Origin of the sequence: Flavobacterium sp. (assembly GCF_041911335.1) — a bacterium.
Lineage (GTDB): Bacteria > Bacteroidota > Bacteroidia > Flavobacteriales > Flavobacteriaceae > Flavobacterium.
In genome coordinates this window covers 1-57,671 of record NZ_JAYRPD010000038.1, presented here as the reverse complement: position 1 = coordinate 57,671, position 57,671 = coordinate 1, and the positions used below count along the sequence as shown (strand labels likewise).

57 protein-coding genes, 3 tRNA genes and 1 pseudogene (1 of these 61 running past the window's edge) are annotated in these 57,671 nt (G+C 32.7%); 40 read left to right on the top strand and 21 right to left on the bottom strand.

Annotated features, from left to right (window positions below; all coding sequences use genetic code 11):
* The 4 genes from nqrE to ACE3PD_RS06300 form a co-directional block, all read left to right on the top strand.
* Positions 1-289: the 3' end of an NADH:ubiquinone reductase (Na(+)-transporting) subunit E gene (gene nqrE, locus ACE3PD_RS06315; protein ID WP_374400654.1), read on the top strand. Its footprint begins 470 nt before the window's first position; 289 of the gene's 759 nt are visible here — the last part of the coding sequence; the start codon falls outside the window, past its left edge; it ends in the stop codon at positions 287-289.
* A 25-nt stretch (positions 290-314) separates the two neighbouring features.
* On the top strand, positions 315-1,607 hold the full coding sequence (nqrF, locus tag ACE3PD_RS06310; protein ID WP_374400652.1) for an NADH:ubiquinone reductase (Na(+)-transporting) subunit F: 1,293 nt from the start codon (positions 315-317) through the stop codon (positions 1,605-1,607).
* 80 nt (positions 1,608-1,687) lie between these two features.
* Entirely contained in the window at positions 1,688-2,053 is a 366-nt protein-coding gene (locus tag ACE3PD_RS06305) for a Na(+)-translocating NADH-quinone reductase subunit F (RefSeq protein ID WP_374400650.1), read from the top strand.
* Positions 2,028-3,044, top strand: a complete 1,017-nt coding sequence (locus tag ACE3PD_RS06300) for an FAD:protein FMN transferase (protein WP_374400648.1) — start codon at positions 2,028-2,030, stop codon at positions 3,042-3,044. The genes ACE3PD_RS06305 and ACE3PD_RS06300 overlap by 26 nt, the downstream gene beginning before the upstream one ends.
* Before the next feature lie 33 nt (positions 3,045-3,077).
* On the opposite strand, the gene ACE3PD_RS06295 is transcribed toward ACE3PD_RS06300, so the two are convergent.
* The 3 genes from ACE3PD_RS06295 to map are packed head-to-tail and all read right to left on the bottom strand — an operon-like array spanning position 3,078 to position 5,103.
* Positions 3,078-3,842: a class I SAM-dependent methyltransferase gene (locus ACE3PD_RS06295; RefSeq protein ID WP_374400646.1), complete on the bottom strand. Its 765-nt coding sequence runs from the start codon at positions 3,840-3,842 to the stop codon at positions 3,078-3,080.
* Positions 3,843-3,877: 35 nt separating this feature from the next.
* A complete protein-coding gene (locus ACE3PD_RS06290) occupies positions 3,878-4,252 on the bottom strand; it encodes a GxxExxY protein (protein WP_374400644.1) in 375 nt (124 codons plus the stop codon).
* Between the two features lie 32 nt (positions 4,253-4,284).
* Positions 4,285-5,103: a type I methionyl aminopeptidase gene (gene map / locus ACE3PD_RS06285; protein WP_374400642.1), complete on the bottom strand. Its 819-nt coding sequence runs from the start codon at positions 5,101-5,103 to the stop codon at positions 4,285-4,287.
* A 179-nt stretch (positions 5,104-5,282) separates the two neighbouring features.
* Here map and ACE3PD_RS06280 point away from each other — a divergent pair, with 179 nt between their 5' ends.
* Together ACE3PD_RS06280 and ACE3PD_RS06275 are read left to right on the top strand one after the other, a co-directional pair.
* On the top strand, positions 5,283-6,560 hold the full coding sequence (locus ACE3PD_RS06280) for an acetyl-CoA hydrolase/transferase family protein (protein ID WP_374400640.1): 1,278 nt from the start codon (positions 5,283-5,285) through the stop codon (positions 6,558-6,560).
* 219 nt (positions 6,561-6,779) lie between these two features.
* Positions 6,780-7,109, top strand: coding sequence for an RNA-binding protein (locus tag ACE3PD_RS06275; protein WP_291108418.1), 330 nt, complete (start codon positions 6,780-6,782; stop codon positions 7,107-7,109).
* Between the two features lie 55 nt (positions 7,110-7,164).
* Here ACE3PD_RS06275 and ACE3PD_RS06270 read toward each other — a convergent pair whose 3' ends face one another.
* The 7 genes from ACE3PD_RS06270 to ACE3PD_RS06240 form a co-directional block, all read right to left on the bottom strand.
* Positions 7,165-8,553: a TolC family protein gene (locus ACE3PD_RS06270; RefSeq protein WP_374400638.1), complete on the bottom strand. Its 1,389-nt coding sequence runs from the start codon at positions 8,551-8,553 to the stop codon at positions 7,165-7,167.
* A complete protein-coding gene (locus tag ACE3PD_RS06265; RefSeq protein WP_374400636.1) occupies positions 8,553-9,899 on the bottom strand; it encodes an HlyD family secretion protein in 1,347 nt (448 codons plus the stop codon). The genes ACE3PD_RS06270 and ACE3PD_RS06265 overlap by 1 nt, the downstream gene beginning before the upstream one ends.
* A gap of 3 nt (positions 9,900-9,902) precedes the next feature.
* Complete coding sequence (locus ACE3PD_RS06260; protein ID WP_374400635.1) at positions 9,903-11,555, bottom strand: peptidase domain-containing ABC transporter; 1,653 nt, start codon at positions 11,553-11,555, stop codon at positions 9,903-9,905.
* The gene (locus ACE3PD_RS06255) at positions 11,552-12,223 is read right to left on the bottom strand and encodes a TetR/AcrR family transcriptional regulator (protein WP_374400633.1); all 672 of its coding nucleotides are present in this window, start codon (positions 12,221-12,223) and stop codon (positions 11,552-11,554) included. Before ACE3PD_RS06255 ends, ACE3PD_RS06260 begins: the two co-directional genes overlap by 4 nt.
* Before the next feature lie 108 nt (positions 12,224-12,331).
* Positions 12,332-12,520 (bottom strand): hypothetical protein, encoded by a 189-nt coding sequence (locus ACE3PD_RS06250; RefSeq protein ID WP_374400631.1) that lies wholly within the window; start codon positions 12,518-12,520, stop codon positions 12,332-12,334.
* Positions 12,520-14,037, bottom strand: coding sequence for a 2,3-bisphosphoglycerate-independent phosphoglycerate mutase (gpmI, locus tag ACE3PD_RS06245; RefSeq protein WP_374400629.1), 1,518 nt, complete (start codon positions 14,035-14,037; stop codon positions 12,520-12,522). The genes ACE3PD_RS06250 and gpmI overlap by 1 nt, the downstream gene beginning before the upstream one ends.
* Positions 14,038-14,120: 83 nt before the next feature.
* Positions 14,121-16,529, bottom strand: coding sequence for a DUF5916 domain-containing protein (locus tag ACE3PD_RS06240; protein WP_374400627.1), 2,409 nt, complete (start codon positions 16,527-16,529; stop codon positions 14,121-14,123).
* A gap of 189 nt (positions 16,530-16,718) precedes the next feature.
* On the opposite strand from ACE3PD_RS06240, the gene ACE3PD_RS06235 reads away from it, so the two are divergent.
* Entirely contained in the window at positions 16,719-17,450 is a 732-nt protein-coding gene (locus ACE3PD_RS06235; RefSeq protein ID WP_374400625.1) for a murein L,D-transpeptidase catalytic domain family protein, read from the top strand.
* Here ACE3PD_RS06235 and ACE3PD_RS06230 read toward each other — a convergent pair.
* Positions 17,439-19,022, bottom strand: coding sequence for a murein L,D-transpeptidase (locus tag ACE3PD_RS06230; RefSeq protein ID WP_374400623.1), 1,584 nt, complete (start codon positions 19,020-19,022; stop codon positions 17,439-17,441). The two genes, ACE3PD_RS06235 and ACE3PD_RS06230, sit on opposite strands and share 12 nt — an antisense overlap.
* A gap of 48 nt (positions 19,023-19,070) precedes the next feature.
* Positions 19,071-19,523, bottom strand: coding sequence for a GNAT family N-acetyltransferase (locus tag ACE3PD_RS06225; RefSeq protein ID WP_374400621.1), 453 nt, complete (start codon positions 19,521-19,523; stop codon positions 19,071-19,073).
* Positions 19,524-19,664: 141 nt separating this feature from the next.
* On the opposite strand from ACE3PD_RS06225, the gene ACE3PD_RS06220 reads away from it, so the two are divergent.
* Both ACE3PD_RS06220 and ACE3PD_RS06215 read left to right on the top strand, forming a co-directional pair.
* Positions 19,665-19,740 (top strand) — tRNA-Gly (locus ACE3PD_RS06220).
* 31 nt (positions 19,741-19,771) lie between these two features.
* Positions 19,772-19,847: transfer RNA gene (locus ACE3PD_RS06215), tRNA-Gly, on the top strand.
* A 30-nt stretch (positions 19,848-19,877) separates the two neighbouring features.
* Here the strand turns inward: ACE3PD_RS06215 and pepE are convergent.
* Positions 19,878-20,585, bottom strand: a complete 708-nt coding sequence (pepE, locus tag ACE3PD_RS06210; RefSeq protein WP_374400619.1) for a dipeptidase PepE — start codon at positions 20,583-20,585, stop codon at positions 19,878-19,880.
* 103 nt (positions 20,586-20,688) lie between these two features.
* Here pepE and ACE3PD_RS06205 point away from each other — a divergent pair, with 103 nt between their 5' ends.
* From ACE3PD_RS06205 to ACE3PD_RS06180, 6 genes are all read left to right on the top strand, one after another.
* Complete coding sequence (locus tag ACE3PD_RS06205) at positions 20,689-21,474, top strand: carboxypeptidase-like regulatory domain-containing protein (protein WP_374400617.1); 786 nt, start codon at positions 20,689-20,691, stop codon at positions 21,472-21,474.
* A complete protein-coding gene (locus ACE3PD_RS06200; protein WP_374400615.1) occupies positions 21,464-22,300 on the top strand; it encodes a carboxypeptidase-like regulatory domain-containing protein in 837 nt (278 codons plus the stop codon). Before ACE3PD_RS06205 ends, ACE3PD_RS06200 begins: the two co-directional genes overlap by 11 nt.
* Positions 22,301-22,316: 16 nt before the next feature.
* Positions 22,317-22,823, top strand: coding sequence for a DUF6702 family protein (locus ACE3PD_RS06195; RefSeq protein WP_374400613.1), 507 nt, complete (start codon positions 22,317-22,319; stop codon positions 22,821-22,823).
* A gap of 15 nt (positions 22,824-22,838) precedes the next feature.
* Entirely contained in the window at positions 22,839-25,115 is a 2,277-nt protein-coding gene (locus tag ACE3PD_RS06190) for a M1 family metallopeptidase (RefSeq protein WP_374400611.1), read from the top strand.
* A 100-nt stretch (positions 25,116-25,215) separates the two neighbouring features.
* Positions 25,216-25,563 carry a twin-arginine translocase TatA/TatE family subunit gene (locus ACE3PD_RS06185; RefSeq protein WP_374400609.1) on the top strand — a complete coding sequence of 116 codons (348 nt, stop codon included), beginning with the start codon at positions 25,216-25,218 and terminating at the stop codon, positions 25,561-25,563.
* On the top strand, positions 25,563-26,138 hold the full coding sequence (locus ACE3PD_RS06180) for a phosphatase PAP2 family protein (RefSeq protein ID WP_374400706.1): 576 nt from the start codon (positions 25,563-25,565) through the stop codon (positions 26,136-26,138). Before ACE3PD_RS06185 ends, ACE3PD_RS06180 begins: the two co-directional genes overlap by 1 nt.
* On the opposite strand, the gene ACE3PD_RS06175 is transcribed toward ACE3PD_RS06180, so the two are convergent.
* The 3 genes from ACE3PD_RS06175 to ACE3PD_RS06165 are packed head-to-tail and all read right to left on the bottom strand — an operon-like array spanning position 26,122 to position 27,379.
* Positions 26,122-26,763, bottom strand: coding sequence for an O-methyltransferase (locus tag ACE3PD_RS06175; protein ID WP_374400607.1), 642 nt, complete (start codon positions 26,761-26,763; stop codon positions 26,122-26,124). The two genes, ACE3PD_RS06180 and ACE3PD_RS06175, sit on opposite strands and share 17 nt — an antisense overlap.
* 1 nt (position 26,764) lies before the next feature.
* The gene (locus tag ACE3PD_RS06170) at positions 26,765-27,052 is read right to left on the bottom strand and encodes a type II toxin-antitoxin system RelE/ParE family toxin (protein WP_374400605.1); all 288 of its coding nucleotides are present in this window, start codon (positions 27,050-27,052) and stop codon (positions 26,765-26,767) included.
* Entirely contained in the window at positions 27,053-27,379 is a 327-nt protein-coding gene (locus tag ACE3PD_RS06165; RefSeq protein WP_374400603.1) for a hypothetical protein, read from the bottom strand.
* 12 nt (positions 27,380-27,391) lie between these two features.
* Here ACE3PD_RS06165 and rlmN point away from each other — a divergent pair, with 12 nt between their 5' ends.
* The 6 genes from rlmN to dnaG all read left to right on the top strand — a co-directional run bounded on the left by rlmN (position 27,392) and on the right by dnaG (position 34,870).
* Positions 27,392-28,432 carry a 23S rRNA (adenine(2503)-C(2))-methyltransferase RlmN gene (gene rlmN, locus ACE3PD_RS06160; protein WP_374400601.1) on the top strand — a complete coding sequence of 347 codons (1,041 nt, stop codon included), beginning with the start codon at positions 27,392-27,394 and terminating at the stop codon, positions 28,430-28,432.
* Between the two features lie 42 nt (positions 28,433-28,474).
* Positions 28,475-29,455 (top strand): polyprenyl synthetase family protein, encoded by a 981-nt coding sequence (locus ACE3PD_RS06155; RefSeq protein ID WP_374400599.1) that lies wholly within the window; start codon positions 28,475-28,477, stop codon positions 29,453-29,455.
* Between the two features lie 238 nt (positions 29,456-29,693).
* Positions 29,694-30,272 (top strand): RNA polymerase sigma factor, encoded by a 579-nt coding sequence (locus tag ACE3PD_RS06150; protein WP_374400597.1) that lies wholly within the window; start codon positions 29,694-29,696, stop codon positions 30,270-30,272.
* Between the two features lie 71 nt (positions 30,273-30,343).
* On the top strand, positions 30,344-31,027 hold the full coding sequence (locus tag ACE3PD_RS06145) for a hypothetical protein (protein ID WP_374400595.1): 684 nt from the start codon (positions 30,344-30,346) through the stop codon (positions 31,025-31,027).
* A 34-nt stretch (positions 31,028-31,061) separates the two neighbouring features.
* Positions 31,062-32,672: a hypothetical protein gene (locus ACE3PD_RS06140; protein WP_374400593.1), complete on the top strand. Its 1,611-nt coding sequence runs from the start codon at positions 31,062-31,064 to the stop codon at positions 32,670-32,672.
* A 221-nt stretch (positions 32,673-32,893) separates the two neighbouring features.
* Positions 32,894-34,870 (top strand): DNA primase, encoded by a 1,977-nt coding sequence (dnaG, locus tag ACE3PD_RS06135; RefSeq protein ID WP_374400591.1) that lies wholly within the window; start codon positions 32,894-32,896, stop codon positions 34,868-34,870.
* Here dnaG and ACE3PD_RS06130 read toward each other — a convergent pair.
* Together ACE3PD_RS06130 and nadE are read right to left on the bottom strand one after the other, a co-directional pair.
* Positions 34,867-35,496, bottom strand: a complete 630-nt coding sequence (locus tag ACE3PD_RS06130) for a LuxR C-terminal-related transcriptional regulator (RefSeq protein ID WP_374400589.1) — start codon at positions 35,494-35,496, stop codon at positions 34,867-34,869. The two genes, dnaG and ACE3PD_RS06130, sit on opposite strands and share 4 nt — an antisense overlap.
* A 78-nt stretch (positions 35,497-35,574) precedes the next feature.
* On the bottom strand, positions 35,575-36,381 hold the full coding sequence (gene nadE / locus ACE3PD_RS06125; RefSeq protein ID WP_374400587.1) for an NAD(+) synthase: 807 nt from the start codon (positions 36,379-36,381) through the stop codon (positions 35,575-35,577).
* An 81-nt stretch (positions 36,382-36,462) separates the two neighbouring features.
* On the opposite strand from nadE, the gene gldB reads away from it, so the two are divergent.
* A complete protein-coding gene (gldB, locus tag ACE3PD_RS06120; RefSeq protein ID WP_374400585.1) occupies positions 36,463-37,425 on the top strand; it encodes a gliding motility lipoprotein GldB in 963 nt (320 codons plus the stop codon).
* A gap of 2 nt (positions 37,426-37,427) precedes the next feature.
* Positions 37,428-37,754, top strand: coding sequence for a gliding motility protein GldC (gldC, locus tag ACE3PD_RS06115; RefSeq protein ID WP_374400583.1), 327 nt, complete (start codon positions 37,428-37,430; stop codon positions 37,752-37,754).
* A 42-nt stretch (positions 37,755-37,796) separates the two neighbouring features.
* On the opposite strand, the gene yihA is transcribed toward gldC, so the two are convergent.
* Together yihA and ACE3PD_RS06105 are read right to left on the bottom strand one after the other, a co-directional pair.
* Positions 37,797-38,417 (bottom strand): ribosome biogenesis GTP-binding protein YihA/YsxC, encoded by a 621-nt coding sequence (gene yihA, locus ACE3PD_RS06110; RefSeq protein WP_026724228.1) that lies wholly within the window; start codon positions 38,415-38,417, stop codon positions 37,797-37,799.
* Between the two features lie 131 nt (positions 38,418-38,548).
* Complete coding sequence (locus ACE3PD_RS06105) at positions 38,549-39,304, bottom strand: alpha/beta fold hydrolase (protein WP_374400580.1); 756 nt, start codon at positions 39,302-39,304, stop codon at positions 38,549-38,551.
* Between the two features lie 335 nt (positions 39,305-39,639).
* On the opposite strand from ACE3PD_RS06105, the gene mraZ reads away from it, so the two are divergent.
* The 17 genes from mraZ (at position 39,640) to ACE3PD_RS06020 (ending at position 57,509) form a co-directional block, all read left to right on the top strand.
* Positions 39,640-40,110: a division/cell wall cluster transcriptional repressor MraZ gene (gene mraZ / locus ACE3PD_RS06100; RefSeq protein ID WP_026724226.1), complete on the top strand. Its 471-nt coding sequence runs from the start codon at positions 39,640-39,642 to the stop codon at positions 40,108-40,110.
* Positions 40,085-40,993 carry a 16S rRNA (cytosine(1402)-N(4))-methyltransferase RsmH gene (rsmH, locus tag ACE3PD_RS06095; protein ID WP_374400578.1) on the top strand — a complete coding sequence of 303 codons (909 nt, stop codon included), beginning with the start codon at positions 40,085-40,087 and terminating at the stop codon, positions 40,991-40,993. Before mraZ ends, rsmH begins: the two co-directional genes overlap by 26 nt.
* A 6-nt stretch (positions 40,994-40,999) precedes the next feature.
* Entirely contained in the window at positions 41,000-41,356 is a 357-nt protein-coding gene (locus tag ACE3PD_RS06090) for an FtsL-like putative cell division protein (RefSeq protein WP_374400576.1), read from the top strand.
* Complete coding sequence (locus tag ACE3PD_RS06085) at positions 41,347-43,329, top strand: penicillin-binding protein (protein WP_374400574.1); 1,983 nt, start codon at positions 41,347-41,349, stop codon at positions 43,327-43,329. The genes ACE3PD_RS06090 and ACE3PD_RS06085 overlap by 10 nt, the downstream gene beginning before the upstream one ends.
* Entirely contained in the window at positions 43,326-44,789 is a 1,464-nt protein-coding gene (locus ACE3PD_RS06080; protein WP_374400572.1) for a UDP-N-acetylmuramoyl-L-alanyl-D-glutamate--2,6-diaminopimelate ligase, read from the top strand. Before ACE3PD_RS06085 ends, ACE3PD_RS06080 begins: the two co-directional genes overlap by 4 nt.
* Positions 44,790-44,846: 57 nt before the next feature.
* The gene (gene mraY / locus ACE3PD_RS06075) at positions 44,847-46,067 is read left to right on the top strand and encodes a phospho-N-acetylmuramoyl-pentapeptide-transferase (RefSeq protein ID WP_374400570.1); all 1,221 of its coding nucleotides are present in this window, start codon (positions 44,847-44,849) and stop codon (positions 46,065-46,067) included.
* Position 46,068: 1 nt separating this feature from the next.
* Positions 46,069-47,403: a UDP-N-acetylmuramoyl-L-alanine--D-glutamate ligase gene (murD, locus tag ACE3PD_RS06070; RefSeq protein WP_374400568.1), complete on the top strand. Its 1,335-nt coding sequence runs from the start codon at positions 46,069-46,071 to the stop codon at positions 47,401-47,403.
* Between the two features lie 16 nt (positions 47,404-47,419).
* Complete coding sequence (locus ACE3PD_RS06065; protein WP_374400566.1) at positions 47,420-48,775, top strand: FtsW/RodA/SpoVE family cell cycle protein; 1,356 nt, start codon at positions 47,420-47,422, stop codon at positions 48,773-48,775.
* Positions 48,775-49,860, top strand: a complete 1,086-nt coding sequence (murG, locus tag ACE3PD_RS06060) for an undecaprenyldiphospho-muramoylpentapeptide beta-N-acetylglucosaminyltransferase (protein ID WP_374400564.1) — start codon at positions 48,775-48,777, stop codon at positions 49,858-49,860. Before ACE3PD_RS06065 ends, murG begins: the two co-directional genes overlap by 1 nt.
* A gap of 71 nt (positions 49,861-49,931) precedes the next feature.
* Positions 49,932-51,278 carry a UDP-N-acetylmuramate--L-alanine ligase gene (gene murC, locus ACE3PD_RS06055; protein ID WP_374400562.1) on the top strand — a complete coding sequence of 449 codons (1,347 nt, stop codon included), beginning with the start codon at positions 49,932-49,934 and terminating at the stop codon, positions 51,276-51,278.
* Entirely contained in the window at positions 51,265-51,987 is a 723-nt protein-coding gene (locus tag ACE3PD_RS06050) for a cell division protein FtsQ/DivIB (RefSeq protein WP_374400560.1), read from the top strand. Before murC ends, ACE3PD_RS06050 begins: the two co-directional genes overlap by 14 nt.
* 8 nt (positions 51,988-51,995) lie before the next feature.
* Positions 51,996-53,372, top strand: a complete 1,377-nt coding sequence (gene ftsA / locus ACE3PD_RS06045) for a cell division protein FtsA (RefSeq protein WP_374400558.1) — start codon at positions 51,996-51,998, stop codon at positions 53,370-53,372.
* Between the two features lie 11 nt (positions 53,373-53,383).
* Positions 53,384-55,372 (top strand): cell division protein FtsZ, encoded by a 1,989-nt coding sequence (gene ftsZ / locus ACE3PD_RS06040; RefSeq protein ID WP_374400556.1) that lies wholly within the window; start codon positions 53,384-53,386, stop codon positions 55,370-55,372.
* 111 nt (positions 55,373-55,483) lie between these two features.
* Positions 55,484-55,933, top strand: coding sequence for a GatB/YqeY domain-containing protein (locus tag ACE3PD_RS06035; protein WP_374400554.1), 450 nt, complete (start codon positions 55,484-55,486; stop codon positions 55,931-55,933).
* Positions 55,934-56,002: 69 nt separating this feature from the next.
* Positions 56,003-56,076 (top strand) — tRNA-Arg (locus ACE3PD_RS06030).
* Positions 56,077-56,162: 86 nt separating this feature from the next.
* The gene (locus ACE3PD_RS06025; protein WP_374400552.1) at positions 56,163-57,017 is read left to right on the top strand and encodes a zinc-dependent peptidase; all 855 of its coding nucleotides are present in this window, start codon (positions 56,163-56,165) and stop codon (positions 57,015-57,017) included.
* Positions 57,018-57,092: 75 nt separating this feature from the next.
* Entirely contained in the window at positions 57,093-57,509 is a 417-nt protein-coding gene (locus tag ACE3PD_RS06020) for a CBS domain-containing protein (protein ID WP_291109158.1), read from the top strand.
* Positions 57,510-57,549: 40 nt separating this feature from the next.
* On the opposite strand, the pseudogene ACE3PD_RS06015 reads toward ACE3PD_RS06020, so the two are convergent.
* Positions 57,550-57,671: pseudogene (locus ACE3PD_RS06015) on the bottom strand (IS982 family transposase); the annotation flags it as partial.

Below are 57,671 nucleotides of genomic sequence, written 5' to 3'. Positions count from 1 at the left end.
AGGAATTGGTTGGTTAATTGCAATTGTTGCATTAGCTGCTATTCGTGAAAAAATGGAATATTCTAACGTGCTAGCTCCGTTGAGAGGTTTAGGAATTACTTTTATTTTAACAGGTTTAATGGCTATCGGTTTCATGAGTTTTGGTGGAATTGACATTAACTTATTAAATAAAAAACCTGAGGCAAAATTAGAAACTCCAGCTCCAGCTGTTGTAGAAACTCCTGTAGTTGATTCAGTTCAAGTAGCTGTAGATTCAGTAAAAGTAGATTCAACTCAAGTAGTTAAATAATAGTATAACATTAAAAATTGAAATTATGTTTGAATTAATTACATATTCGATTTTAGCTTTCTTAGCGCTTATTTTACTAATGGTGTTTATGCTATTATATGCAAAATCTAAATTAGTAAACTCAGGTGCTGTAAAGATTAAAATTAACGGCGAAAACGAAATTGAAGTAGGTGGAGGTAGTACACTTTTAACTACTTTAGGTAATAATAAAATCTTTTTACCATCAGCTTGTGGTGGTGGAGGTTCTTGTTTACAGTGTAAATGTAAAGTTTTAGAAGGTGGAGGAGAGCCTCTACCAACAGAAATCCCTAACTTTACTCGTAAAGAATTAGCAGAAGGATGGAGATTAGGGTGTCAAGTTAAAGTAAAACAAGACATGGTAATTGAAGTACCAGAAGAAATTTTTGGTATCAAAAAATTCGAAGCAAAAGTATATTCTAATTACAACGTAGCTTCTTTTATTAAAGAATTTATTGTTGAGTTACCAGAAGATATGCACTACGAAGCAGGAGGTTATATTCAAATTGAGATCCCAGCTTGTGAAGTGAAATTTACAGATATTGATATTACAGCTCACCCAGTTGAACATCCAGGTGAACCTGATAAATTCCAAGTAGAGTGGGATAAGTTTAAATTATGGCCATTAGTTATGAAAAATAACGAATTGGTTGAAAGAGCTTACTCTATGGCTTCTTATCCAGCAGAAGGTAGAAAAATCATGTTGAACGTTCGTATTGCAACGCCTCCATTTGATAGAGCTACAAACGATTGGATGAAAGTAAACCCAGGTATTGCTTCTTCATACGTTTTCTCAAGAAAAGCGGGTGATACAGTAACGGTTTCTGGACCTTACGGTGAATTCTTCATTAACGAATCTGATGCTGAAATGTTGTATGTAGGTGGTGGAGCTGGTATGGCGCCAATGCGTTCGCACTTATACCACTTATTCCGTACAGTTAAAACTGGAAGAAAAGTTACGTATTGGTACGGAGGTCGTTCTAAACGTGAATTGTTCTATGTAGATCACTTTAGAGCTTTAGAGAAAGATTTTCCTAACTTCAAATTCCATATCGCGTTATCTGAACCTTTACCAGAAGATAACTGGAAAGTGAAAGATGGACCAAATGGAGAAGGTGATGGTTTCGTAGGATTTATTCATAACGTAGTTATCGATAACCACTTGAAATTACACGATTCACCAGAAGATATCGAATTCTATTTCTGTGGACCACCGATGATGAATCAAGCCGTTGTAAAAATGTGTGACGATTGGGGTGTGCCAAAAGAAAATGTTCGTTTCGACGACTTCGGAGGTTAATCCAAATTTTAAATACCAAAACCGATTCAGAAATGAGTCGGTTTTTTTATGCTTTCAAATAGAATAACTACCTTTGCAATATGGAACCATTATCACTACAAGACTTACATCATTTGGCTATGAATCACGTGGGTAAAGAACTCGAAAAACAAGGATTTGAGTTCATTGCTATCAACAGCCAATTGAAAAAGCATCCACAATTTGTTTGTGTTGATAAACCTACTAATACTTTGCATTTTGTAATGGTACAAGCGGTTACTTATCCAGATAATCCGGCTGAATACGATGTGTTGTTTATGGAAACCTTCATCAATCATGCAAAAGGGAAAAAGGCAAAAGTGTTATTTGCAGGAGTAGGTTTTGCCAATGCCGAAGATTTCGAAAAGCCCATTTTAAAAAACCAAGATTATATATTACATTATGAAGGAATTAAAGAGATTTTGTAGTTTTCTAGTTGTAGCTATTCTGTTTATTTCATGTGATAAATCCACAGATTTTTATACCATTCAAGGAGAAGCACAAGGAAGTACCTATTCCATTAAATACATTGCTATCGAAGAAAAAGTTACTAAAAATCAAATTGATTCTTTGTTAACGGTTTTTGATTTATCACTTTCTACCTATCGACCAGATTCTAAAATTTCTAAAATTAATGCAGGAGATTCAACTGTTGTAGTAGATGATTTTTTTACAGAAACATTTCAGCTTTCAAATCAAATTTATAAAGAAACGAATGGTTTGTTCGATCCAACAATCGGTGTTTTAGTAAACGCTTACGGTTTTGGACCAAATAAAAAGCACCAAGATTTAGCTCCAAAGCAAATTGATAGCTTATTGCTATTTGTAGGTTTTGATAAGATTGCTTTAAATGCAAATAAGACTATTTCAAAAAAGTATAAAGAAACTTTCATCGATTTTAATGCAATTGCGCAAGGTTATTCCGTTGATGTGGTCGTGAATTATTTAAAATCGAAAGGAATTGAAAATGCCATTGTAGAAATCGGCGGCGAATTATTCGCATTAGGTAAAAACACGATTGATAATAAGAATTGGGTAGTAGGAATCGACGATCCATTACAAAAACCTGAAGAACGTACTTTAATTGCCAAAGTAAATTTAGAAAACTTAGGAATGGCAACTTCCGGCAATTATCGTAAAGTAATGATTGATGAGAAAACCGGTAAGAAGTTCGTACACATCATTAATCCAAAAACAGGATTGGCACAAAAAAATAATGTATTAAGTGCAACCGTTTTATCAAAATCATCTGGCTTGTCTGATGGTTATGCTACAGCTTTTATGTTAATGAGTTTAGGGGAAAGTAAGGTATTCTTACAAAAACATCCAGAATTGCATGTCATGCTTCTTTACTCGGATTCAGACAATAAAATGCAGCAATTTACTACAGAAAATTTCAAGAAATTAATTAAAGAGTAAAGAAAAAGGCTTTCAAAACGAAAGCCTTTTTCTTTATTTATAACAAACCGGAATAATTTCTCCTTTTGCTAAACAATATTTTTCTACTAATTCAGGAGCAATTGTTTTGGTATAATCTACTTCGTCAACCTTAAAACCAATGCTTCTTAGTTTATCAAAATAATCTCTACCATAAACTCTCACGTGGTCGTATTGCCCGAAGATTTTCGCGCGTTCTTTTGGATCAGTTATCGAATCATCTGCAAAAGTTGTAGCCCTTGATAAATCTTGTGGAATTTGAAAGATTCCCATTCCACCTGGTTTTAAAACGCGATATAATTCTTGCATGGCTTTAGTGTCATCCGGAATGTGTTCCAAAACGTGATTACATAAAATGATATCATATGAATTATCTTCAAATGGTAAATTACAAATATCCGCTTTTACATCAGCCAAAGGCGAAAACAAATCGGTAGTTGTATAATCTAAATTCGATTGTTTTTTGAAACGCTTGTAAAATTCTTGTTCTGGCGCAAAGTGTAATACTTTTTTGGGAGCGGTAAAAAAATCCGTTTCGTTTTGTAAATATAACCACAACAAACGATGTCTTTCTAAAGAAAGCGTGCTTGGTGACAACACGTTGTTTCGTTGTGTTCCATATCCATAAGGTAAAAACATACGAAAGCTTTTTCCATCAATAGGATCTGTAAAACGACTTCCTTTCAATAAAAAAGCCAAAATAGGACGTACGACAATGCTCAAACAAATCAATATCGGACGAGGAATGGTGTTAAGTATAAGTTTGAATAGTTTTTTCATTTGTTAAAACACTAATTTCACGAATTAGCACGAATTTATAATATTATTCTTTTGTATTTAAGACTGTCTTCTCCAAAATTTACTAGCAATCCTAAATTACACTTTGAAGCTGCTAAATAATTCAATACTTGTTTGGTTTCACTTGAAGTGAGAGTTTGGATTGCTTTAATTTCTAATATAATATTATTATGCAAAGTAAAATCAGAGTAATAATAACTAGGAAGTTGAATTCCTTTATATTCAATTGTGTATTTTTGCTCTCTAACGTAATTTATTTTATTTAATTTAAACTCGAATTCCAGAGCATCTCCATAGACTTTTTCATTGTGACCTTTACCAAGAGTATTATGAACTTCCATACATAATCCAACTATTTCATATACTTCATCTTTATAAATTAAATCATTCATAATTAGTGAAAATTAGTGAAATTCGTGTTGAATTATAATACTAAAGGTTTTTGTCTCAATCCATCTTCTTCATTGCTAGCAATTCCTAATGCTTTGTAGATGTAAGCAAAAGTGGATAACAATTCAGGTTTTCCGTCAACGATTGCAACATCGTGTTCAAAATGTGCACTTGGTTTTCCGTCAGCAGTAGTAATTGTCCAACCGTCTTTATGTTGTTTGATGTTTTTGGTTCCCATATTAATCATTGGTTCGATAGCAATGACCATTCCGTTGACTAATTTTTTTCCGCGACCACGTTTTCCGTAATTTGGAACTTCTGGATCTTCGTGCATTTTTCTACCTAAACCGTGTCCGCATAATTCACGAACTACTCCATAACCATGACTTTCGCAATATTGCTGAATTGCATATCCGATATCTTCCACACGATTCCCAACTTTAGTTTCACGAATTCCAACGTAAAGCGATTCCTTAGTAACTTGTAAAAGCTTTTTTGTTTCTGGAGCTACTTCACCTACTTCAAAAGTGTAAGCATGATCACCATAAAAACCATTTTTAAAAGCACCACAATCTACCGAAATAATATCGCCATCTTGTAACGGAACATTATTTGGAATACCATGTACTACTTGTGTGTTTGGACTCATGCAAAGCGAATTTGGAAAGCCATACATGCCTAAAAATGCAGGCTCCGCTCCGTGCGAACGAAGAAAATCTTCTGCCAATTTGTCTAAATATAAAGTAGTTACACCAGGTTTAATTTCCTTCGCAATCATTCCTAATGTTTTAGAAACAATCAAAGCGCTTTCGCGCATCAATTCAATTTCTTCAAGAGTTTTAAGTACAATCATAATACAAAATTTCGGAGCAAAAGTACGAATTCAAGTTCAATTATAAGTACAATTTCAAAATTCAATTTCAATTTGTTATTCCCTATTACTATTAATCCAAAGGCCTCAATTAAATATGAGAATTGTCATATTTTATCCCTACATTAGAGCATAATTTTGCATTATAAATTTCATTAGGTATGGGAAAATATGTAACTGCAGCGGAAGCTGTACAAGTAGTAAAAAGTGGTGATAGGGTCTATGTTCAGGCTGCTGCTGCTACACCAACAATCTTAACAAAAGCATTAACCGATAGAGCATCTGAGCTCAGAAATGTAGAACTATGTCATTTGCACACAGAAGGAGACGCACCTTATGCAAATCCGGAATTAGCTGAAAGTTTTCATGTGAATTCCTTTTTTATTGGAGCCAATGTGCGTCATACTTTAAAAGCAGGAAATGGTTCATATACGCCTGTTTTTTTGAGTGAATTACCATTATTGTTCCGTAAAAATGTAGTGAAACTAGATGTAGCATTCATTCATGTTTCTCCACCAGATAGTCATGGCTATTGTTCGTTAGGAGTTTCGGTTGAAGCTTCTGTTGCGGCAATTGAAAATGCTAAAATTGTAATAGCTCAGGTTAATCCGCAAATGCCAAGAACTTTTGGTGATGGAATTTTACACGTTTCAGAAATTGATTATTTAGTAGATGTTAATTTACCAATTTTTGCACATGATGTAACGCCATTTACAGCCGAAGAAGAAAAAATCGGAACGTATGTTGCTTCATTAATTGAGGACAAAAGTACGCTTCAAATGGGAATTGGTTCGATACCAAATGCTGCATTAAGTAAATTAACAAATCATAAAGATTTAGGATTACATACCGAAATGTTTTCCGATGGTGTTATCGATTTAATTGAAAATGATGTTATCAACTGTAATTATAAAGGAACTTTGAGAGGAAGAGCTTTGGCTACTTTTTTAATGGGATCCAAACGTTTGTATGATTTTGTGAATGACAATCCGTTTATAGAAATGAAAGAATCTTCTATGGTAAACGATACAGCCAGAATTCGAAGAAACCCTAGAATGGTGGCAATTAATTCAGCTATCGAAGTAGATTTAACTGGTCAAGTTTGTGCGGATTCTATCGGAAGTGCTATGTATTCTGGAGTTGGAGGTCAAATGGATTTTATTCGCGGAGCATCATTAAGTGAAGGAGGTAAAGCGATTATTGCTCTACCTTCGATTACCAAAAGAGGAGAAAGTAGAATTGTACCCTATTTAAAGCAAGGTGCTGGAGTAGTAACAACAAGAGCTCACGCACATTATATCATTACTGAAAATGGTATTGCTGATTTATACGGAAAAACATTAAAACAAAGAGTTGCAGAGTTAGTGAAAATTGCACATCCTAATCATCAAGAAGCTATTGAGCGTTCTTACTTTGAAATGATTGGGTTACATAAATAAAATAAATTAGAGTTAGTAAAAAAGACAATCTAAATCATTGTCTTTTTTTATTTGAAAATTTTTTAAATATAGTAGAATAGATTTAAAAACTTTTCAAAAAACTAACCTTTTGATTTTGAATTTTTTAGCTAAAATGGGTTGTTTTTGAAAATAAATCAAACTTTAACCTTTTGACAACATTAAATAGCCTACCTTTGTGAGGAATTAAATTTTTCATAGATGAATATTTTTGTAGGAAGTCTTCCTTTCAGCGTAGAGGAAGCAGATTTAAGAGGTTATTTTGAAGAGTATGGAGCTGTAGAATCAGTTAAAATTATCTCTGATAAATTTACTGGAAGAAGTAAAGGTTTTGGATTTGTTGAAATGGCTAATGATGCTGAAGCTCAAAAAGCAATCGACGAATTAAACGGTGGAACTATCGAAGGTAGAAAAATCGTTGTTAACAAATCTGAACCAAAACCAGAAGGCGAAAGAAGAAGCTTCGATCGTAATTCAGGTGGAAGAGGTGGTTACTCTAACAATAGAGATAACAACAGAGGTCGTTACTAATATATTTTTTGGATATAAAACGCAAAAAGCCTTCGCATCGCGAAGGCTTTTTAGTTTATTTGGGGTTTGCCAAAGTTTTATACAAACCAATTATCGCATTCAAATAACGATTTTCTAAAGCTATTTCATTTATTTGTGAACTTACCAAGGTGTTTTCTCTCGAATTAATTACAAACAACGAACTTTCTCCCATTTCAAATAAGCGATCTTCCGCATTCAATAGCGTGTTGTAATCTTGAATTAGTTTTCGGATATATTCTCTTTGTTTTTCTAATGAGGTAATTTCTTGTTGTTGTGCTTTGATTTTGTTTTCCAAATTTTTTCGTTCTAATTGTAGCCCAAATTCTGAATCCTGAATTTTTAAATAGGCTAATTTTAAACTTCCGCGTTCTTTTCGTAAAAATATTGGAAACGAAAAATTCACACCAATTTTATAATCTTCAAAACGATAATTGTCAATATAACTTGGCTCGGATAAATAATTATAGCTCAAATCTAACTTGGGCAAAAGCGCATTTGCTTTTAGTTTTCGATCTACTTTTAGCATTGCAATTTTAGCATCTAAAGCTTGAATTTTTGGATGATTGTCTAAATCAACGGTTCCTAATTCGTTAATTTGTAAAACTTCTTTGATTGTTTTAGATAACGTTGTTTCAGGATATAAATTATCATTCAATTCCAATGGAATGTTGTTTTCTAACCATAAATAATTCGATAAATCTAACTTTGCTTTCGTTAGTTTTAACTTTGCATCTTCTAGATTTAAACGTCTTGTTTTAACTACGATTCCTGCTTCAACACTATCAATAGCAGGTTTGTCTCCTTGTTCAATTAATTTTGAAACACCATCATATCTTATCAAGGCATTTTCTAGATACGTCTCGTACAGTTTTACTTCGTCAAAACTTCTTTTCCAATTTATATAACTTACAGAAGCTTCATAAATTACTTCTACGGCTTGTAAGTTTCTTTCGGCAATATTCAAATTACGAGCAATTTTAGCTTTTCTCAAATCGGCCATACGTTGGTTAATGAATAAACCTTGTCCCACAGGAACAGTTATTCCAAACGAAGTTAATCCGCTATTTGGTAACGTATTTTCTGGATTTACATAAATTCCTTCAGAGTTATCAAATCCTGCTTTTAGTTCAATTCCGTACCAAGTTGGAATTTTAAAACTGCTATTTAAAATAGAATAATATTGATTGTCTTTGAATTGTTTTTCATTGAAATCAACTTCAATTTTTGGATCAAAAGCACCGCGCGCTTGCATTAAATTTGCTTGCGCTTCGTTCAGTTTTAAATCGGCTTGTTTTACTAAAGGATGATATTTTTTTACATAACCTAAAAATTCATTGTAGGTAAATTCGGTTGGTAAATTTTGCGCCAACAAACTAAATGAACTACAAATGAAAATGAAGATATAAAATAGTTTCGGTTTCATTATTTCTTAGTGTTTTCGGTGGTTGTTGGTTGATAAAAATTTGGTGGAAAACCATTTAAAGTTCTCCAAATTTCAAACCAAATAGGCACATCGTCTAACAAAGCTAATGATTGCGTTCCAGCACCAATACTCAATTGTTCTGGCCATTTTTTGTCTTTTGGATCAGGAGCAATTAGTACACGATATTTTCCATTTGGACTAATAAAATTTTCTTTGGCAACAATGATTCCGCCAAAAGTACCATACGAAACACCTGGCCATCCGCTGAAAACAATTGTAGGCCAACCATCAAACCAAACGCGTACTTTTTCACCTTTATTAATTAGTGGAAAATCCATTGGTTCTATATATGTTTCTACGGCAATATCATATTTTGCTGGCATTATGCTTACAACAGCTGTTCCTTCTTTAATAGTTTCACCAATTCCCGATTGCAAAGCTCGGTTTACATAACCATCTTGTGGAGCGGTGATATAATACAAACCATTTCTAATTTGATAGTTTTTGTACTGATTTTTTAGCTTGTTTACTTGTGCTTCGGTATCAAATTGTGAACTCAAAGCGGTTTGTTTATCGCTGCTTGCTTTGGCGTTTTTTTCTGCATATTCGGCACTAATTCTGTTGAGTTCCATTGTGGCATTCAATACTTCATTTTTGCTTGCAATGTATTTGTTTTCTTGTGTAATGATTTTCGCTTCGGTTTCTTGTAACTTCATGCGTTTTTCTTCCACATCGGTCATTGGTTTTAAACCTTCTTTGTTTAAATTTACGGAACGATTGTATTGGGTTTTTGCGATTTTAAGTTGTGTTTTGGTTGCTTCAAAATCTATACTATCACTTTGTACTTTTAAATACGACTGTTTTAGCTTGTTTTGTGCTTGTTTTAATTTCAGATTTTTTTCGTTTTGAATAGCGCCCATTTGAGCTTCCAGTGCTTTTACTTTATCTGCATAAGAAGTTACAGCATTTTCTTTTGCTTTTACTTGATTTCCTGTGTTTTCAACCAAATTCGGATCTAAATAATCTTCTTTTACTTCTGAAATGAATAAAATAGTATCGCCTTTTTTTACAAAGTCACCTTCGTTTACATACCATTTTTCAATTCTACCACCAATAATAGTTTGAATGGTTTGCGGACGTTGATTAGGTTTTAAGGTGGTTACATTTCCAGCACCTTGAATATTTTGTGTCCAAGGAAGAAAAAGAAACAAGATACATACAATAACAAATGCCCAAATAATTTTGCGAATTACTTTGTAATGCTTCTGTTCATTAAATATTTGTCCCGATTTGAATTGCTCTAACTTAACAAATTGATCAATTCTATTTTTTGTGATGTTTAGCATGGCTTAAATGGATTTAATTTCACCTTTTTCCAAAAGAATGGTTTGCTTACAAATTTGTTTCCAATAATTGTTTTTACTTGCAACAACTAATGTCCACGGATGTTTTTCTTCGCTTAAAAAATCGATAATTTCTCTGCAACTTTGTTCGTCTGATTTGTCTAATGGATTTTCTAAAAACAATAATTTGGGTTGGTTGATGATACAACGTGCCAGCACAATTTTTTGAATGGTTGACGAATTAATTTGTTTACCTTCTGATGAAATTTGAGTGTCTAATCCTTTAGGAAGTGCTTTGATGGCTTCGGTTAATTTTAACTTTTCGATTAAATCAAAAACCATTTCCATTTTAATTTCTGGATTATTACAAGTGATATTCTCTAAAATTGTACCTTCAAATGGCATTTCATGAGCTGTAATAATTCCAATTTTTGAGCGATATTCTTCAGATGAATACTTTTTGTAATTGGTATTATTTATGAAAATACTTCCCGAAGATGGTTCAATTAATCTTGCTAACAAACGAATTAAAGTTGTTTTCCCAGAACCATTTTCGCCTAAAATTAAGGTATGTTGTTTTGGTTCAATCGATAAATTGATGTTTTTTAGTATTTCTTTATCGGATTTTGGATATGAAAAAGAAACGTTTTCAGTTTCAATTGTTATTTTATTTCGGTCAACTAAATAATTTGAGTTTTGAACATCTTCTTCTAATTCCATATCCACAACTGAACCTAATTTTTCTAAAGAAGTTAGCACGTCATAAAACAATTCTAATCCAGAAAACAGTTTTTCAACCGCTGCAATAATGCTCAAAATAATAATTTCAGCCGCAACGAATTGCCCGATGTTCATTTGTTGATTGATTACTAATAATCCTCCAATTATTAATAAGCCAGCAGTAATCAAAATTTTAAATCCAGTTAACTGCACAAATTGTTTCATCAAAACCTGAAAATGATTCTCACGTTGTTTTAAATATTCATTTACCAATTTATCGTTTTTGTGTAAGGAATAATTAAAAATAGAATTGCTTTTAAAACTCAAATGGTTTCTGGCAATTTCTTGTAGCCAATGTGCTATTTTATATTTGTATTTTGATTCTTTTAAGCTAGTTTCTAATCCTATATTAAAGTTGATTTTGAAAATTAAATACAATAATATCAAAAGTACCAATCCGAAAAAGATAAAAAAGGAATGATATAAAGAAAGTAAAATAATACCGAAAAATATTTGCAAAGCGGCTCCAGAAATATCCAATAAAAGTTTAGTGAATCCTTTTTGAACCGTTAGCGTATCAAAAAATCGATTCGCTAATTCTGGTGGATATTGATTGTGTAATTCATTGAATTTTATTTTCGGAAAACGATAAGCAAATTCAAATGAGGAACGAACGAATATTTTTTGTTGTAAGTTTTCGGTAATTCTAAATTGCATGATTTTTAGTAATCCTACAAAAGCAACACCAATAACAACAACTCCTACTAAAACAATCCAAGAAGTACTTACTTTTCCTGCCTGAATAAAGTTGATAATTGATTGAATTCCTAAAGGCAACGACAAACTGATTAATCCAGCGATAATAGAATATAAGAATATTTGATAAATATCTTGTTTGTCTATTAAAATGAGGTTTTTGAATCTTTTTAATGGTGTCATAGTAGTATTTTTTTAGCCATATCTGTGTAGAATTCGGTTGCGCATTCTTTCTCAGATAAGTTGGTAATAGTTTTTAAATGATTTTTTAAAAAATGTTGGTGAAGAGAACCTTCTACAATACTAGAAGCTAAGCTTTTTGCATATGGATAATCTGGATTCACTTCTTTAATTATTTCAATAATTCTATTGATTACTCTTTTATAGACTAAGAAAAAACCTTCTTTATTTTCGTTGTCTACCTCTTTTGTCATTAAGGTTTTAGTAAATTCTTCAACTATAATTCTGCTAAGAATTTCTTCATTAATGTGAGGTGTTGCATTGTCATCTATCACATTTTCTGTTACTAATTTAATAGCTTTTTCTAGTTTTTCAATTGGATTAGAAACATTTATTGTGGCAAAAGCCATGCGATATTCCATCCAAGACCAATACCATGAGGTTAAATACACCAAAAGCTTGTGTTTGTTTTCAAAATAACGATAAATAGAGCTTTCGTTAGATTGAATTCTTTCTCCTAATTTTTTGAATGTGAAAGCTTCAAATCCAATTTCGTCTATTAATAGGATGCTGTTTTTTAAAATGTTAAGCCCAAGTTCAGAAGTCTCAGGATCCTTAACATACAGTTTTTCGTTAATGGTTATTTTTAAGTTGGATAGTAAATTTTGCATACCTTAATATTTAACAATGCAAATATAACAGTATTACTATCAAATCTCAAAAGTTTAACTTTTATTTTAGAATCGTTCAAAAAAATCCCGACGAATCGGGATTGATAATTATGCTTTTATGCCTATTGTTGTACTTTTATTTTTTCCATTTTTTCCGTCTTCACCATCAGTACCTTTTTGTTCGGTTCCAGGTTTTCCATCTTCTCCAGGTTTTCCATCCTCACCATTGGAAGCTTTGAAAGTCGAAGTACATCCAACAAATGATAAACAAATTAAAATAAATAAAACACGTTTCATTATAATAAAGATTTACAAGTCATAACAGTAGGTTTTTCAATTCCCATTAAATCTAAAATAGTAGGAGCGATGTCGCCCAAAACACCATTTTGAATATTTTTTAATTCTTTATCAACTAAAATAATTGGAACTGGATTTGTTGTGTGTGCTGTATTTGGTGAGCCATCTGGATTAATCATCGTTTCACAATTTCCATGGTCGGCGATGATTATTGTGGTGTAATTGTTTTCTAAAGCAGTTTCAACTACTTCTTTTACACAAACATCAACGGCTTCGCAAGCTTTAATTGCTGCTTCCATTACGCCTGTGTGACCCACCATATCACCATTGGCAAAGTTTAAACAAACAAAATCAACTTCACCTTTTTTAAGTTCAGGAACTAAAGCATCTTTTAGTTCGAAAGCACTCATTTCGGGTTGTAAATCGTAAGTAGCTACTTTTGGTGAATTTTTCAAAATACGCGTTTCGCCTACAAAAGGTTCTTCTCTTCCGCCAGAAAAGAAAAAGGTTACGTGCGGATATTTCTCAGTTTCTGCAATACGAATTTGTTTTTTATTGGCTTTTTCTAAAACTTCACCAAGTGTTTCTGTGATGTTGTCTTTGTCGTAAATTACATGAACATTTTCATACGTTTCATCGTAATTGGTCATCGTAACATAATACAAATTCAATTTGTGCATGTTGAATTCATGAAAGTCTTTTTGCGATAAAACTTCAGTCAATTCTCTTCCTCTATCGGTTCTAAAATTGAAGAAAATCACCACATCATCATCTTGAATTTTCGCAACGGGATTATTGTTTTCATCCACCATCACAATAGGTTGGATAAATTCGTCGGTTACATTATTTGCATAACTTTCGTTGATAGTCGTAACCGCATTTTTTGAGTGATTTCCTTCTGCATTTACTACTAAATCGTAAGCTAATTTTACTCTTTCCCAACGTTTGTCTCTATCCATTGCATAGTATCTTCCAATTACAGAAGCTAATTTTGCATTGGTATTTTGAAGATAATTTTCTAAATCAGAAATGTATTTTGCTCCTGATTTTGGATCTACATCACGACCATCGGTAAAGGCATGAACAAACAAGTTTTGAACACCACTTTCTTGAGCAGCATCAATCAAACCTCTTAAATGCGAAGTATGAGAATGCACGCCACCATCTGAAACTAATCCTAAGAAGTGAATTGCTTTATTGTTCTTTTTGGCATAATCGAAAGCATCCATAAGTGGTTTTTCTTGACTCATGGTTTTGTGTTCAACCGCTAAATTCAGTTTGGCTAAATCTTGGTAAACGATTCTTCCAGCGCCTAAATTCATATGACCTACCTCTGAATTTCCCATTTGCCCTTCGGGTAAACCCACGTTTAAACCATCAGTTCTTAATTGGGCATTTGGGTATTTTGTATATAAACTATCAATAAATGGTGTATTGGCGTTGTCTATTGCAGAAACTTTTGGATCGGGCGATTTTCCCCAACCGTCCAATATCATTAAAATTACTTTTTTGTTCATTTTTGTGTGTTTGTACAAAGATAAACAATTGGTAAATTTTTAAATGAAAAAGCGAATTAAAATTACGAAAACGATTAAGTGATTTATCCTTTTCTAATCCAGTTTTTAGCTTGGTTGTAATCGATGAAATAACGGACACTTATTGATAAAATATGATTCAAATTGTCCTGTAATAAATTAGAAAAATTTGAATTAAAGTTTTTATTGATGGTTCTGTCAAAAGTTGCAGCATTATTTCGGTATAAAATCGACATTTGACTTCCTGGAGCAAACCACCAAGAGTAACTTAAATCTAAATTCCAAGTGCTAAAGTTTGAGTTGCGGTTACCTGAATAAGTTGTGTTTGGCGATAAACTTCCATCTTCGTTCAGATTGTTGATTTTATTGTTTTCGGCCAAAGACCAATAATGTCTTACCGATAAATTAAAGTTCATTTCGCTGCTTATCGAAAATTTACTTGTTATTGAATTGGTATAAGTATCTCTATCTCTTCTAGCAAAAATGATGTTTGAATTTTCGAAATCAATAAAACCAATATCGTTTTTTTGTTTAAAATAATTGAAGCCGTAAACCAATGAAAACTTATCGCTAAAACGATATCTTGGACTAATATTTACTCCAGCTTCGTATCTATTTTCATTAATTACATGTGTTATGAAAGGTTCAAAATCGACTGCAAATTTGTTGTTGTAATTTGATGAAAAATATAAAAATCCACCAACATTTGTAGGATTTACGAAATATCTGTTGGCAACACGCGGTTCGTAATAATCGTAATTTTTGAAAGGGTTAAAGTTGATTCCAGCGCCAAAATAATGATTTTTCTTGTTTGTAGAATTTAAGTTAACATTGAAATTACTAGATTGGATTTGGTTTGTTGGCGTGTAAAATTCAAAGTAAGAATTCAGATTAATTCTAAATGTATTAAAGGTTTTATTTGGGTTCAGAATTCGATAGTTGGTGTTTCCAGAAAAGGAATAGTAATTGGTTCTGAAATTAATTCCTAAATCGTTGATTTCAAAGTCTTTTGACATGTATTCGCTTCCGAAACTATATCTGAATTTTCCGTTTGTTTCTGCAAAATATAACGATGCGTTATAACCGTTTTTATTTTCAACATCATTAATACTGCTCGATTTTAATCCTCCAGAAAGATTATATGTATTGGTTTTGTTGTTCAAATCAAATAATAATCCGGTTACGTTGGCATCTCTAAAACTTCCGTTTCTTGTAACATTTGTGTTGATGAAAGTTACCGATGAATTTTGATTAAATCGTTGGTCAAAAACCATCACGTTATAATTTGTCAAAGGCGAAACTTCAATTTGTCTTGTATTATCATTATCGTCATTTGAAACCGTAGCCATTGTTTTTTCGGTAATAGCATTTAAGAATCCAATTCCTAAACCATCTTTATCACGCCCCGAAATTTTTAAGGCATTTAATAAATTTACAGTTCCGGGATACGCTACCGATTCATTTGCAGCTATGTTTAAATTTAAATCAGGGGTTTGTCCAATTCTTCTCGAATACAATAAATTTCCTTTGCTAAATAAGTCAGTTCCTTCAGTAAAGAAAGGTCTGTTTTCGTTAAATTGTTGTTCGAATGGACCTAAATTCAAAACCACATTATCAAATTTTGTTTGGCCAAAATCGGGAACTAAAATCGCATCTAACGTAAAAGCGTCGTTGATTCCGTATTTGATATCTAAACCACCTTTTAATTCGCCTTTTGTTTTTTGAGTTTCGCTTCCAGAAAGGTAAAACGAAGAATAAGGAATTAAGAACAATCGGGTAGGGGTTTTGATGTTTTCGATTCCAGTTAAAATTCCGGCTTGTTGCGAAATAGCTCCAATTTTATTATCAATAGGGCTCCAAGTGTATTTTTGACGTTCTCTTCGAACTTCTCTAAAAAAGTTAAGCCCCCAAGTTTGTTTGTCTTTTTCAGGAAAACGTAGTGCAGCATATGGAATTTTCATTTCGATGACATAACCAAAATCGGTAATTTTTGCATTGCTTTCCCAAATAGCGTTCCAAGAACCATCTTCACCTTCCGCAGAAGTAAAGTTGGTGTCGATTTGTCCGTTGGCAGCAGTAACGAAAAATCTAAATTCTTGCTGGCCATCGTTGTAACCATTTATAAAAATTCCGAAAAAATCAGAAGTGCCAATTTCGTCGCGCTCTACTAATTCTTTTAAAATTTTCTCTGGATTTGGGTCATATAATTTTGCACCAATATAAATAGCATCATTAGAATATAAAATTTTCACTTCAGTTTTAAATTCTTCAGGAATTGGAGTTCCGTTTTTTGGTTCTAAAGAAACAAAGTCGGTGGCAATTTCTGCGTCTTTCCAAGAAGCCTCATTAAGTTCAGCATCAATTGAAATGTTTTCAGTTGTTTTTTTAGTAGAAACACTTTTTTTTGTTTGTGAAAATGAATAAAGAAAACTTGCTAAGCAAAAAAGAATTGTTATACTGAATCTATTTATCATCAAAAAAAATTTGTGTCAAAATTATAGGATTATTATATATGTCTACTTTTTTTATATAATGTTTAACTTTTGTACGAATAATCGATGAAAGGTTAAAATTTTCGACAAAATACATAAAAAAGTTTGCAGGTTTAAAAATAATAAATATATTTGGCACATCACAATAATAATACAACTACAAGATTAACAATGATTTATAAATTTTTGCCCCTAATTTTATTTTGCATTTTTTCGTTCAAGCCTTTAAATACAACAAAAAACACTAAGAATGAAGTTACATCAACAGATCCAAAATTAATTGCTGCAAATGCGAAAGCGACTTTTGAAGCTAAAACTAAATCATTTTATTCTGTAATCGATGCTAATGGTTTTTCTTTACCTTCTTTTGAAAGTTTCATTGCTGCTTTTGAAGGATATGAGCAATTAAAACAACAGGGAAAAATCGAAAATGAAATTTTAACGATTGTTGATTTTAGCTTATCATCATCTCAAGAAAGAATGTGGGTTGTTGATATGAAAACACAAAAAGTGATTTTAAAATCGTTAGTTTCTCACGGAAGAAATTCGGGTTCTGAATTTGCAACTGATTTTTCAAATGCTAGTGAGTCATTTAAAAGTAGTTTAGGTTTTTATGTAACAGGAGAAACTTATACAGGAAAACACGGATTATCATTACGATTAGACGGAATGGAATACGGAATAAATGATAATGCTAGAAACAGAGCAGTTGTAGTTCACGGAGCTGATTATGTAAGCAAATCGTTTATTAAAAATACAGGAAGATTAGGAAGAAGTCAAGGTTGCCCAGCTGTTCCTTACGAAGTGCACAAAGAATTGATTCAAACAATAAAAGGAAAATCTTGTATTTTTATTTATCATCCATCAAGAAATTATGTTGTAAAATCTAAGTTAGTTTCGTAGTTTTTGAAAAAGGACTTTATCGAGTTCATAAATGTCATCTCTAAATTGAAGTTTGTCATTTTCTATCCAACTCGTCCAATAAAACAAATATACATTCACGGTGTCTTTAACGGACACTGTTTTTGTTTTCTCTAATTTTATAACGTAATCAATTTCATTGTTATCCCATTTATTAGGATTGGTTTTGGTTAAAATTTGCTTGGTTAATACCAATGGATTTTCCACTCGTACACAACCCGAACTTAGCGAACGATACGTTTTTACAAAATAATCACGATGATTGGTATCATGTAAATAAACTGAATGACGATTGGCAAAATTAAATTTAACCAAGCCTAAAGAATTATTATAACCTGGTTTTTGTACGTATTTGTAATTGTTAGCTCTGGCTGGATTCCATTCATACGGACTAACTTCTTTTCCTTGACTGTTGTATATTGTTAATCTTCGCGAAGGGAAATAATTTCGATTTTTTGATGCTTCTGGAGTCAAATCTTCTTTAATGATAGTAGGAGGAATGGTCCAAGTTGGATTGAAAACAAAATTAGATAACTTCGAACTTAAAATAGGAGTTTTTCTTTTTGGTGTTCCTACTACAATTTTGTGTGAAGCTACTGTATCATTATCAATTACATAATGCAACATGTAATCTGGAATGTTTGATATTAAGTATTGTTTTCCCAAATCAGATGGAAACCAACGCCAACGCTCTAAATTGGCAAATATTTGTTCAATTCGCTGGTTTTTAGTGGTGTTTAAAGCTTTTAGTGTTCCAGTTCCGATAACGCCATCAGGAGCTAAACCATGACGTGCTTGAAAACGTTTTACCGCTTTGAAAGTTATGGAGTCATAAGCCCAAGTGATGATGCTATCTTTGTTTTTGTAATCTTTCCAATAGGCCAAACGCTTTTTGATTTTTACCATTTCGGGTAAAGTGTCGTTTACAACAATTTTATTTTTTGTACTTATTTTTTCAAAGGTTACGTTTGGGAATTTATCAATTTCAACTAAGCTTTTTTTAAGTAATTGATAAACAATGTGATTAGGTTTTAAATCCTTAAAAGTTGAAGCGATAATTTTCTCTTTAATCCCTTTTTCTAATAATGGAGAAAGCGCTATTTCTTTTGGTTTTAAATCCCAATCGGTATATAATTCTTTCGGATTTAATTTTCCTTTGTGGAGATGGTTAGCTAATTTTTCAAAGGTTTCGGTAAGTAGAATATCATATTTTACAATGTCTTCATCATTTAATTTCGCTCTTTTGCTTTCTAGATCTTCAATAATTTTAATCTCATAATCGTTTGGATTTAATCCATCTTCATAACAAAACTTAATTTCATTAATCAAATCTTTTCGGTTTTCATCTAAATACCAAATTTCGTGAAAGTTCATTTTTTGATAGTACAATTTTATACTGTCGGATTTGTCACTTAGTAAATCAGGATGAACGGGTCTGATGATGATATTTAAAACCGTATCTTTTATAATACTATTGTCAAACGCAATAGGAGCAGATTCCTTTTTGCAAGAAATAAAAGAAAAAATAAAGAGAAGTAGCGCAATTTTTTTCATAAAACCTCAATTGTGATATAAATATAAGAAGAATTATTGAATAACTTCTTAGTGTGTTTTCTTATACATTACAAAATGAATGCCAACATCAGGAATAAGAAAAGAATCGCCAATAATTTTATAATCTAATTTTTTGTAAAACGGAATCGCATTTTCTCGTGCGTTGAACCAAATTAAATTGGTATTCAAATGAATACAGTGATTTTCAGCTTCTTTTACTAATTCGGCTCCAAATCCTTTTCCTTGAAATTCCTCCAAAACAGCCATTCCTCTAATTTGAAATTGATTTGATTCTGAAAATAAATTATTGTTTTCTTTGAAAATAGATATGATTCCCACAAGTTTATCTTTTAAGAACAATCCAAAATGAGCATTATTTTCATCATCGTCGCCTTTAAATTGGCAAGTTTCAATTGGTTTTCCTTTTCTTAAAACTTCATGTCTTACAGGATATGTTTCAGTCGAACTAATTTTTTTAATTTCCATAACTATATAACTCATTAAAAGTTAATCTTTTAGAGAAGAGTGTTGATTTTAGTGTAAAGTTAGTGCAATAGCTTTGAAAAAAATATCAAAAAAAATTTGCAATTACCAAAACTTTTAAAGTATATTTGCACCCACAAAAGTTAACGCTTTTGTTATGCGGAAGTAGCTCAGTTGGTAGAGCTCCAGCCTTCCAAGCTGGTTGTCGCGAGTTCGAGCCTCGTCTTCCGCTCCAAAACAAGATAAAGTTTTAAAAATTATCACCTGCGGAAGTAGCTCAGTTGGTAGAGCTCCAGCCTTCCAAGCTGGTTGTCGCGAGTTCGAGCCTCGTCTTCCGCTCCACAAAAAAGCCTTGCAATTGCAAGGCTTTTTTTATTTCAATTCGTTAAGTTCGGTTTCTGGAGCTACTTCAAAAGGAGTTTCGTTTCTCTTGAAAATTCGAGCAGTAAGATTTCCTTTTAATTTTACAGAATCGCCTTTCACTTCTAACCAACTTCCTTCTCTCAATCCTACAACCGGTTGCGGATTAAAATGATGAAATTCATTGATTCTAGTTTCACGTGTTTCTCCCATATGAGTAGAACCTTCAATTGGATCTAAATAATGTGGATTAATATTAAAAGAAACAAATCCTAAGGTTCTAAAACTTGGCGGATACACAATTGGCATATCGTTAGTAGTGCTCATTGTTAAACCACAAATATTACTTCCAGCGCTAGTTCCTAAATAAGGTGTACCGTTTTTAACTACTTTCTCTAACGTGTCAATAACATTGTTTTTATACAATTGGCTTACCAGTAAAAAAGTATTCCCTCCACCAGTAAAAATTCCTTGTGCTTTTTCAAGAGCTTCGATAGGGTTTTCATATTCATGAATTCCTTTCACAGCAATGTTAATTTTAGCAAATGCTTCGCTAACTTTTTTGGTGTAATCATAATGTGAAATTCCGCTAGGTCTTGCGTATGGAATAAAAAGTAACTCTTTTACATTTGAAAAGAACGATTGTAATTCAGGTAATAGATAGTCTAAATATTCGCCTCCGTGTAAAGTAGAAGTACTGGCAATAATTATATTTTTCATCGATTATTTTTTTACAAAGCTACCAAATTTGTCTTAACATAAGTTTATCATCTTGTTAGGATTTCATTTTAAAAGATTACACTTAAATTTACATAACATAAAAATGAAATTTATGGCAAAACGATTACTTCTGCTTTATATTTTTTTTCCATTAGTCGTTTTGTCACAAAATGATTCCATTGTTAGTGGGAAAATAGTTTCAGAATCTTCTTTGTTGGAAGGAATTCACGTAATTAATTTATCCAAACGAAATGGCGCCATTACCGATGCAAGAGGCTATTTTCAAATCAAAGCAAAAGTTTCAGATACACTTCAATTTAGTGCGGTAAATTTAAAAGCTACTCGATATGTTATGAAACAAAGTGATTACTCCAATGATTTATTGTTAATCAAAATGGAATCGCTCATAACAGAATTGGAGGAAGTAGCCATTATTAATTACAAAAACATTAATGCTGTTGCTCTTGGGATTGTTCCTGCTAATCAAAAAACCTATACGCCAGCCGAACGTAAATTAGCCGCGGCTGGAGATTTTAAATGGTATAGTCCTTTGTTAATTCCTCTTGGAGGGATGAGTGTTGATGGATTAATTAATTCTATAAGCGGAAGAACGGCCATGCTAAAAAAAGAGTTAGTGGTGGAACGGAAAGAATTATTGCAAGCCAAAACTTCGGATTATTTTGAAAGAAAATATTTTATTGAAACGCTGAAAATTCCAGATGAATTTGTAGATGGTTTTCTGTTTTACATTGTAGAGAATGAAAAATTTGTAAATGCTATGAAAGATAAAAATAAAACCATGGCTACTTTTGTTCTTTCAGAATTAGCGGTGGAATATCTTAAGTTAAAAGAACTAGAAACTTCAAATAAGAATGCCAATGAGAATTAATAATTACTTATTGTTGCTGTTTGTTATTATTTCGCAAATAGGAATGGCGCAACATATTGAAAGAAAAGTGTTGAAAGGACGAATTGTGGCGGATTCTATAGAAGTAGAAAATCTAACAGTTTTTAATATTACGTCTAATATCGGAGCGGTTACTAATGCTGATGGTAAGTTCTCAATAAAGGCTAGAGCTACAGATACACTTTACATTCAAGGAATTTCATATGAGTCCAAAAAATATGTGTTAACCGATAAAGATTTTTGGTTAGAAGAACTAGAAATTCGTCTTCAAGTTCGTATCAATGAATTAGATGAAGTAGAAATTACGCCTTATACTTTAACTGGAATTGTAGAGGAAGATATAAAACGAATTCAAGTTTACGGTGATGGTTTTGCAAAAATTGATGCTAAAAAAGTTATGCATTATGAAGATGATGTTCGAATAGGAACACCTATTAATGCAGCAATGCCAAGTCATTTTGCTCCAAATGGGTCGAATTTTAATTTTCTTGCTATTGGGGCAGGAATAGTAAGTTTGTTTCTGAAAGAAGACAATTCTAAGAGAAATTCGGAACGTGTTTTTGAAGAACGAAGACAACGAGATATTCAATCTAAATCTTTTTCTGACCATATGTTTGAGCGTTTTTTACATAATTTTTTTGTTGAAACTTTAAAGATTAAACACGAAGATATTCCACTTTTTCTTCAATATGCCGAAATGCCTGTTCGAGATTTGTCATTATTTTTAAAATCAGAATATGAAATGCAACTTATTCAATATTTAACGTCAAAAGCAAAAATATTTAATTCTGAAAAACAAAACGAATAATTGTTATTTTTACCAAATGAAAAAGAATTTACTACGATTTATATTGCCTATTTTTCTGGTTCTTTTAATGACTTCGTTTGCTTGGCATAAGTTTTATGTGTCAGTTACACAGATTGATTTTGTTCCTAATAAAAAACGAGTAGAAATAACTTCCCGAATTTTTATTGATGACCTTGAAAAAGCATTGGAGAAAAAATTTAAAAAGAAGTTTTATCTCACAACATCAAAAGAAGTTGAAAATGCAGATGCTTTAATTCATGAATATTTGAAAGAAAAAATTAAAATTTCAATCAATAAGAAATCACAAAATGTTGAATTTTTAGCTAAAGAATTAGAAGGTGATGTGTTAATTTTTTACACTAAAATTGCCGTTTCAAAAAAAATAAATACCTTCGAAATCTTTAATACATTACTAACAGAAATTTACAAAGAGCAACAAAATATCGTGCATACAAATATAAACGGTAACAAAAACAGCTTTTTGTTTACTAATACAGAAACCAACCAAAAAATAGACTATTAAAAAGAATTGAATCCTATGAAAAAGTCAATCGTACTTAGTGCTTTTTTTACTTTAGCTATCTCTTTTGGAGTTTTTGCTCAAGAAGTAAAAACAGAAGAGAAAAAGCGTGAGCCTGGACATTACAATGAGAATAAGTTTCGTCAGATGTATGAAGAAATGGCCACTCCAAATATGTTCAGAACGGCTTCTGGAGCTCCAGGGCCAGCGTATTATCAACAAAAAGCAGATTACAAAATGAATCTGGAATTGGATGATAAAAACAAAAAACTTTACGGTTCTGAAACAATTACTTATTACAATAATGCACCTGAAGCATTAGAATATCTTTGGGTACAATTAGAACAAAATATTGAGAGACCCGATTCTAAGACTCCTTTAATGGAAAGTCAAAACATGGATAAGGCTATTACGGTAAGTAATTTTACAAAAAAATATATGGACAAACCTTTTGAAGGTGGTTTCAATATTGAATACGTAAAAGACGCTAAAGGAAATCCAATGAAATATACCATCAATCAAACCATGATGCGTATCGATTTGCCTAAGCCATTGAAAAATGGAGAGAAAATTTCTTTTTCTATCAAATGGTGGTACAATATTGTAAATTACATGGAAGGAGCTAATAACGGAAGAACGGGTTATGAGCAATTTCCTGATGGAAACCGTCTGTATGTAATGGCGCAGTTTTTTCCAAGAATGGCTGTTTATAATGATGTTGAAGGATGGCAAAATATGCAGTTTTGGGGAAGAGGAGAGTTCGCTTTAGTTTTTGGAGATTATGACGTAAGTATCACAGTTCCTGCTGATCACGTAATGGAAGCAACGGGTGTTTTACAAAATAGAAGTGAAGTTTTTACTGCAGAACAAGTAAAACGTTGGGAATTAGCTGAAAGAACATTCGACAAGCCAGTTATTATCGTTACACAAGAAGAAGCAATTGCAGCGGAAAAAGGGTTTTCAGACAAAAAGAAAACTTGGAAATTCAAAGCGCAAAACGTACGTGATTTTGGTTTTTCAACTTCAAGGAAGTTTATCTTAGATGCTATGGCAGTTGATTTGCCAACAAACAAACCTTTGGCAATTTCAATTTATCCAAAAGAAGCAAATCCACTTTGGGGAGATTTATCTACAAAAGCGGTAGCTCATACTTTGAAAACATATTCTCATTTTACATTTGATTATCCTTATCCAAAAGCAGTTTCAGTTTCGGCAGAAGATCAAGGGATGGAATATCCAATGATTTGTTGGAACTATGGACGTCCAGACGAAAAAGGATTTGTGAGTGATAGAACTAAATATGGAATGTTAGGGGTAATTATTCACGAGGTAGGACACAACTTCTTTCCAATGATTGTAAATTCAGATGAAAGACAATGGTCTTGGATGGATGAAGGTTTAAATACCTTCTTAGAGTATTTAACAGAAACTACTTTTGATCCAAACTTTCCAGCGACAAGAGGTCCAGCTAAAAATATTGTACCTTACATGAAAGGTAATCAAAAATATTTAGAACCGATTATGTCGAATTCTGAAAATATTTACCAATTTGGAGCTAATGCTTACGGAAAACCAGCTACTGGATTGAATATTTTAAGAGAAACTATTATGGGAAGAGAATTGTTTGACCACGCTTTCAAAACATATGCGAATCGTTGGAAATTCAAACACCCAACTCCAGAAGATTTCTTTAGAACTATGGAAGATGCTTCTGCTGTTGATTTAGATTGGTTTTGGAGAGGTTGGTTCTATTCAACTGATTATACTGATATTGGAGTGAAATCAGTAAAACAATATTTTGTTTCAACAGAAGCTTCAAAAGAAACACAAGCGATGTTCAATAGAAGAGGAAGAAAGATCAGTGATGGTGAGCCAATGTTATACTTAGTTGCTGAGGATAATCCAGATTTTAAACCTGAATTAAAGAAAGGATTTGATGCTAAAAACGTTCAAGCTCTTGCTGATTATTTAGATAAAAATTATACTGTTGAAGAAAAGAATGCATTAAAATCGCCTAAGTATTTCTACGAAGTAGAATTTGAAAAACCAGGAGGATTAATCATGCCAATCATTGTTGAATTACAATACGAAGATGGGACTAGTGAAACTCACAAATTCCCAGCTCAAATTTGGAGAAAGAACAACGATGTTGCCAAAAGAGTTTTTGCTACAGAGAAAAAAGTGGTGAAAATTCAAGTGGATCCAAAATTAGAAACAGCCGACGTTGACGTTGAAAACAACTATTGGCCTAAAGGTGAAACGGTTTCTAAATTTGATACTTTAGAAAAAAAATAAGAATCAAGACTATCTTCGGATAGTCTTTTTTTTGATTACTTTAAGAGAATTTAGGGCTAAAACTTTGTAACTTTGCGAAGTTAATTTTCAAAAATACACTATGTTTGGAATAGGTGGAGGTGAATTGTTTTTCATCATTTTAGTTGTTTTGATGTTATTTGGATCGGATAAGATTCCAGATATTGCTCGTGCTTTAGGTAAAGGTATGGCGCAATTGAAAAATGCCACAAACGAAATCAAAAGTGAAATTCAAAAAGGAACTCAAGATGCAGGTTTGGATATGAATACCTTAACGGGTGGTGTTTCTGAAGAAATCGCAAAAGCTAAAGAAGGTATTACAAAAATGGTAAATCCTATGGAAAATATCAATTTAGATGTTCAAAATCCAATCGAAAAAGTAAAAGAAGATATCGAAAACATTACGGGACCTATTAAAAGACAAATGTAATTTTGGAGCAGTTAATTAACTTAGATAAAGAATTATTCCTTTTCTTAAACGGATTAGGTTCAGAGCCATTTGATGGTTTTTGGATGATTATCACAAAACAGATTTATTGGTCGCCATTTTTTATTGCAGTTTTTTATCTCATTCAAAAAAAAGTGGGTTGGAAAGGCTTAGGAATTATCATTCTTTTTTTGGCTGCTTTAATTACTTTTACAGATCAAATCACCAATCTATTCAAATATTCTTTCGAGCGTTTACGCCCTTGTAACAATCCAGAATTCGATGGTATTATGCGCGAAGTAATTACTAGAAAGTCATTCAGTTTCTTTTCTGGCCATGCTTCTAACTCTTTCGCAACAACAACTTTTGTTGTGTTAATCCTTCGTAGCTATTACAAGCATACCTATTTATTGTTTTTGTTTCCACTAATTTTTGCTTACAGTAGAATTTATCTAGGATTGCACTATCCTGGAGATATATTGGCTGGTTATGTTGCTGGTGGAATTTTTGGTTTTGGTTTTTATAAATTGTATTTGTTTTTAGGTAAAAAATACAATTTCATTACAAAATACGACTAACCGTCAAACCATCACGAATAGGCAATAAAACCGTTTCTACTCTTGGATCAGTATTCAATAGTTGATTGTATTCTAATAAAACAGGGGTACTTTTGTCATTTGGCTTTACTTCTTCCAACACCTTTCCACTCCACAATACATTGTCGGATAAGATAATTCCGCCCTTATTCATCATGGGAACTATTAAGTGGAAGTAATTCACGTAATTTTCTTTGTCGGCATCAATGAAAACCAAATCGAATTTTTTATTTAAAGTTGGAATAATATCAATAGCATCTCCTAAGTGTTGGAAAATTTGGTCTTTCCATGGAGAAGCATCGAAATATTTATTTTGGAAATCTACTAATTCTTCTTCAATATCAATTGTATCTAAAGTTCCATTTTCAGCTAATCCTTCTGCTAAGCATAAAGCGGCATAACCAGTATACGTTCCGATTTCTAAAATATGTTTCGGACGAATGATTTTTGAAAGCATACTCAAAACTCTACCTTGAAAATGACCACTCAACATACGAGGTTGCATTATTTTTTGATGAGTTTCTTTGTTTAATTTTGCTAATAATTCGGGTTCCGCTTGTGAATGATTGGCTACGTAATCTTCTAAATCTTCTGATATGAAATGCATTTTATAAACTTTTGGTTGGGTCTTGTAATGTGTTAAAAACTCTAATTACGAATATTTCAGAATCTTTGATGTAGTAAAGAATTTTGTAATTTCTGACAATAATTCTCCTACAATCTTTTCGGTATTCATCAATTTGAAATTGCTCTACAAAAGTAATCGAATTTGCAGCTTGATAAATTTCGTCAATTATTTTATTTGCAGTTTCTGATGAAATTTTGTTGGAGAGATAATGATGTATGTTTGAAATATCTTCGAATGATTTTGAAGTCCAAATAACTGAAAACATCATTTATTGCTTTTTTAATTGCTGAATTTTTGAAGCCATTTCTTCGTTAGTAAAAGTTTTATTGTTCTTAAGGTCTTCAAAACCTTCTTCAACTTTTAATTGATATTCCTCTAAATTTAAAGCATAACCTTTCGAATCAAAAGCAATAGTTTCTTTCGAATATTCATTTAAAACCGAATCTACAATACGAAGCACACGCTCATCTGCATTTTCAAGTTTTAATTTAATCATTTCTTTTAATTCAGGAATTCCCATAAAATTCTTTTTAACAAAAATACAAAAAGAATTCATCCAATTTTCTAAATTCTGAATTCTAATTTCTAAATTCATTACTTTTGCACCATGCAAATCGAGAAAAAAGACATACGAGCACTTACTAAAGAACAATTGCGTAACTTCTTTGTTGCTAACGGAGACAAAGCATTTCGTGGTAACCAAGTGTATGAGTGGTTATGGCAAAAACGAGCTCATACTTTTGAAGATATGACCAATGTGTCTAAAGAAACGCGTGCTATGTTAGAAGCTAATTTTGTAATCAATCACATTAAAGTAGATACCTTACAACGTAGCGAAGATGGAACCGTTAAAAATGCCGTTCGTTTGCACGATGACTTAATTGTAGAATCGGTTTTGATTCCAACAGAAACTCGAACTACCGCTTGTGTTTCTTCGCAAGTAGGTTGTAGTTTAGATTGTAATTTCTGTGCAACCGCTCGATTAAAACGTATGCGTAACTTGGAGCCAGGAGAAATCTACGACCAAGTAGCCGCAATTGACAATGAAAGTCGTTTGTATTACGACCGACCTTTATCAAACATCGTTTTTATGGGAATGGGTGAGCCTTTGATGAATTATCCAAACGTGATGAAAGCGATTGACATGATTACTTCTAGCGAAGGTTTGGGAATGTCACCAAAACGTATTACCGTTTCCACATCTGGAATTCCGAAAATGATTAAAAAAATGGCGGATGATGAAGTGAAATTTAAACTAGCGGTTTCCTTACATTCAGCTGTTGAGGAAATTCGAAATGAAATTATGCCGTTTACTAAAAATTTTCCTTTAACCGATTTGCGTGAGAGTTTAGAATATTGGTACAGAAAAACCAAAAGTAAAGTTACTTATGAATACGTAGTTTGGAAAGGAATCAACGACGATAAAAAATCGATTGACGCTTTGGTGAAATTTTGTAAGTATGTTCCTTGTAAGGTAAACTTGATTGAATATAATCCTATAGATGACGGTATGTTTCAACAAGCCTCAGAAGAAGTGACAAATGCTTACATAACTGCTTTAGAAAAAAATAATATCGTAGCTAAAGTGAGAAGAAGTCGCGGTAAAGACATTGATGCGGCTTGCGGGCAATTGGCGAATAAATCTTAAATTTTTGCCTTTAGCAATTGTTTTCGTACTTTTGATACCTCAATGAAAATAACCGAACAAATAAAGCTACCCATCGCCTCCGAAATGGAACTCTTTGAAGAGAAGTTTCGCGATTCCATGTCTTCAAAAGTTGCTTTATTAAATAGAATTACACATTATATAGTAAATCGAAAAGGAAAACAAATGCGACCCATGTTTGTTTTCTTAACCGCTAAAATGGTTTCGGGTGGTTCCATTAACGAACGAACGTATCGTGGTGCTTCGGTTATTGAATTGATTCATACCGCAACTTTAGTTCATGATGATGTGGTAGATGATAGTAATAAACGTCGTGGATTTTTCTCTTTAAACGCCCTTTGGAAGAATAAAATTGCAGTTTTAGTAGGTGATTATTTGTTGTCAAAAGGATTATTGCTTTCTATCGATAATAACGATTTCGATTTATTAAAAATCATTTCAGTAGCCGTTCGCGAAATGAGTGAAGGCGAATTGCTTCAAATTGAAAAAGCTCGCAGATTAGATATTACTGAAGATATTTACTACGAAATCATCCGTCAAAAAACAGCTACTTTAATCGCGGCATGTTGTTCGCTTGGCGCTTGTTCTGTGGCTCCTGATGACGCTGTTTTAGTAGAGAAAATGCGTAAATTCGGAGAACTTATTGGAATGGCGTTTCAAATCAAAGATGATTTATTCGATTATACTGATGACGCCATCGGAAAACCAACTGGAATCGACATCAAAGAACAAAAAATGACTTTGCCGTTGATTTATGCGTTGAATAATTGTTCACCCAAAGAAAAAAGTTGGGTAATTAATTCGGTTAAAAATCACAACAAAGATAAAAAGCGCGTAAAAGAAGTTATCCAATTTGTAAAAGACAAAAACGGATTAACTTACGCCGAAGAAAAAATGGTGCAATTTCAGCAAGAAGCACTTTCGTTATTACAAGATTTCCCAACATCTCCATACAAAGATTCCCTTATTTTAATGGTAAATTACGTGATTGAAAGAAAAAAATAAAAACAATTTCAATTTCAAGGACAAAAGTCAGTTTCAATTTTAAAAATTTCTTTAATTATTTCAATCTGTGTTCCAGAATCATAAGTTTTTTATTTTTTTAAAGATTCATACAACCATTTTAAAATCATTCTCGTCTATATAATTAGAAGCAATAATTCAACAACAAGAGCAAGAACAAAAATCAATTTCAAATAGTATAAATTTGATTTTGATATTGAACTTGACATTGAACTTGAAAATGAAAGTTATCCAGTTACATCAAGAAGAAAAGCAGCTCATTATGTTGGCTGTCGAAAATAATCGACAAGCACAACAGCAGATTTATGCTAAGTTTTCTTCTAAAATGTTAAGTGTGTGTCGTCAATACATAAAAGACATTCACCACGCAGAAGATGTAATGATTACTGGATTTATGAAAGTATTTACTAATCTAAAAAATTTTGAACATAAAGGTAGTTTTGAAGGTTGGATTAGAAGAATTATGGTGTATGAATGTATCGATTTTCTTCGGGTGAAAAAGAATAATTTCAATCACCAAGATATCGAAGATATTACGGTTAGCGAGAATGAATCGGTGTATGAAATGGAAGATTTTTCGGTAGATGACATTCAAAATATTATTGACAATTTGCCCGACGGTTATAAAATGGTTTTTAATTTATATGCGATTGAAGGCTACAAACATCAGGAAATAGCCGAAATGCTCAAAATAAGTGAAGGAACATCAAAATCGCAATTATCACATGCCCGAAAGTTATTGCAACAACAAATCATCGAATTAAAAAACAAACTAAATGACATCGCCACTATTAGATAGTTTGTTGAAAACAAACACCAATGAATTTAAGGCGATTGCATAAATAACCTATAAAAAATAAAACGAAATTTATGAAACCAAATAAATTAGATAATCAAATAAGAGAAAAACTGAATGCTAGAGAAATTCAGCCATCAGCTCAAGCTTGGGATCGCTTAGATGCTATGCTTACGGTTTCAGAAGAAAAAAAGCCAAAGAAAGGTTACGGATGGTTTTTTGTAGCCGCTTCAACTATACTTTTTTTAGGATTGGGATTTTTCCTTTTCAATTCAAACGAAAAAACCGAAATTAATAATTCAACACCAATAGTAACTACTATAAACGAAGAAATTGATACGGTTGAAACTAATGAAATAGATGAAATTTCAGTTGAAAAAGAGCAACCCGTTTTAGTTCAAAATGAAGTAAGTTTTTCAAAAACGCAAACAAACAAAAAATCTGAAGAGACAGATAAATTGACAAAAGAGGAGGATTTAACTAAAGATAATTCATCATCCATCATCCATCATCCATCACCAAACTCATACAAATACGTTTCTCCAGAAAATTTATTAGCCGAAGTTCAAACAGGTGAAAAAGTAATCACTTCAGATAAAAAAATAAGTCCAAAAACTAAGATGAAAGTAGATGCTAATTCGTTACTAACAAACGTTGAAAAAGAATTAGATGAAAATTACAGAGAAACTACTTTGGATAAATTAAATAGAAAATTTCAAGATGCCAAATCGGCATTAGCCAATAGAAATTACGAATAAATAAAAATCATCATTAATTAAAAATCAAACAGTCATGCAAAAAATTATTTTGTACACAATTATTATTGTGTTTAGTTTCCTAACAAAGGCAGTTGCTCAGGAGCTAGAAACCATAGAAAAATCAACCGAGTGGATGGCACGCGGAACTAAGCCCGAGAGTTATGAAATGGGTTTGTCAAAAAAATCAACATCTAACGAGCAAGAAGTTTTTACTATACGATCTATCGATAAAAAGATAGATGGTTTTGGAACTTTAATGAAATCGAGTAAACCTGATTTATATTTAGGTAAAACTATCAAAATGACGGGTTATGTCAAAAGTGAAAAAGTAAAATCTTGGGCTGGACTTTGGATGCGTATCGATTACTATAATGATAAAGTTCTTTCTTTTGATAATATGCAAAATAGAGCTATTGAAGGAACAAATGATTGGACTAAATACGAAGTTGTTTTATTTGTGCCTCAAGACGCAACAGATTTTTCTTACGGAGTTTTATTGGATGGAACAGGTCAAATTTGGTTTAAAGATATTCAACTTGAAATTGTAGAAGATTCTGTTTCAGAAACAGGAATTATAAAAGGTAGAAATTCAAAAAGTATTTCATTTGAAGATAAAGCTAAAGCAATTGCAAACAGCATTGAAATGATTACTGCCGAAGAAAAAAACGCCTTAAAAAAAGAAGTTGAGGCAATCGATTTGCAAGTAAATGAAGGAAAAATTACCCCTGAGAAAGCACAAGAATTAAAAACGAATATTGCTCAAGAACGCGCTAATAATATTGAAACTAAAGTAGCAATTGAAGAAGCAAAATTAGCACAATTGGTTCAAGATAAAGTAGATGGAAAAATCACAGATTCTAATGATAAGCCAAAAAGAGGAGGGATGATGATTGTATTGGGTAGTAGTTCAAAGGATTCGATTGGTGAAAATAGAACGGAAATTAACTTGGGTTCTATGAAAATTTATAATGGAGAAAAAGAAAAAGCCGAAAGAAAATCAAAAAGAACAACCTCGCAATTTGTTTTTGCTTTTGGTTTAAATAATGTAATTACCGATGGCGAAAATTTAGAAGATTCAGATTACAGAGTTTGGGGTTCGCATTTTTATGAATGGGGAGTTACTTATAATTCAAGAATTTTCAAAAACAACAATTTGCTTCACGCTAAATACGGACTTTCATTAATGTATAATAATCTTCGTCCTACGGATAACCGTTATTTTGTAAAAAATGGTGACCAAACAGATTTAGTTACGTCAACGATAAAACTAGATGATTCTCGTTTTAGAAATGTGTATTTAACAGCGCCATTGCATTTAGAATTCGATTTCACACCTAAAAAACTTTCAAAAGACGGAACTAAAACATACTTCAGAACACACGAGTCAGTTCGTTTAGGAATTGGAGGTTATGGAGGTGTTCGCATAAAATCAAAACAAATTTTGAAATATGAAATTGATGATGTTAAAGTAAAAGAAAAACAAAAAGGAGATTTCAATGTTTCTGACTTTACATACGGGTTAAGCGCTTATTTAGGATATGGTCAAACCAGTCTATATGTTAAATATGACTTAAATCCGATGTTCAAGAACAATAATATAGATCAAAACAACGTTTCATTGGGTATACGCTTTGATTTTAATTAAAATTTGGGGTTAAGTTAAGTTAAGTTAAGTTAAGTTCTCTGTTTAAAAAGCACTTCAGCCATATGAAGTGCTTTTTTTGTTTTTAAATGATTTAGATGCTAATAGCTATATTTTTCAAAAACTTTGTAACTTGCCACTTCAAATTTAGAGATGTAATTTTGTCAAGCATAATTTGACTTATTTTCTAAACAATTCAACAGTTAAACACCTTAACGTTAAGATTGATATCAAAAGACACCATAGAAAAAGTATTTGAAACCGCCCGAGTTGAGGAGGTAATTGGTGATTTTGTACAACTCAAACGCGCTGGAAGTAACTTAAAAGGATTGTCTCCGTTTGTGAACGAGAAATCGCCTTCGTTTATGGTTTCGCCTGTAAAGCAAATTTGGAAAGATTTTTCTTCTGGGAAAGGCGGAAATGCCGTGACATTCTTGATGGAGCACGAACATTTTACCTATCCCGAAGCCATTAAATATTTAGCGAATAAGTACAATATCGAAATTGAAGAAACGGTTCAAACCGACGAAGATATAGCGCAAGCCAATGAAAAGGAAAGCATGTATTTGGTTTCCGAATTCGCACAGAAATATTTTCATCACACTTTATTAGAAACGGAAGAAGGAAAAGCCATCGGATTGTCTTATTTTAAAGAACGTGGTTTTACATCTGAAACGATAAAAAAATTCGGTTTAGGATATTCGCCTGAAACTTGGGATGCTTTTACCAAAGAAGCATTAGGAAAAGGATATAAACTAGAATATTTAGATAAAACCGGACTTTCGATTGTGAAAGAGGACAAGCAATTCGACCGTTTCAAAGGTCGTGTGATGTTCCCGATTCAAAGTATGAGCGGACGTGTTTTGGGTTTTGGAGGTCGTATTTTGACCAATGATAAAAAAGCTGCAAAATACCTCAATTCACCCGAAAGTGATATTTACCACAAGAGTAAAGTTTTATACGGAATTTTCCATGCGAAGCAAGCTATCGCTAAGCTAAATAATTGTTATTTGGTGGAAGGGTATACCGATGTTATTCAAATGCATCAAGCTGGAATTGAAAATGTTGTGGCTTCTTCAGGAACGGCTTTAACACCTGATCAAATCCGATTAATTAATCGCTTAACACCAAATATTACCGTTCTTTTCGATGGTGATGCGGCTGGACTTCGAGCTTCGATTCGAGGAATTGATTTAATTTTGGAAGCCGGAATGAACGTTAAAGTGTGTACGTTTCCTGATGGTGATGACCCGGATAGTTTTGCGAGAAAAACTTCGTATGAAGATTTGTTGTTGTATTTCGAAGATAACGCCAAAGATTTTATTCAGTTCAAGGCATCTTTATTGATGCAAGAAGCTAAAAATGATCCAATTAAAAAAGCCGATTTAATTCGTGATATGGTTGTTAGTATTTCTAAAATTCCAGACCGAATTAAACGTGAAGTCTATATTAAGGAATGTTCCCGAATCATGGATATTTCCGAAGATGTACTTTTCAATACGCTAGCGCAATTAGTTAAGAAAGATTTATCGGAAGCTAATAAGCAATTTAAAGAGGAACAAAAGGCCTTTGAAGTTGTAAGGAATGATATTGCTCAACCCACAACAAAAGTTGATATTCAATACGAATTGGAACACAAAATCATCCAGATTTTATTGTTGTATGGAGATAAAGAAGCAGAATTTGAAGACACCATTTTAGCTCAAAATGAAGAAGGTGAAACTGTTGAGGTAAAAGAGCAAAATACGTATAAAGTTTTCCAACGTATTTATCTGAGTTTGCAAGAGGATGAAGTGGAATTAGCGAATCCAATTTTTAAAGCGATTTACAATCACTTAATTGCGTATTTCAATGAAAATGAAGTGTTTGAGTTGGATAAATATTTAATGCAACTCCCTGAAGAATTAGCGCAAGAAGTCACCACGATTCTTATGAGTGAAGAACGTGAGATGTTACATAACTGGGAAGTGCAACAAATCTATGTTAAACAAAAGGAAGAAACCATAAGCCAATACGTAACCGAGACGATTATCACATTGCGATGGTATTTAGTCAATAACATTATCGACGATTTGAAAAATTCAATTTCAACCGACGAAAATTCTGATAACTCAGAAACTCTGGAAATGGTAATGGCTTATTTGGGGTTAACACATATCTTTTCTAAAAACTTGGGCAGAGTTCTTTCAAGATACAATTAAATTACATCTAAATCTTTTGCTTTTTTCAATAAATCCACTAAGTTGGTTACATTTAATTTAGCCAACAAACGCAATTTATACGTACTGATTGTTTTTTCATCTAAACCTAGAATTTGGGCTACTTCTTTGTTTTTCTTACCGTCATTTAGGTAACGAAGAACTTCAATTTCTCTAGTAGATAATTTTTTAAACAAGCGTTCCGATTTTTTTCCTTTACTCAGCATTTCTATGCTTTTCTTAACAGTTTCACTGAAAACAACTTTTCCTTCCGATACTTTTGCAATTGTAGCTTCTAGTTCTTTTAAATCACTTCGTTTAGAAACATAAGCCGAAACACCAGCTTTAATAGCTGTTGGCGCATACATTTGTTCAGAAACGTTAGTAAAAAGTACAATTTTAGTTTCGGGAAAATCTTTCAATAAACTTTTTATATCTCTTATACTAGATAAACCTTCTAATTCAACATCAAGAAGGAGTATGTCACAGCGTTTATTATTTAAAACATTAAGTAATGATTCTAAATTTTTAGCTGATGCTACAATTTCCATTCTGGTGTTACCTTGAAAATACGATTGTAATCCTTGGGATACAACGGGTAAACTGTTTGCTATACCTATTTTAATCATAACTAAAAAATTATATTATTCATTATATACTATCAAAGTTAATAAAAAAATGTAATTACTTGTTAATTATGAAGATAATTATTTGAGGTCTTTTGGGATACTGCAAATTGGAATAGGATTCATTTTGTGTTGGTTAATAGTATTTAGTCTTTTGTAGATTTTGAATACTTCGGCTTCTCTTCCAGAAAAATCTTCTTGGGTTTTTCCGTTATCCATTTGATTCATCGCCCATTCTAATTCGTCGTAATTTGCACCAATTTGATCTTCATCGCTTCGGTCATCTCCAAACAAACCATCTGTAGGTTTGGCTTTTAAAATACTTTCTGGGACTTGTACAAATTCAGCAAGTAATCTAACTTCGCTTTTTACTAAATCTGCAATCGGACTAATATCAACTCCCCCGTCGCCATATTTTGTAAAAAATCCTACGCCAAAATCCTCAACTTTATTTCCAGTTCCAGCTACTAATAATCCATGAATTCCTGCAAAATAATATAAAGTTGTCATTCGTAAACGCGCACGCGTATTGGCTAAAGATAAATTCAAAACAGCTTCATTTTCACTCGATGTAACTTGATTTTTAAACGTTTCAAAAACGGGAGTTAAATCAGCTCTTTCGTTAAAAACATTCGGAAAACGATTTTTTAACTGATCAATGTGTTCATTAGCTCTATTAACGTGACTTTCCGCTTGATGGATTGGCATTTCTACACATAATGTTGGTAATCCAGTTTGCGCACATAGAGTAGAAGTTAAAGCGCTGTCAATTCCGCCTGAGATTCCTACAACAAAACCTTTTACTTTTGCGTTATTAGCATAATCGTGTAACCATTGTACAATATGTTGGTTGATTTTTTCGGCTTGAAAGCTGTTGGAATTTGTCATTTTTTTATGAAAATTTATAAGTCGATAACTGTATATTTGCAAACTAATTTTGGTTCCATAAAAGTATAAAAAATACACTACATGAAGAAATTATTATTTGCTCTTGTTGCTGTTGCTTTATTTTCTTGCAAGGAAGAAAGTAAAGTTGAGGAAGCTGTGGCAAAAATTCCAGTTGAATTTAAAGTGGAGCGATTTGATCAGATTTTTTATCAATCCAAACCAGAAGATTTACAAAAAATTAAAGCCCAATACCCTTTCTTTTTTCCGGAAGGGAACCCAGATTCTGTTTGGGTAAATAAGTTAAAGCAACCATTGTTGAAAGAGTTGTATAAAGAAGTACAGGTGAAATATCCAACATTAGGACCAATTGAATCCGATATGGAAAAAATGTTTGCTTACGTGCAGTATTATTTTCCAAAATTCAAAACACCAAGAGTAATTACCTTAATTAATGAAGTAGATACGGAAGCAAAATCTTTTTATGTAGATACATTAGCTTTGGTGTCTTTAGATTGTTATTTAGGAAAGGAACACCGTTTTTATGTGGATTTTCCTGAATATAAAAAGCAAAGTTTAGAACCAAATCAAATTTTACCCGATTTAGTTTCGACTTTTTGTTATGGGAAAATTGCGCCTCCAACTGATAGAACTTTACTTTCGGCAATGATTTATTACGGAAAAGAATTGTATGTAAAAGATAAATTGATTCCGTTTTACTCAGATGCGGATAAAATTGGTTATACCGATATGCAAATCAAATTCTGTCAAGAAAATGAATATTTCATGTGGAGTAATTTAGTCGAAAACAAATTATTGTTCGATTCTAATCCAAAGAACGAATTACGTTTTATAAAACCAGCTCCTTTTTCGAAATTCTATTTAGAAATTGATAACCAAACCCCAGGAAGAGTAGGGCAATGGTTAGGTTGGCAAATCGTAAGAAGCTATATGGAAAATCATGAAGATGTAACTTTGCAAGAATTATTAGCTATGGATGCTAAAACTATCTTCGACAATTCAAAATACAAACCAAAGAAGCAATAAATATGAAAACATCAGATATAAAAATAACAGTAGGATTAGACGAAAATAACGTTCCAGAAAAATTATTGTGGACAGCACAAGATGGTGGCGTAGAGCAAGAAGAAGCAAAAGCAATGTTATTGTCAGTTTGGGATAGCAAAGCAAAAGAAACACTTCGCATAGATTTATGGACAAAAGATATGCCAATTGATGAAATGAAGCTATTCTTTCATCAAACCTTAGTAGCAATGGCAGATACCTTTCAACGCGCTACAGCTGATGAGAAAATGTCAGATACCATGCGCGATTTTTGTGATTACTTCGCTGAAAAAATGGATTTAAAAGCATAAAAAAAGTCGCTAGAAATAGCGACTTTTTTGTTTTATTTATTTTTAAACAAATCCATTATCTTTAAAAATGTCTTCATTAATTTGGTTGATGTATTCTAAAATTCCTTCTCTACCAATAGCTTCCAATGAAGAGGTAACAAAATATGGAGGCATTTCAGCCCAATCACCCGCTAATAATTGTTTCTTGTAAGCTTCCACATGATTGTTGACTTTGTTTTTACCCAATTTATCCGATTTGGTAAAAATAATCGCAAACGGAATTTCACTTTCACCTAAATATTCCATGAATTCCAAATCGATTTTTTGAGCTTCTAATCGAATGTCAATTAAAACAAAAGCACAAACTAGTTGCTCTCTTCGCTCAAAATAATCCATAATAAATTGTTGGAAAACGGCTTTAGTTTTCTTAGAAACTCGGGCATAACCATAACCTGGTAAATCCACTAAAAACCAATTGTTGTTGATTTTAAAGTGATTTATTAACTGGGTTTTTCCTGGCTTTGATGATGTTTTTGCCAAATTTTTATGGTTCGTCAACATGTTAATCAATGATGATTTTCCCACATTGGAACGACCAATAAATGCGTATTCAGGTAAGCGGTCTTTTGGACATTTGTCTACTTCTGAATTACTAATTACGAATTCGGCGGTATTAATTTTCATATGTTTAAATTTTATTTTTTAGCGGTAACATATGTTATCACCTTTTTAATAATTGGTGTTTACTTACGTAAACAGTTTGTTAGTGGTGATTTCATAGGCTATAAAATAAAATTCCCCAAAAAGGGGAACTATTATAAATTCTTCTTTTGTAACCAATCAAACAAAATTTGATTGAACTCTTCTGGATGCTCCATCATGGCAGCATGTCCACATTTATCAATCCAAAACAACTCTGAATTTGGTAATAATTTATCAAACTCTTCAGCTACATTTGGTGGTGTCACCTTATCATTTCTTCCCCAAATAATGCAAGTTGGAGTGGTCATTTTTGGTAAATCTTTTGCCATGTTATGACGAATAGCGCTCTTAGCAATCGTTAAAGTTTTAATCAATTTGATTCTATCATTAACCGTTGCAAAAACTTCGTCAACAATTTCTTTAGTTGCTATTTCTGGATCATAAAAAACGTCTTGCGCTTTCTTTTTGATGTATTCGTAATCACCGCGTTTTGGGTAACTTTCGCCCATCCCGCTTTCATATAAACCTGAGCTTCCTGTAATTACTAAAGCTTTTACAAGTTCAGGATACATTTTAGTAAAATACAATCCAATGTGTCCGCCTAGTGAATTTCCAACAAGAATTACTTGGTCAAATCCTTTATGAACGACAAAGTCTTTAACAAATTTTGAAAAAGCTTTAACGTTGGTTTTTAAAATATTTTGTGTGTAAATAGGTAATTCTGGAATCACCACTTTGTATCCTTTAGGAGGGAAAAAATTAGCTACACCATCAAAATTACTCAAGCCGCCCATTAAACCATGAAGAATGATTATTGGGGTTCCTTCGCCAGCTTCAAAATAGGTGTATTTTTTTTCTTTTTTTAACATAAAATCCACTTAAGGTATTAGTTCTAATGATTGACAAATATACTATTTTATTGATGAAAGTAAAGAAAAAAATGACAGGCTAATTTTTATGCTTTTACAACTTGTAAAATGTTAGTTATCAACAATTTTATTGAAAATTTAACTAAAATAGTATAAATCGGCTTAGTTGATTTTAAAGCTTCAAATCTTCTCAATTCTTGATTTTGCAAATAATCTTTTGTTAAAAGTGGAAAATCGAGTTTTGAAATCCAAAAACTTATTAACAAAGTGGTAGTTTGTGGTAAAAAGTGGTAAAATTTTTCTAAATTTGTCCATATTCTAATCGAAAAGAAAAGTTGAAAACATTGATCGGAACATACGAATGTAAAGTGGATGCCAAAGGAAGGCTGATGCTGCCTACGTCGCTAAAGAAACAATTGGGTTCTTTAGAGGAAGGTTTCGTATTGAAACGTTCGGTTTTTCAACCTTGTTTGGAGTTGTTTCCGATGGAGGAATGGAATAAAATGATGTTGAAAATCAATAAACTAAATCGTTTCAATAAAAAGAATGACGATTTTATCAGAAGATTTACAGCAGGAGTTAAAATGATTGAGATTGATGCAACAGGGCGACTTTTAATTCCGAAAGATTTAGTGGTTTTTGCTCAAATTGATAAAGATATTGTGTTGAATTCAGCTATCAATATCATCGAGATTTGGGATAAAGATAAATACGAAAATGCGATTGAAAATGCTGTGGGTGATTTCGCAGATTTAGCAGAAGAAGTAATGGGTAATTTTAATGACGACGAAGATGGAATATCATAATCCAGTATTGTTAAAAGAAACAGTTGATGGATTGAATATTCATCCTGATGGTGTGTATGTGGATGTTACTTTTGGTGGTGGCGGTCACTCGAGAGAAATTATGGGTCGTTTAGGTGAAAACGGAAAATTATTCGCTTTTGACCAAGATTTAGACGCTTTGAAAAACGCAATTGACGACGAACGATTCACTTTAATTAATGAAAACTTTCGTTACATAAAACGTTTTTTGCGTTTCCACGGAATCAAGCAAGTAGATGGAATTTTGGCCGATTTAGGCGTTTCGTCACACCAGTTTGATGTAGCAGAAAGAGGTTTTTCAACCCGATTTGATGCCGAATTGGATATGAGAATGAATCAAAAAGGTGATATCAGTGCATATCATGTGGTTAATGAATACGACGAACAAGATATTGCAAGAGTTTTGTTTGATTACGGCGAACTAAAAAACGCTAGAGCTATGGCAAACGTAATCGTAATCGCTCGAAAAGATAAAGAAATACGAAATTCGGACGAATTGAAAAAAGTGTTAGCGAAATTTTTACCTGGACACAAAAGCAATAAAATTTTAGCTCAAATATATCAAGCCATTCGTATTGAAGTGAATCAGGAAATGGATGTGTTGAAAGAGTTTTTAGAACAATCGTTAGAGATTCTAAAACCTGGAGGCCGACTGAGTGTTATCTCATATCACTCATTAGAAGACAGATTGGTAAAACGTTACATGCGAAACGGCATGTTTGAAGGAGAACCCGAAAGAGATTTCTTCGGAAATTTTAAAGTTCCTTTCAAAATCATTGAAAAATTAATTGTTCCTACAGAAGAGGAAATAGCATCAAACAACAGAGCACGAAGTGCAAAACTAAGAGTAGCAGAAAAAATATAGCAGTACATGAAAAACGGAATCTACAGTTTACTAAAAGCAAAATTTCTTATAAGTGATGACGCTCTTAAGAACTGGAAATTCATCGTTTTTTTGGTAATCTTAGGAATGATGGCTATAGCAAACAATCATCAATACGATGCAAAAAATTACCGAATTACCGAATTAACGAATCAAGTAAAAGAATTGCGTTCTGAATTTGTAGACCGTCGTTCGGAATTGATGAAGTTAAAAATGGAATCTACAGTGGCTAAAAAAATGGAAGCTCGCAAAATCTATCCTTCTGAAGTGCCACCTGTGAAAATAGTAGTTGAAGATAAAGAAAATAAAAAGAGTTTTTGGGATAAATTGAAAATATGGCAGTAGAAGATAAAAAAATATCGTACCGCATGTATTTTGTAGCTTTCATGTTCCTCGTGATGGCTGTTTTGATATTGATCAAACTCAACAATATTCAATGGGTTGAAGGACCGTATTATAGAAAGTTAGCACAAGAAAGAACAGTTAAAAATTTTACTATTCCTGCTAACAAAGGAAATGTGTATTCAGCAGATGGTAGTTTATTAGCTACGTCAATTCCTGAATACTCTATTTATTTTGATGCTGTAGCGCCTTCATCAGAACTTTTCAAAGAAAATATTCAAGCACTTTCGGATTCACTTTCAGTGATGTTTGGTAAATCATCCGGACATTATCAAGCAAAATTGCAAAAGGCAAGAGCTAACAAAAGTCGCTACTTATTTATTGCTAAAAAATTAAGTTATACCGAGCAAATGCGATTAAAATCGTTTCCATTATTTAATAAAGGAGCAAACAAAGGAGGATTGATTATTGAGCAAAAAATTGTGAGAGAACATCCAATTGGTTTGGTGGCAAAAAGAACCATTGGTTACGAACGTTCAAACGAGGATGGTAAAGGTTTAGAGTACGCTTTTCGCGATTATTTGAACGGAAAAAATGGCCACAGAATGATGCAAAAAATTGCAAAAAATCAGTGGAAACCTATTAATGATGTAAATGAAAAAGAGCCTCAAGATGGTTATGATATCATTTCAACGATTGATGTTTACATTCAAGATATTGCACATCATGCGTTACTAAAACAATTGGAATATTACAGCGCCGATCACGGTTGTGTGGTAGTAATGGAAACTAAAACAGGCCAAATCAAAGCCATCTCAAATTTAGGAAGAGCTGATGACGGTTCGTATTATGAAACGCAGAACTACGCTATTACAGAATCGCATGAGCCAGGTTCGACTTTCAAATTAATGGATTTGATTGCGGTTTTAGATGATAAAAAAGCAGACACCGGAACGGTTTATAATTCTTTTGGTGGCGAAATTCAATATTACGGAAGAAGAGTAAGAGATTCTCATAAAGGTGGTTACGGAAAAATTTCTTTGGCAAGAGGTTTTGAAGTTTCTTCAAATACCGTTTTAGTACAATCGGTTTATGAGAGTTATAAAAATAATCCAAAACAATTCGTAGATAGAATCAATAGTTACGGATTAAACAAACCTCTTGGTTTACCAATAAAAGGAGAAGGAATTCCAGTTATTCCTCAACCTGGAACAAATCGTTGGTCGGGAGTAGCATTGCCTTGGATGGCTTTTGGTTATGGATTATCCGTTACACCATTACAAACTTTAACATTATATAATGCAGTTGCCAATGATGGAGTTATGGTGAAACCAATTTTCGTTAGCGAAATCAAAGAATGGAATAAAACCATCAAAAAATTTGATACTCAAGTCATCAATCCGAAAATCTGTTCGCAAGAAACTTTAGATAAAGTTCATGCCGTTTTGGAAAATGTAGTAAAGAAAGGAACTGGTTCTAAATTGTATTCCAAAGATTTCTCAATGGCAGGAAAAACGGGAACTGCTCAGGTAAATTATAAAGACAAATCGAAATTATATTATGCTTCATCTTTTGTGGGTTATTTTCCAGCAGACGAACCTAAATATTCTTGTATTGTAGTAGTTCATAAACCCAATGTTGCCGCTGGATATTATGGTGCCGATGTTGCTGGACCTGTTTTTAAAAGAATCGCACAAAAAATATTCACCGATTCACCTTCTATGAATCATGTTAAAAATATTGATGCGAAAGTAGTTTCTCAAGAAAAAAGCTACGCAGAATATTATAAAAAAGTTGAAAATGAAGAGCGAATTGTGCCAAATGTAAAAGGTATGGATGGAATGGACGCTGTAGCTTTATTAGAAAATTTAGGATTAAAAGTAAAAGTTATTGGTGTGGGAAGAGTGAAAAAACAATCACTAACATCGGGACAAGCTTTTAACAAAAATCAAACTATCATAATCGAATTATCGTGAAGCAATTAAAAGACATATTATATAAAGTACACATTGAAGCAGTTCATGGAGCTACCGATATTACTGTTTCAAAAATTGAATTCGATTCGAGAAAAATTGAATTGAACGATGTTTTTGTAGCCATTAGAGGAACACTTTCCGATGGTCATGACTATATCGAAAAAGCATTAAGTCTTGGTGCTATTGCAATAATTTGTGAAGAATTTCCAAAAGTAATTGTAAACGGCGTAACTTACATTAAAGTAAAAGATTCTAACGAAGCTTTGGCTTTTTTAGCAGCTAATTACTACGAAAATCCTTCAGAAAATATCAGATTAGTTGGTGTAACAGGAACAAATGGTAAAACTACAATCGCTTCATTATTATATCAATTATTCAAAAAAGCAGGTTATAAAGTTGGTTTGTTATCAACCGTAAAAATTATGGTTGACGAACAAGAATTTAAAGCAACACATACCACTCCAGATTCTTTAACCATCAACAAGTATTTAGATTTGATGGTGCAAGAAGGCTGCGAATTTTGCTTTATGGAAGTTTCTTCGCATGGCGTTCATCAAAAAAGAACAGAGGCCTTACGTTTTGAAGGTGGTGTTTTTACCAATTTATCACACGATCATTTAGATTATCACAAAACGTTTGCAGAATACAGAGATGTAAAAAAATCATTCTTTGATAATTTACCTAAATCAGCTTTTGCGATTACCAATATCGACGATAAAAACGGATTGGTAATGTTGCAAAATACAAAAGCTAAGAAATTAACCTACGCTTTAAAATCATATGCTGATTACAAAGCCCAAATTTTAGAAAACCAATTATCAGGATTGTTGTTAAAAATCAACGATAACGAAGTTTGGGTGAAATTAATTGGTTCATTCAACGCTTATAATTTATTAGCCATTTACGGAGTAGCAGTTGAATTAGGAATCGAAAAGACAGAGGCCTTACGCTTGCTTTCCGAATTAGAAAGTGTTTCTGGACGTTTTCAATTTATAGTTTCAGATTCAAAAATCACAGCAATTGTAGATTACGCTCACACACCTGATGCATTGGAAAATGTATTAAAAACCATAGAAGATATTCGTACTAAAAACGAACAATTAATCACAGTTGTTGGTTGTGGTGGTGATCGAGATAAAACGAAAAGACCAATTATGGCAAACATTGCTTCTTCAATGAGTGATAAAGCCATTTTTACGTCAGATAATCCAAGAACCGAAAATCCAGAAACGATTATCGAAGAAATGGAAAAAGGAGTAGAACCTCAAGATTTCAAGAAAACAGTTTCGATTTTAGATAGAAAACAAGCCATTAAAACCGCTTGTCAATTGGCAAATCCAAACGATATTATTCTTATCGCAGGAAAAGGTCATGAAACGTATCAAGAAATTAACGGAGTTCGTCACGATTTCGACGATTTAAAAATAGTAACCGAATTATTAAAACAATTGAATAAATAGTAGCATAAAGTTTTCAAGTGCCAACTTTTAAACTTTTAACACATAAACTTTTAAACTATGTTATATTACATCTTTCAATACTTAGACAAAGCCTTTGATGTTCCTGGAGCAGGAGTGTTTCAATACATTACTTTTCGCTCGGCATTAGCTTTTATTTTGTCGTTGTTAATTGCTACGATTTACGGTAAAAAAATCATCAACTATTTGAGAAATCAACAAGTGGGTGAAACGGTTCGTGAACTTGGTTTAGAAGGACAAACTGCTAAAGCTGGAACGCCAACAATGGGAGGAATCATCATTATTTTGGCGACTTTAATTCCAGTTTTGTTATTGGCGAAGTTGAATAACATTTACATCATTTTATTGATTGTAACCACACTTTGGATGGGAACTATCGGTTTTATTGATGATTACATCAAAATTTTCAAAAAAGACAAACAAGGTTTAAAAGGGATTTTCAAAGTTATTGGGCAAGTTGGTTTAGGGCTAATTGTTGGAACCGTTTTGTATTTGAGTCCAGATGTAACTGTTAGAAAAGATACAATGGCATCAAGAATAAAAATCGAAAACAATATAAAACCAGCCGATTTAGAAGAAAAATCAACGGCAACTACCATTCCGTTTTTCAAGAATAACGAATTCGATTATGCTGAAGTTTTATCGTTCATGGGCGATAATTACAAAGATTACGCTTGGTTGATTTTCATTCCAATGGTAATTTTAATTATCACAGCCGTTTCAAACGGAGCCAATTTAACCGACGGAATAGATGGCTTAGCCGCAGGAACTTCTGCAATTTCGGTACTAACACTCGGATTGTTCACGTTCGTTTCAGGAAACATCATTTTTTCTGATTATTTGAACATCATGTACATTCCAAATTCGGGTGAAATGACGGTTTACATCGCTGCTTTCGTTGGAGCTTTAGTTGGATTTCTTTGGTATAATGCTTATCCAGCATCAGTATTCATGGGAGATACAGGAAGTTTAACGATAGGTGGGATCATCGCTGTAATTGCCATTTCAATTCGTAAAGAATTATTAATTCCAGTAATCTGCGGAATTTTCTTAGCTGAAAATTTATCGGTTATGATTCAAGTGAGTTATTTCAAATACACCAAAAAGAAATACGGCGAAGGAAGACGAATTTTCCTAATGTCACCATTGCATCATCACTATCAGAAAAAAGGCTATCACGAAAGTAGAATCGTAACGCGTTTTTGGATTGTCGGAATTCTATTAGCGATTTTTTCACTCGTTTCTTTAAAATTAAGATAAGATGCGACTGGTAGTTTTAGGCGGAGGCGAAAGTGGAGTAGGAACCGCCATCTTAGGAAAGAAAAAAGGATACGATGTTTTTGTGTCGGATTTTGGAAAAATAAAAGAAAATTATAAAGAAGTTCTTACGATTAATAGAATAGCTTGGGAAGATGAAAAGCACACAGAAGATTTAATTCTGAATGCCGATGTAGTAATGAAAAGTCCAGGAATTCCCGAAAAAGCACCGATTGTAAAAAAGCTAACCGAAAATGGAATTCCAGTAATTTCTGAAATCGAGTTTGCTATTCAATTTACTGATGCCACAACAGTCGGAATCACAGGAAGTAACGGAAAAACAACCACAACGCTTTTGACGTATCATTTGTTAAAACAAGGTGGTTTAAATGTAGGATTAGCTGGAAATATTGGAAAAAGCTTCGCTTGGCAAGTAGCCGAAAACAAGCACGATATTTATGTGTTGGAGTTGAGTAGTTTTCAGTTAGATGGAATTATCAATTACAAACCACATATTGCGATTATTACCAACATTAGTCCAGATCATTTAGATAGATACAATTACGATTACAATTTATACATCGATTCCAAATTTAGAATTACAAAAAATCAAACAGAAGCAGATTATTTGATATATGACAATGAAGACGAAGCGATTCAAAATTGGTTAAAAAACAACAAGATTAAAGCAAATAAAGTTCCTTTTTCATTAACAGGAAAACCTGAAAACGACGGAGGATATATAGAAGACAACAATATCAACAGTACCATTAAAAACGAAGTATTTACTATGCCAATCAACGAACTAGCACTAGAAGGAAAACACAATATTAAAAATGCAATGGCAGCAACAGCTGTAGCGCAATTGTTGAATATTAGAAAACAAACTATCAGAGAGAGCTTGACTAATTTTCAAGGAGTAGAACATCGATTAGAAAAAGTATTGAAAATTCAAGGGGTACAATATATTAACGATTCTAAAGCTACGAATGTAAATTCAGTTTTTTATGCGTTAGATAGTATGAATGCTCCAACGGTTTGGATTGTAGGTGGTGTTGATAAAGGAAATGATTATGATGAATTAATGCCGTTAGTTCGTGAAAAAGTTAAAGCTATCGTTTGTTTAGGTGTTGATAATACAAAAATCATTAATGCATTCAATAATGTAGTTGATGTTATGGTAGAAACCACTTCAATGTCTGAAGCAGTTCAATTGGCACAACGTTTAGCTGAAAAAGGAGATAGTGTTTTGTTATCACCAGCATGTGCAAGTTTCGATTTATTCGAAAACTACGAAGACAGAGGAAAACAATTTAAACAAGCAGTTCACAATTTGTAAAAAAAAAAATAAAAAAATGTTCGATATCATTGGTAAAATAAGAGGAGATAAAACCATTTGGGCTATAGTTTTTCTATTGGCTTTGGTTTCTTTTTTGCCAGTATATAGCGCTAGTACCAACTTGGTTTACGTTATCGGAAACGGAACTACCATCGGACATTTAATTAAGCACGCTATTCATGTTTTGTTGGGTTTTGTAATCATTTATTGGATTCACAAAATGCCTTATCATTACTTCAAAGCCTTATCCATTTTTGGTATTCCTTTAGTAGCCTTGTTGTTGGTTTACACGTTGTTTAAAGGAACTGAAATCGGTGGAGCAAACGCAAGTCGTTGGATTCAAATTCCGTTTGTAGGAGTGAGTTTTCAAACTTCTACTTTGGCATTTATTGTTATAATGGTTTACGTGGCGCGTTATTTGGCAAAGGTTAGTGATAAAGTGTATTCATTTAAGGAATCATTTTTAGAATTATGGGTGCCTGTTGGAGCGGTTTTAGTACTGATTTTACCAGCCAATTTTTCAACAACAGCCTTAATTTTTGCGATGATTTGCATGTTAATTTTCATCGGACAATATCCTTTAAAATATTTAGGATATGTTTTAGGTATGGGAATGGCTGCATTATTGTTATTCTTGCTTTTGGCAAAAGCTTTTCCTGATAATAAATTCTTCAGTAGGGTTAGTACTTGGGAAAATCGTATTGAGCGTTTTACAAAAAATACACCAAACGAAGATGATTACCAAATTGAGAAAGCAAAAATTGCCATCGCTTCTGGTGGAGTAATTGGATTAGGAGCAGGAAAAAGTGTTCAGAAAAATTTCTTACCTCAATCTTCTTCCGATTTTATTTTCGCAATTATTGTTGAGGAATGGGGATTAGTCGGAGCAGTAACGATTATCGGATTGTACTTGTTGTTATTAATTCGATTTATGATTAATGCTCAAAAGGCTACGAGTTTATTCGGAAAATTATTAATCATCGGACTCGGATTTCCAATCATATTCCAAGCATTTGTGAATATGGGAGTTGCTGTAGAATTATTGCCAGTAACAGGGCAACCTTTACCATTGATTAGTAGTGGAGGAACTTCCATTTGGATGACATGTATTGCTGTCGGAATTATTTTAAGTGTTACTAAGAAAGAAGAAGAAGTTGCTTTAGACTTAGAAGAAAAACGTAAACGTGATGAAGCTTTACAACAAATTATCGATGCGCAAGTGGCTTTGAATGAAGAGAAAGATGCCGATGAAAATCAGCAAAAAATAAACGATATTAAAAGTTCGATTAGAGAATCTTTAATTGAGGATGAAAACGGAGATGTGTTAGTAAACGGACAAAATCCAATGAACGCAGTTTTAAATAAAAAGTAATGAAAAAACCAAGATTCATAATAAGCGGAGGTGGAACTGGCGGACATATTTATCCAGCGGTTGCGATTGCGAACGAATTAAAATCTCGTTTTCCAGAAGCGGAGTTTCTTTTTGTAGGTGCCAAAGATAAAATGGAAATGCAAAAAGTGCCTCAAGCAGGTTATGCTATCAAAGGATTATGGATTTCGGGAATTCAAAGAAAACTGACTTTAGATAATGCTATGTTTCCATTCAAACTGCTTTCAAGTATGTGGAATTCATTCCGAATCATTAAAAGTTTCAAGCCTGATGTAGTAATTGGAACTGGAGGTTTTGCAAGTGGCGCGGTTTTGAAAGTAGCTTCGATGTTGCATATTCCAACAGTAATTCAAGAGCAAAATTCGTATCCAGGAATCACGAATAAATTATTGGCTAAAAAAGCGAATAAAATTTGTGTGGCTTACGAAAATTTGGAACGATTTTTTCCAAAAGATAAAATGATTTTAACTGGAAATCCTGTCCGTCAAGATTTGATTAACGAAGCAAGCAAAAGTGAAGCTATCGCTTATTTTAAATTAGATGCAAATAAAAAAACATTATTGGTTTTAGGTGGAAGTTTAGGTGCTAGAAGAATTAATCAATTGATAGAAAAAGAATTGGATTTTCTGTTGAGTCAGAACATTCAAATCATCTGGCAATGCGGAAAATTATATTTGAACGATTACTCAAAATATAATGAAAAAGATAACGTTCAAGTAGTAGCTTTTATTGACAGAATGGATTTGGTTTACGCTGCTGCGGATATCGTAATTTCTCGTTCAGGAGCATCATCTGTTTCGGAATTATGCATTGTGGGTAAGCCAACAATTTTCATTCCATCACCAAATGTTGCCGAAGATCATCAAACCAAAAATGCTAAAGCAATTTCAGATAAAAACGGAGCTATTTTAATTAAAGAATCAGAATTAGATGCCCAATTTGAAACAGTTTTTTCTGATTTAATTTCAAACGAAAATAAACAAACAGAATTAAGTCAAAACATAAAGAAATTAGCCAAACCAAACGCAACAAAAGATATTGTTGAAGAGATAATGAAATTAGTTTAAATGTTTCAAGTTCCAAGTTTCAAGTTGTAAAACCTGAAACAAAATAAACTTGAAACCTGAAACAAAAAAATATGAATCTAAATCAAATACATAACGTTTATTTCATCGGTATCGGAGGCATCGGAATGAGTGCTCTTGCTCGCTATTTTCAATACATTGGAAAAAAAGTAGTGGGTTATGACAAAACACCAACGCAGTTAACAGATGAATTACAAGCAATCGGTTTAGAAATTCATTTTGAAGATAATATCAATTTAATTCCAACTGATTTCTATGTCGAAAATACATTAGTAATCGTAACGCCAGCCGTTCCAGTTTCGCATTCCGAATGGAATTATTTCATCGAAAGAGGATTCACAATTAAAAAGCGTGCTGAAGTTTTAGGAATCATAACAAAAGACACCTATTGTTTTGCTGTTGCTGGAACACACGGGAAAACAACAACATCAAGTATTTTAGGTCATGTTTTGTATGAAAGTGGAGTAGATGTAACGGCTTTTTTAGGTGGAATTGTGGAGAATTACAATTCTAACTTAATCGGTTCAGGAAAAACAGTTACGGTGGTAGAAGCAGATGAATTTGATCGTTCGTTCTTGCATCTGCATCCAAATGTTTCTTGTGTAACTTCTATGGATGCCGACCATTTAGATATTTATGGTGATGCTGCAAGTATTGAAGAATCATTCAGAGAATTCGCAGCCAAAACGCCAAGGGAAAATTTATACGTAATCAAAGGATTACCATTGGAAGGAAATACTATCGGAGTTAATAACGATGCTGATTTTTCAGCTCAAAATATCCGAATTGAAAACGGATTTTATGTATTCGATGTGAAAACTCCAATCGAAGTAGTTCAAAATGTGAAATTTGGTTTGCCAGGTCATCATAATTTGACAAACGCATTATTAGCGTTTGCTATGGCGAAATCTTATGGCGTTTCAAATGAAAAAATTAGTGCAGCTTTAGCAAGTTTTAAAGGAGTAAGAAGACGTTTTTCATTCCAAATTAGAGAAGAAAAATTAGTTTATATTGATGATTATGCACATCATCCAACGGAAATTAACGCTGTGCATCAAGCGGTTCGTGAATTGTATCCGGGTAAAAAAATCATCGCAGCATTTCAACCTCATTTGTTCAGCAGAACCAAAGATTTTGTAGATGGTTTTGCAGAAAGTTTAAGTCAATTCGACGAAATTTTATTGATGGAAATTTATCCGGCTCGTGAATTGCCAATGGAAGGTGTAAATTCTACTTGGTTGTTGAATAAAATTAACAATCAAAATAAGAAATTAGTGAGTAAAGACGAGTTGTTCACGGCTTTTAAAAATTCAGACGCAGATGTGTTCGTAACTATTGGTGCGGGCGACATTGGTGAGTTAGTAAAAGACCTAAAAAAAGCGCTTCATGAGAAGAATTAATTGGCATACTATTCGATTGGTGTTAATCATTTTTGCTATGATTTTCCTGTACTCTTTTTCGTCAAAGAGAAATAGTCAGCGTAAAATCAGTAAGATAGATATCAAATTTGAGTCAAATGAGAATATGTTTTTAACACATGAAATGGTTAATAACTTGTTAATACAAAATTTAGGAGGTACTTCATCAATACAAAAAGATAAAGTAGATTTGAATACTTTAGAAACTGTTCTCGATGATCACGAGATGATTGAAAAAGCACAAGTTTTTTCAACAGCAGACGGATTTCTAAATACGCGTATTACTCAAAAGACCCCAATCGTAAGAGTTATTACTGATAATGAAAGCTATTATCTTGATTCAAAAGGAGATAGAATGTCATTGTCGGAAAATTTTTCGGCACGTGTTCCGCTGGTTGTCGGCGCAATTAGTGAAGAAAATTGTAAGCCATTTTTGAAGTTGTTTAACGAAATCAAAAAAGACGATTTCTTAAGCAAAAACATTACGGCTGCTGAAATTATGCCTTCTGGAAATGTGGTATTAACCAACAGAAGTTATGATTATAAAATAGTATTTGGGCAACCAAAAAATGTGGAAAGAAAGTTTAAGAATTACAAAGCTTTTTACCATCATGCTATTAAAGATACATTGATTAAAAATTATAAAGAAGTAAACTTGATGTTTACACAACAAGTGGTTTGTAAGAAATAGGAGAAGTTATGAACAAAGACAACATTGCAGTAGGATTAGACATTGGTACAACTAAGATTGTAGCGATGATAGGGAAGAAGAATGAATACGGTAAGCTTGAGATTCTAGGAATAGGAAAATCAAAAAGTTTAGGTGTTCACAGAGGTGTTGTAAATAATATTACACAAACCATTCAATCGATTCAACAAGCGGTTACAGATGCTGAAAATGATTCAGGTTATAAAATTAATGACGTAGTTGTAGGTATTGCAGGACAACACATCCGTAGTATTCAACATAGTGATTATATCAGTCGCCCAAATGCAGAAGAAGTAATTGGTGATGCTGATATTGATACGCTAATTGGACAAGTTCATAAATTAGCGATGTTGCCAGGTGAAGAAATTATTCACGTATTGCCACAAGAATTTAAAATCGACGGTCAAGCTGAAATTAAAGAGCCTATCGGAATGTACGGTGGAAGATTAGAATCTAGTTTTCACGTAGTAGTTGGGCAAGCGGCTTCGATTCGTAATTTAGGAAGATGTATCAAAAGTGCCGGATTAGAATTGTCTGGATTAACATTAGAGCCATTGGCTTCGGCTGATGCAGTATTGAGTCAGGAGGAAAAAGAAGCAGGAGTTGCTTTAATTGATATAGGTGGAGGAACAACCGATTTAGCCATTTTTAAAGATGGAATCATTCGTCATACAGCCGTTATTCCTTTCGGAGGAAACGTAATTACGGAAGATATTAAAGAAGGATGTTCAATCATCGAAAAACAAGCAGAGTTATTGAAAACACGTTTTGGTTCGGCTTGGCCAGGTGAAAATAAAGATAACGAAATCGTTTCTATTCCGGGATTAAGAGGTAGAGAACCAAAAGAAATTTCGCTGAAAAACTTGTCAAAAATTATTCACGCTAGAGTAGTGGAAATCATAGAACAAGTATATGCTGAAATTAAATTATACGGACACGAAGATCCAAAGAACAAATTGATTGCAGGTATTGTATTAACAGGAGGTGGTGCAGAATTAAAACACATCAAACAATTGGTTGAATACATTACAGGTATGGATACTAGAATTGGATATCCAAATGAGCATTTGGCAGGAGATTCAGATGAAGAATTGTCAAGTCCATTATACGCTACAGCGGTTGGATTAGTAATGAACAGTATTCGGAATAATACGAAAAGTGCTACTCCGTTTGTAGAAATGAAAAAAGAAGAACCAGTAGTGGTTCGTCCTCAAGTTGTGGTTGAAGAGCCAATTGTTGAGGAAGAAAAAGAGGAGCCAAAAGCAACTCAGCCTATCAAACACGAAACAACAGATGATAAAATCAAACGTTCGTTTTTTGATAAATACATTGATAAGATTAAAGAATTTTTAGATAACGCAGAATAAAAGGAGATACTATGTCAGAATTTGGAAACATTTCATTCGATTTACCAAAAAACCAGTCTAACGTAATCAAAGTGATTGGCGTTGGTGGTGGAGGTAGCAATGCCATTAACCACATGTTTAAACAAGGTATTAAAGGTGTTGATTTTATAGTTTGTAATACTGATTCTCAGGCATTGCAAAACAGCCCAGTACCAAATAAAATTCAGTTAGGTGTTAATCTTACTGAAGGTTTAGGAGCTGGTGCTAATCCTGAAGTAGGTCAACAATCTGCTATTGAAAGTATTGCCGAAATTGAAAAAATGTTGGACAGCAACACCAAGATGGTTTTCATCACCGCAGGAATGGGTGGCGGAACAGGTACGGGTGCAGCTCCAGTAATTGCGCAATTAGCAAAAGAGCGCGACATTTTAACAGTGGGTATTGTTACGATTCCTTTTCAATTTGAAGGAAAAGTTCGCTCTGAGCAAGCGTTAGCAGGAGTAGAACGTTTACGTAAACAAGTAGATTCTTTAGTTGTTATCAATAATAATAAATTACGTGAAGTATACGGAAACTTAGGTTTCAAAGCGGGTTTCTCTAAAGCGGATGAAGTATTAGCAACTGCATCAAGAGGAATTGCTGAAGTAATTACACACCACTATACTCAAAATATCGACCTTAAAGATGCTAAAACGGTGTTATCAAATAGTGGTACCGCTATCATGGGTTCTGCAACAGCGTCTGGACCAGATAGAGCAAAACAAGCCATTTCAAGCGCTTTAGATTCTCCTTTGTTAAATGATAATAAAATTACAGGTGCTAAAAACGTATTGTTATTAATCGTTTCTGGAACTGATGAAGCTAACGAAATCACAATTGATGAAATCGGAGAAATCAATGATTTCATTCAGTCAGAAGCAGGTTATAATGCGAACATCATCATGGGAGTTGGTGAAGAGGAAGCTTTAGGTGAAGCTATTTCGGTAACGGTTATCGCTACAGGTTTCAATGTAGAACAACAAGCTGAAATCGTGAATACGGAACCAAAGAAGATAATTCATTCCTTAGAAGATGAGCAAAAAATTGTTCACGAATTAATGAATAAGGCAACTTCAAACATCACTGTAAATAATCCAATTTTTGAAACTCCAAAAGTAGAAGAGGTTAAAGCAGATATCATCAATCCTATTTGTGACGAAAGAGTAGAGCAAAAAATTGTTTTCACTTTAGAAGAAGAAGTTGAGGAGCCAAAGTTTGAAATTCACACGCCAGTAACTCCAGCAATGGATTTAGTGCCAACTTCTGAATTGATTAAAAATATTGATGTAACGTTTGAAGTAATTACACCAAATGTAGCACCAACATTCGAAATCATCACACCACAAATCAGAGAAATCGAAGTAAAAGATCCTGAGTTTGTAGTAGCAAAAGAAGAAGAAATAAGTTTTTCATTCGATTTGTTCGCAACAAAAGAAGAAGTAAAAGAAGTAACACAAGAAAGTACTATTGTTTTCGAATTAACTCCTGAAACACGCCAAATGGAAGTTAAAGATCCTATCAACGTGGTTCCAGTTACTGAGGTAAATCAAAACGGAATTATTAAATATTCATTAGAAGATTACTTAGAAAAAGAAGAAGAATTAGTAGCTTCAAAACCAGTTGCAGTAGTTAACGAACCAGTTGATGAGGAGTTAAATTTCACTATGAAAACCAATGTTCAAAAGTTGGAAGACGAAATCAAATTAGACAACGTTTCTCCATTAGAAATGTCAATCGAAGAAACATTGAAATTCAGAGCAGAAGAGCGTAAAAAAAAGATGAAAGAATTCAATCATAAATTCAACAATATTGCCCAAATTGATGAGTTTGAAAGAGTTCCTGCATATAAAAGAATGGGGTTAGACGTGGCATCACAACCTAACAACAACAGCAATCAGTCTCGAATGTCATTAGGAATCGATAGTAACGATGATATCCAACTTCGTTCTAACAATTCGTTCCTTCACGATAATGTAGATTAATCTATTACAAACTAACCTACCCATAAAACCCGAAGAGCAATTTTCGGGTTTTTTTATTACTTTTGCATAGCATTTTTAAAACAATAATTCACAAACAATAAACATAAATATATGAGTTTAGAGGTAAAAATCATGGATCAAATGAAAGATGCCATGAGAGCAAAAGATAGTGTGGCTTTAGAAGCGTTAAGAGCAATTAAATCAGCAATTATTTTGGCCAAAACAGAAGCAGGAGCAACAGATACGTTAACAGAAGATCAAGAAATCAAAATGTTACAACGTTTGGTAAAAATGCGTAAGGATAGTGCTGAAATCTTTACAAAACAAAATCGTCCTGATTTAGCAGAACCAGAATTAGCACAAATCGCTGTAATCGAAAAATTCTTACCAGCGCAATTATCAGAAGAAGAAGTAGAAGCAATCATTTCAAAAATCATCGCAGAAACTGGTGCTTTAGGAATTGCTTCTATGGGTAAAGTAATGGGCTTAGCAACTGCTCAAATTGGAGGGCAAGCAGAAGGAAAAGTGATTTCTGGAATTGTAAAGAAGTTATTGGCTTAATAAAATAGTGATAAGTAAATAGTGATAAGTGAAAAGTCCAAATTTGCTTATCACTTTTCACTCAAAAAAGGCTTCGTAGCTCAACTGGATAGAGCACTGGATTTCGGCTCCAGCGGTTGGGGGTTCGACTCCCTTCGAAGTCACGTAATTACAACACCAATATAGCTTGGTGTTTTTTTATTTCATATAAACATTATTTTTACGTTATTTGTAGAATACTCCCAATCTTATGCAAACGCCACCTGTTGAATACGAATTATTTTTAGCCGATTATATTGGTATGTTTATAGTGGTAGCGCCTTTTGCAACAATATTTTTTGTTTTTGCATTTTATGTTACAGAGATTGTTTATTTGCGAAATTATAAAAAGCCGTTAGTCGTATTTGCAAATGTGAATTTTTTAAAGTTAAGCGATTCTAGGAAGCATATTTTAACTTCTAATTTTCATTTTTATAATAGATTAAAGCCCAAATACAAGCGTTATTTTGAACATCGAGTAGCTAAGTTAATTTTTCATTACAATTTTGAAGGAAGAGATATTGAAGTTACTGAAGAAATGAAAGTAACTATTTCTGCAACTTATGTGATGTTAACATTTGGAATGCGCGAATATTTGAATCCACTTTTTAAAAGAATCGTTATTTATCCAGATATTTATTATTCGTCTCAAAATGACAATTACCATAAAGGCGAATTCAATCCAAGAATGGAATCTGTAGTTTTTTCATGGAAACATTTCAAAGAAGGAATTGATATTACAAATGATAATCTGAATTTAGGATTGCATGAGTTTACACACGCTTTTCATATTTATGCGCTTAAAAGTGATAAAGCAACTTTTGTTTTATTTAATGAATCACTTCAAAATTTATTCCGAGTGGTTTCAAAACCTGAAGTCAAACAACGCTTAGTTGCATCAGGATTTTTAAGAGATTATGCTTATGAAAATCAATTTGAATTTGTAGCGGTTTTATTAGAGTATTTTTTTGAATCTCCAGAAGAATTTAAATTGAAATTTCCTTCTATCTTTTTGAAAGTTAAGCAAATGATTAATTATAATGAGAAATATTTTATCGTTAATTAGATAAAAATATCTGATATAAATCATGTTTTGGTTTTCAATTATTGAGTAGCTTTATATCAATAAATAATCAACATCATGAAACAAAAGGTTCCTGTGTCAACAATAATGACAAAAAATGTAGTAAAGTTAAATTTATCAGATGATTTAACTAAAGCTGAAATGCTATTTAAAAAGCATCATATACGACACATTCCTGTTGTTTACAGTAACAAAATTGTAGGGATGTTGAGTTATACCGATTTGCTGCGAATTTCCTTTGCCGACGCCATTGATGACGAGGATGATGTAGATACAACAGTTTACAATATGTTTACCGTAGAACAAGTTATGGCTAAAAAAATAGTTTCTATCTCTCCTGAAACAACAATTAAAGAAGCAGCCGAGATTTTAGCTAAAAAAGAATTTCATGCACTTCCTGTTTGTGAAGGTGAGTTATTGGTAGGGATAATTACGACAACAGATTTAATTAAATATTTGATAAATCAATACTAATTTTGTAATAAATATAGTAATATTAACCCGTTGGGTGAAATTAAATGATTTGAATTTTGATATTATTAATTGGTCTGTCAAAGATAAATTTATTGATATATTGCACTAATGTTAGAGAGGTTATTTTTGCTAAAATTCTAGTTTTAAAACCTTCAAAAGATT

Coding starts and splice junctions, on each gene's coding strand:
- nqrF (WP_374400652.1), top strand. CDS start 315: ATGTTTGAATTAATTACATATTCGATTTTAGCTTTCTTAGCGCTTATT.
- ACE3PD_RS06305 (WP_374400650.1), top strand. CDS start 1,688: ATGGAACCATTATCACTACAAGACTTACATCATTTGGCTATGAATCAC.
- ACE3PD_RS06300 (WP_374400648.1), top strand. CDS start 2,028: ATGAAGGAATTAAAGAGATTTTGTAGTTTTCTAGTTGTAGCTATTCTG.
- ACE3PD_RS06295 (WP_374400646.1), bottom strand. CDS start 3,842: ATGAAAAAACTATTCAAACTTATACTTAACACCATTCCTCGTCCGATA.
- ACE3PD_RS06290 (WP_374400644.1), bottom strand. CDS start 4,252: ATGAATGATTTAATTTATAAAGATGAAGTATATGAAATAGTTGGATTA.
- map (WP_374400642.1), bottom strand. CDS start 5,103: ATGATTGTACTTAAAACTCTTGAAGAAATTGAATTGATGCGCGAAAGC.
- ACE3PD_RS06280 (WP_374400640.1), top strand. CDS start 5,283: ATGGGAAAATATGTAACTGCAGCGGAAGCTGTACAAGTAGTAAAAAGT.
- ACE3PD_RS06275 (WP_291108418.1), top strand. CDS start 6,780: ATGAATATTTTTGTAGGAAGTCTTCCTTTCAGCGTAGAGGAAGCAGAT.
- ACE3PD_RS06270 (WP_374400638.1), bottom strand. CDS start 8,553: ATGAAACCGAAACTATTTTATATCTTCATTTTCATTTGTAGTTCATTT.
- ACE3PD_RS06265 (WP_374400636.1), bottom strand. CDS start 9,899: ATGCTAAACATCACAAAAAATAGAATTGATCAATTTGTTAAGTTAGAG.
- ACE3PD_RS06260 (WP_374400635.1), bottom strand. CDS start 11,555: ATGACACCATTAAAAAGATTCAAAAACCTCATTTTAATAGACAAACAA.
- ACE3PD_RS06255 (WP_374400633.1), bottom strand. CDS start 12,223: ATGCAAAATTTACTATCCAACTTAAAAATAACCATTAACGAAAAACTG.
- ACE3PD_RS06250 (WP_374400631.1), bottom strand. CDS start 12,520: ATGAAACGTGTTTTATTTATTTTAATTTGTTTATCATTTGTTGGATGT.
- gpmI (WP_374400629.1), bottom strand. CDS start 14,037: ATGAACAAAAAAGTAATTTTAATGATATTGGACGGTTGGGGAAAATCG.
- ACE3PD_RS06240 (WP_374400627.1), bottom strand. CDS start 16,529: ATGATAAATAGATTCAGTATAACAATTCTTTTTTGCTTAGCAAGTTTT.
- ACE3PD_RS06235 (WP_374400625.1), top strand. CDS start 16,719: ATGATTTATAAATTTTTGCCCCTAATTTTATTTTGCATTTTTTCGTTC.
- ACE3PD_RS06230 (WP_374400623.1), bottom strand. CDS start 19,022: ATGAAAAAAATTGCGCTACTTCTCTTTATTTTTTCTTTTATTTCTTGC.
- ACE3PD_RS06225 (WP_374400621.1), bottom strand. CDS start 19,523: ATGAGTTATATAGTTATGGAAATTAAAAAAATTAGTTCGACTGAAACA.
- pepE (WP_374400619.1), bottom strand. CDS start 20,585: ATGAAAAATATAATTATTGCCAGTACTTCTACTTTACACGGAGGCGAA.
- ACE3PD_RS06205 (WP_374400617.1), top strand. CDS start 20,689: ATGAAATTTATGGCAAAACGATTACTTCTGCTTTATATTTTTTTTCCA.
- ACE3PD_RS06200 (WP_374400615.1), top strand. CDS start 21,464: ATGAGAATTAATAATTACTTATTGTTGCTGTTTGTTATTATTTCGCAA.
- ACE3PD_RS06195 (WP_374400613.1), top strand. CDS start 22,317: ATGAAAAAGAATTTACTACGATTTATATTGCCTATTTTTCTGGTTCTT.
- ACE3PD_RS06190 (WP_374400611.1), top strand. CDS start 22,839: ATGAAAAAGTCAATCGTACTTAGTGCTTTTTTTACTTTAGCTATCTCT.
- ACE3PD_RS06185 (WP_374400609.1), top strand. CDS start 25,216: ATGTTTGGAATAGGTGGAGGTGAATTGTTTTTCATCATTTTAGTTGTT.
- ACE3PD_RS06175 (WP_374400607.1), bottom strand. CDS start 26,763: ATGCATTTCATATCAGAAGATTTAGAAGATTACGTAGCCAATCATTCA.
- ACE3PD_RS06170 (WP_374400605.1), bottom strand. CDS start 27,052: ATGATGTTTTCAGTTATTTGGACTTCAAAATCATTCGAAGATATTTCA.
- ACE3PD_RS06165 (WP_374400603.1), bottom strand. CDS start 27,379: ATGAATTTAGAAATTAGAATTCAGAATTTAGAAAATTGGATGAATTCT.
- rlmN (WP_374400601.1), top strand. CDS start 27,392: ATGCAAATCGAGAAAAAAGACATACGAGCACTTACTAAAGAACAATTG.
- ACE3PD_RS06155 (WP_374400599.1), top strand. CDS start 28,475: ATGAAAATAACCGAACAAATAAAGCTACCCATCGCCTCCGAAATGGAA.
- ACE3PD_RS06150 (WP_374400597.1), top strand. CDS start 29,694: ATGAAAGTTATCCAGTTACATCAAGAAGAAAAGCAGCTCATTATGTTG.
- ACE3PD_RS06145 (WP_374400595.1), top strand. CDS start 30,344: ATGAAACCAAATAAATTAGATAATCAAATAAGAGAAAAACTGAATGCT.
- ACE3PD_RS06140 (WP_374400593.1), top strand. CDS start 31,062: ATGCAAAAAATTATTTTGTACACAATTATTATTGTGTTTAGTTTCCTA.
- ACE3PD_RS06130 (WP_374400589.1), bottom strand. CDS start 35,496: ATGATTAAAATAGGTATAGCAAACAGTTTACCCGTTGTATCCCAAGGA.
- nadE (WP_374400587.1), bottom strand. CDS start 36,381: ATGACAAATTCCAACAGCTTTCAAGCCGAAAAAATCAACCAACATATT.
- gldB (WP_374400585.1), top strand. CDS start 36,463: ATGAAGAAATTATTATTTGCTCTTGTTGCTGTTGCTTTATTTTCTTGC.
- gldC (WP_374400583.1), top strand. CDS start 37,428: ATGAAAACATCAGATATAAAAATAACAGTAGGATTAGACGAAAATAAC.
- yihA (WP_026724228.1), bottom strand. CDS start 38,417: ATGAAAATTAATACCGCCGAATTCGTAATTAGTAATTCAGAAGTAGAC.
- ACE3PD_RS06105 (WP_374400580.1), bottom strand. CDS start 39,304: ATGTTAAAAAAAGAAAAAAAATACACCTATTTTGAAGCTGGCGAAGGA.
- rsmH (WP_374400578.1), top strand. CDS start 40,085: ATGACGACGAAGATGGAATATCATAATCCAGTATTGTTAAAAGAAACA.
- ACE3PD_RS06090 (WP_374400576.1), top strand. CDS start 41,000: ATGAAAAACGGAATCTACAGTTTACTAAAAGCAAAATTTCTTATAAGT.
- ACE3PD_RS06085 (WP_374400574.1), top strand. CDS start 41,347: ATGGCAGTAGAAGATAAAAAAATATCGTACCGCATGTATTTTGTAGCT.
- mraY (WP_374400570.1), top strand. CDS start 44,847: ATGTTATATTACATCTTTCAATACTTAGACAAAGCCTTTGATGTTCCT.
- murD (WP_374400568.1), top strand. CDS start 46,069: ATGCGACTGGTAGTTTTAGGCGGAGGCGAAAGTGGAGTAGGAACCGCC.
- ACE3PD_RS06065 (WP_374400566.1), top strand. CDS start 47,420: ATGTTCGATATCATTGGTAAAATAAGAGGAGATAAAACCATTTGGGCT.
- murG (WP_374400564.1), top strand. CDS start 48,775: ATGAAAAAACCAAGATTCATAATAAGCGGAGGTGGAACTGGCGGACAT.
- murC (WP_374400562.1), top strand. CDS start 49,932: ATGAATCTAAATCAAATACATAACGTTTATTTCATCGGTATCGGAGGC.
- ACE3PD_RS06050 (WP_374400560.1), top strand. CDS start 51,265: ATGAGAAGAATTAATTGGCATACTATTCGATTGGTGTTAATCATTTTT.
- ftsA (WP_374400558.1), top strand. CDS start 51,996: ATGAACAAAGACAACATTGCAGTAGGATTAGACATTGGTACAACTAAG.
- ftsZ (WP_374400556.1), top strand. CDS start 53,384: ATGTCAGAATTTGGAAACATTTCATTCGATTTACCAAAAAACCAGTCT.
- ACE3PD_RS06035 (WP_374400554.1), top strand. CDS start 55,484: ATGAGTTTAGAGGTAAAAATCATGGATCAAATGAAAGATGCCATGAGA.
- ACE3PD_RS06025 (WP_374400552.1), top strand. CDS start 56,163: ATGCAAACGCCACCTGTTGAATACGAATTATTTTTAGCCGATTATATT.
- ACE3PD_RS06020 (WP_291109158.1), top strand. CDS start 57,093: ATGAAACAAAAGGTTCCTGTGTCAACAATAATGACAAAAAATGTAGTA.